We start from the raw sequence: 57,671 nt of genomic DNA, 5'->3' as shown, positions 1-57,671 counted from the left end.
CCGGCGGTAAAATGCGCGCCTCGGGTGGTACAGTTAATACCACTTTGCCGCTGCGCTGGCGGGTGTAAAGTGCATTCAACGGGCAAATAAATCCATAGCCGGCGTCGGTGGCGAAAATGAACCGCCGCTCGGGTTCATCGCCGAGTAACGCCACGAAGGTCGCGCCGGCCGCCGGTTCACAGCGGCTGGTCAGCGGTTCGCCCTGACCGCGTGCCGACGGCAAGGTGTGCGCGGGGAGGGCGTAGCTGCGGCCGGTGGAATCGAGTAACACCACCTGCTGGTGGCTGCGCACGCGGGCGATGCTCAACAATTGATCGCCGGCTTTGAACGCCAAACTGGTCGGATCAAGTTCATGCCCTTTTGCCGCCCGAATCCAGCCTTTTGCCGACAAGATCACGGTCAATGCTTCACTCGGCGCGACCTCGGTGTCATCCAACGCCTGCGCCGGCGGGCGCGTGACCAGTGGCGAACGGCGCTCGTCACCGTAACGCGCCGCGTCGGTTTCCAACTCGGCAATCAACAGCGCCGTCAACTGCCGCTCGTCACCCAACAACTGCGCCAACTGCTGCTGCTCAGTCGCCAACGCGCTCTGCTCGCGGCGGACGGTCATTTCCTCCAACCGCGCCAACTGCCGCAGCCGCGTGTTGAGAACAAAATCCGCCTGCACCGCCGTCAATCCCAACTGCGCCATCAACACCGGCTTGGGTTCATCCTCGCGGCGGACGCACTCAATCACCGCGTCCAAATTGAGCAGCGCACTCAGCAGCCCGTCGAGCAGATGCAGCCGCTCGCTGACCTGCGCGGCGCGGTGCTGCAAACGGCGGCGGACGGTCGCGGTGCGGAATTCCAACCAATTAACTAATATGTCGCGCAAGCCCAGCACCTGCGGTTGTTCATTCAAACCAATCACATTGAGATTAACACGGTAGGTTTTTTCTAATTCAGTCGTGGCAAATAAATGTGCCATTAACCGCGCAACATCAATGCGATTAGACCGCGGCACAATCACCAACCGCGTCGGGTGGCGGTGATCGGATTCATCGCGCAAATCTTCAATCATCGGCAATTTTTTCGCCTGCATTTGCGCGGCAATCTGCTCCATAATGCGATTGCCCGACACCTGATACGGCAGCGCGTTAATCACAATATCACCGCTTTCAAGTTGATAACGCGCCCGCTGCCGCACCGTGCCATTACCGCTCATATAAAGCCGCCGCAAATCCGCCGCTGGGGTAATGATTTCCGCCGCTGTCGGGTAATCAGGCGCGGGAATGAAAGTTAATAAATCATCTAACGTCGCGTCGGGTTGTTTTAATAATAAAACACACGCCCGCACCACCTCGCGTAAATTATGCGGCGGAATATCCGTTGCCATGCCAACCGCAATGCCGGTGGCGCCGTTTAATAAGACATTCGGCAGCCGCGCCGGTAATAAACGCGGCTCATCTAACGTGCCATCAAAATTGGGTTGCCATTCCACCGTCGCCGGCGCCAATTCATTTAATAACACGTCCGCATACGGCGTTAAACGCGCTTCGGTGTAACGCATCGCGGCAAATGACTTGGGATCATCCGCCGATCCCCAATTACCCTGCCCGTCCACTAATGGATAGCGATAACTAAACGGCTGCGCCATTAACACCATTGCCTCATAACAGGCGCTATCACCGTGCGGATGAAACTTGCCCAAACAATTATGCACTGCGCAACCCTGGACAAATAACTCGTGGCGCTCGTCGGCAATACGCACATCAAAGGTCGCGGCGGCTGGCGCGGAATTAACCTGCACCACCGTCAAGACGCAATAAGTATTAATTAACTGTTTTAAGTGCGCGGCTAATGGCGACCCCATGCGTTCTAATTTGCTGACCAATTGCCAATCATGCGCTTGTTGATAAGAAATGAATTGCGCGGCACGAAATGGCGGCACGCCAGCGCGAAATAACCCGCCCGTTGGTTCAGAATACCAATCCGCGTGGACATGATGCGCAGTTAATTCGGTGACAATTGCCGTTGCGGGAATGGACTCGGCTAAACTCTGCACACTGTGCGCATTGACTGTCGCTGCGACGCGCTCGGCATGATGGCGTTGTTTGCTGTTTTTTAATAATGCTTTAATTGCTGTACACAGCCGCGCTGCCGCGTGGCCGCGTAATAATAAATGATGCAATTGTGATTGCTGTTCGTGCGCCGTATCAAATGGCGAATAGAGCGCATGTAACCCGCTGTCGGCTAACATGCTTTGCAATTGCTGTAATAATTGCGCGGAGGCGGCGTGAATTAACACATCGCGGCGATGGGATTTGGTGCGAATATGACCAACGGCATCAATTACGCCAGCAATGAACGGCAAATATAAACAGCGGTCAATTAAAATCCACTGCGGCACCTGTCGCGCTGTCAAATCAGCGGTGCAGAGTTGCGCAATTGAATTAAAACCAGCAATGGTTAACCCGTATGCTAACGCATGATGCGTGATGCTCGGCACCATTGGACACCAGTGCGCGGAGATGTGATTGGTTTGGCAATAATTGAATAAACACTCCAGCGGTTCATTGGCGGCAAGGTGCAATGTAACGCTGGATGAATCGGTCGTGATTTCGCCCGTTGCAATTAATAACCCGGTGAGATATGCCAATTCAACTTGCGCGCTGTCCTGGCAAATATCAGCATTGCCCAAGCGATACGGGTTGGTGACGAGAATTCGGCAATTGGTTAATTGATCGGCGCGCTGCCAACTGATGGTTAAATCATCATTTAAGACGCGAAATAATTGCCCGGGGGTGACGGTTAAAGCAGCGCCGTTGTTTAATTCCACGCGAACCAATGATTGCGGTGGATTGGCGAATAGTTCCACCACGTCGCTGGTGCTGCCGTCGGGTAATAATACCTGATCGCCTACTGCCATTTGTTCAATTGGTTTTAAGCCCGTTGCGGTATGCACCAACGCGCCAGCAGTGAAACAATCACCGACGGTGCGGGCGGATTTTTTATATTTCGCCGTTGCATTCAAACCCAATTCAGACATGGCGTAAAGAATGCGCCGTTGCACCGGTTTTAAGCCATCGCCGACATGCGGTAGCGCCCGATCAAGAATGACATAGCGCGCATAATCAAAATAGGCTTTTTCACTAAAGACATGCAGTGGTAAGCATTCGTGTTCAGCGGCTGGGTCAAGTAAAGTTGTGGTCATGTTAATAATAAACTACACTGAAGATGAAGAGCGCGGCGCCGGTCGAGTGATTAAACTGTTTTAATGATTGCTGATGTATGACGCGCCCGCATTTATTCAATTCCACAAATCACGGTCATCATAATGTCAATTCCCACCACCGCCCTCGTTTGGTTACGCCGCGATTTACGGTTAGCGGATAATCCCGCATTGCAGCAGGCGTTATTAGAATACGAGCGCGTCATTCCGATTTTCATTCACGATCCATTGGCACTCGCGCCCTGGTTAGACGGCGCCGCGTCGCGCTGGTGGCTGCATCATAGCCTAGCGCAGTTGACCGCCGCATTACGCGCTCGCGGGTCGGAGTTGCTGATCGCCCGCGGTGACAGCCTGACCTGCCTGCGGCGGGTGATTGCGGCGAGCGGGGCGCGGCACTGTTGTTGGAATCGCTGTTACGAACCCGCCGCCATCGCCCGCGATATCCAAATCAAGCAGGCGTTGCGGGCGGACGGGATCAGTTGCACCAGTCACAACGCCGCGCTTTGGTTTGAACCCTGGACAATTCAGAGCGGCAGTGGTACGCCGTATCGCGTGTTCACGGCGTGGTGGCGGCGCTGTCAACCGCAGCTCGGGCAAATCCCGCTGCCGTCACCCGCGCCAGCACACCTGCCGCCGCTGCCGCCTGATTTGCCCAATCAACCGCTCGCCAGTCTTGAGCTACTGCCGCGCATCAACTGGGACAGTGGTTTTGCCGACATTTGGCACCCGGGCGAGGACGGCGCGTGGCAACGAGTGGAACAATTTCTCACCAGCGCCGCGCCGCACTACGCCACGCACCGCGATTTGCCCGCAGTGGACGGCACCTCGCGGCTGGCGCCGTATCTGAGTTGGGGCAATCTCAGCCCGCGTCAATTATTGCCACATCTGCTGACAACTGGCGGCGATCAGGCCGCGTTCATGCGCGAACTGGGCTGGCGCGAGTTCAGTTACCACCTGCTTTACCATTTTCCCACCACGCCCGCGCAGCCGCTCAACCCGCGCTTTGCCGATTTTCCCTGGCGCACTGATGCCCCGGCGCACTGGCTACCGGCTTGGCAACGCGGTCAAACTGGGATTCCGCTGGTGGATGCGGGAATGCGGCAACTGTGGCACTGCGGCTGGATGCACAACCGCGTGCGCATGATCGTCGCGTCGTTTTTGACCAAAAATCTGCGGCTGCCCTGGCAACTCGGGGCGCGGTGGTTTTGGGAGACGTTGGTGGATGCTGATCTGGCCAATAACACGCAGGGCTGGCAGTGGACGGCGGGGTGTGGCGCTGATGCGGCACCTTACGTCCGCATTTTTAACCCGGTGTTACAGGGGCAACGCTTTGATCCGACAGGCGATTATGTCAAGCGCTGGTGTCCCGAGTTGGCGCAGCTGCCGTCAAAATGGATTCATCAACCCAGCGCGGCGCCGGCGGCGATCTTGACCGCAGCCGGGGTGGAATTGGGCAAACATTACCCGCGGCCGTTGGTGGATTTGGCGCAGTCGCGGCAGGAAGCACTCGCGGCGTGGCAGGCGCTGGCGCGGAGCGCACCGTCGGTCAGCAGCAGTACCCGCGTGGCTAAACCTGACAACAGCGCCTGATCGTGCGTTACCATCAACATGGTGTGCGGCAGGTGCGCCAAGTAATCAATTAGGCGGGCGGCGGTCGCGCAATCCAAACCGTTGGTTGGCTCGTCCAGCAGCAAAACCTGCGGCCGCATCGCCAAAATCGTCGCCAATGCCACGAGGCGTTTTTCACCAAACGACAGGCGATACCCGCTGCGGTCGGCTAAATGCGACAGTTGTAAATCGGCCAACGTCTGCTCGGCAATAGCGCGGGCGGCGGGGGGGGCGTGACCGAGGTTGAGCGGGCCGAAGGCGACATCATCGCGCACCGTCGGGCAAAATAGCTGATCGTCGGAGTCCTGAAACAGCAGCCCGACGCGGGTGCGGACGTGGCGGAAGTCGGCTTCAGAGCGGCAGTCGCGGTCAAAAATACGAATGCAGCCGTGCGTGGGTGAATGCAGACCAACTAATAAATGCAACAGCGTCGTTTTACCCGCACCATTCGCGCCAATAATGGCGACGCGCTCGCCGTGCATTAAATGAAAATCAAGTTGATGCAATACGCGGCGGTCGTCTTGATACGCCTCAATTGCGCTGAGTTCTAATAATTTTGACATGTTTTATATTCACCAAACTGACACGGTTGATCGCTATCATGCTGGCGCGTGACGCGGTGCTTATTTCAATTCTAACTGATTAACGCAATGAAAATCATCATCCTCGCCGACGGCATTAGTACGCAACTGGGCTTGCCGCAACCCAAGCCGTTAATTCCGCTCGTCACCGGCGCGTCATTATTGCAACATCAATTAGAGCAATTGCGGCGGTGCGTGAATATAGATGACGTGATTATGGTGGTGGGGTTTAAAAAAGAGTTAATTATGGAGACCTGGCCTGAGTTATTATTTTTGTATAATGACTTATTCGCCACCACCAATAGCGCGTACAGTTTAATGACCGCGCTGCGTAAAACTGGTCAAGAGGACGTGTTAATTATTGAGGGCGACGTGGTGTTTCCGGCGGATGTGATTAGTTTACTATTAACCCAACCGCACAGCGCGATTGCCGCAATGGCGGTGTCTGCTAATGAAAAATGTCAGGGCTATAGCACCGATGCGCAGGGAGCGGTGCGGACCTTAATTCAACCAGCGCCGGTATTAAAAGGCATTGCGCCGGGCATTACGCGCTTATTAGGGCAGGATGTGCCAAAAGTACGCGAGGCATTATTACGCTGTGAACCAGATGCCACGAGTGAAGAGGGATTTGAATACGCGATTGAACGGGGTTTACGTTTATATCCAGTGCCGGTATATCCGTTGTATTGTCTTAAAATCGCGTTATTAAAAGATTTGCGGCGGATTAATGCGTTTTTATCGGAAACGCGTCAATTGAATTGATGTTGCTGATGATGTGTTAATAAAACAATGTAGATTGAGTTGATGTGTCAACTCCAACAAAGCAGCCGCCTAACTAATGCTTATTAAAAGCAATTCACAATGCCATTGCACAATTCGTTTTCAAATCAACCACCGTTAATCACCATTCTGGTTGGCTCACTAGGGTGTGGCGGCATTGGCAAGATCATGATAGATCAGTGTGAATATTTCTCAACACACGGAATGAAGATTGAACTTATCACGGATCAAAAAACCAGCCCTTTTGATAGCCAAATTCCACAGCATGTTAGACGAGTGACTTTGCCGAATTTGCATCCATTATGGAGTGTTTTTAGACTCGCTTTTTATTTGCTGACTACAAAACCTCATGCGGTCATTAACCATCGCCCGCGATTATTGCGCCCATTATATCTAGCAATAAAAATGACACGAGTTCGGCCGCGTGTCATTAGCGTTATTCACACCATGTTATCACCGTCACACAAGGGCGACAATAAACCGCGTAAAACAAAAGAAATCATGCAATTAACCAAGTGTGATGCGTTAATTGCAGTGTCTGCGACAATTGCTAGAGACGTTGAAAATTGGCTCAAATTACCCGCCGCTCGCGTTGCCGTTGCATATCCGGTTATTTCAATTGCTCATCTACAATCACAAGCGCAACTCTGCCCCACTGCACCATACTTATCTGAACCACCAAACGATTATTTAATTAGCGTTGCGCGATTAGAACCGGAAAAAGATTTACCCACGTTATTAGCCGCTTTTGCTAAACTGAGTCGGCGCTATCCAACGCTCGAATTGGTATTGCTTGGCAGCGGTACGCAACAAAGTCAATTAAAACAAACCTGCGTTCATTTGGGTATTCAACATCGTACACATTTCGCCGGGTTTGCTATCAATCCGTATCCCTGGATTGCACGGGCGCGTCTTTTGGTGATTTCTTCATTGCACGAAACCTTTGGTTTAGTATTAGCCGAAGCACTCGCACTTGGCGTCCCGGTTGTTTCAACCAATAGCGGCGGGCCTAATGAAATTCTGGATGCCGGGCGCTATGGTTCACTCGTTCCACCGCAAGATGTCGACGCACTCACTATTGCAATACAAAACACCCTTGACAATCCACCGGCGCCCGTCTTATTAATGACTGCGGTGCAACGCTTCACGCCTGCACAACATTTTTCTATTTATCTCACTGCGCTGGGATTGAATCCGGCAAATCATTCCAATGCTGCCTAGCATTCGACTCAACGTCAATACTTTTGCAATCACCGGCATCATATTATTTGCCATTGGTGCGCTGCAATTCCCGGCTTTAGCGAGTGCCAGTTTATGGTTATTAACCATAGGCATGATTATTTCCTCTCCACAGGTCACAAAACACCTGATTTATTCACCACCCGTCATACTCTGGCTGGCGTTTTTTTTATTCACTCTCATTGGGTTACTACTGTATTGGCCGGCCGCGCAGCGCATAGCAAATATAGACGCTGCACGGCGGTTACTCGGTTTATGGTGGTTCATTCCATTAGCATGGTGGATTGGTGTCAATGAAAAACGAGTGCTGTTCTGTTTAACGACTGCCGCCATCGCATTTGTATTTGAGCGTTTGATCGTCACTGATTGGACAACCCCATTGGCGATCATTAGCGGTGAGCGCATTCGATTGGGGTTTAGTAGTATTAACCATTTCGCCCAATACACGGCAACGTTATTGATCGGATTACTCTGTTTGATGCCGCGTGTTTGGCAATATACAGCACACTGGCAACGCGCACGGCGCATATTCATATTAGCGATTTATAGCGCCCTAATGATTATCAGTGCATATTGGTTAGTTGCATCGCAATCACGCGGTGTATGGGTCGCGTTCACCGTCACTCTATTCATCATAGGAAGCGTCGTTGTCATTCGATACGGGCGGCGCGTTTTATGGCGTGGGTTATTATTAGGCATGATTTGCGTAGCGGGAATATCATTTGCTGTTGGAGATTTCGTGATTAAACGATTCAATTCAGACGCAGCAACCCTAGTGTATTTACAAAGTCATCAGCCTCACGTCTTACCTAATAACTCAACCGGTATTAGATTAAATATGCTGGAAAGTGGGTGGAAATGGTGGCAACAAGCGCCATTAGTCGGGCATGGCCCCGCGGCGGTGGCGTCACTTATTGCGCGTGAACCCGCACCTTTGAGTGAACAACCCTATAAACATTTGCACAATGTTTTGATTGATACGCTGGTGCGAGTTGGTCTAATTGGGGCAGTGTTATTACAAAGTTTATTTGTCTGGGTATTGCTTGCTGCTTGGCAGGGTTATCAACATGGCCAAATAAAATTTGATTTGTGGTTATTCAGTTCGGCAGCGTTAATATTCAGTTTTTTATGTAATTTAACCGATTTACGTCTATTTGGCTGGGATTGGCAAAATTATTGGATTTTATTAGCGGGTATTGCCGCTGGACCAACTTTGAGCGCATTCCGCCAACGCTCAACATCAATTGCTCAATAAAACAGACCGTAAATTTAGTTGGCATTTCACTCAATCTGCGCCCGCTGTTAAAACCGTTGAACCGAATTGCATACGGCGTAAATCATCTTAACAGTAGCCGATTCTCTGAATAGCGATCAATTGTCTAATTGCTATTAAAACAATTTATCTTGTGAGGTTTTCGGCTCGGCCAATGGCATCTTTTTAAACGTATGCTGCCCCCGCGCTAAATCAACATACTGCGGTTTTGCCGCGCCAGTTAATAGATCATTAACAGTCAACACCTGAATTTTCGGCAATTCACCCTGCGGTGATAAATAAAACCCCGCACTCACCGCTTCAGCCAACATCGGGCGGGTTGGCGGCGTTAATGTAATCAATAAACCCAATGCCGCCTTCTCCCGTTCAACGGTGGCAATTAAATCCCGCACCATCACCACGCTAACATTTTCACCGCCTTTAATTGACACGATAATCTTCTTGGCATGACTCGCGTCATCTTGAAAAAAGATCAAACCATCAATCCCGCCGTCCGCCCCTTTCTTTTTACCCTGATACGGTTGTGCATTCACCAATGAACACGCCCACCATTGAAATTGATATTTATCCCGCGCTGCCAAATCCCGCGCACTCTCTAAATCTTTTGGTGTGCCGTACACTTGAAAAGTCAATTCAGGAAAGGCGTCGTGCATTCGTTTTTCAATTAAACTAATGGCCAGATGCGTAATATCAATCCCAATCCAATCACGCCCCAAATTGTGCGCGGCGTGAATAGCCGTCCCGCACCCGCAAAACGGGTCTAATACCACATCACCGGGATTACTACTGGCTTGAATAATCCGTTCTAATAATGCTAATGGTTTTTGCGTGGGATAGCCAAAGGTTTCAGATGGTTTAACGGCTTGAATATCATCCCAGAAGTCATTCATAGGAATTACGCAGGAATCTTCAAGATAATATTTTAATCGTGGTAAAGCATCCCCTTTTTTTCCAAAAATCACTAATCCTTGCTTATCATATTCATCGAGTTTATCGGGTGTAGTCACCCAGTGCATTCCTTCTTTACCGCGTTGATTTGGGTCAATACCGCGCCAGATTTGTCCCGTTGCGCCATTGCGTTTGCCACTAACCAATAATGGAACAAGTTGGTATGAACCTTTTTCATCCTGATTGCCGTATAATTTTTTTGATGCGTCTGACAATTCCCGATACTGCATATTAAAAAGATAATCTGGCGATTTTGCATAAAACAAAATGATGTCATGGGCGCGGCGAAAAATCCGTTTAATCGAGGCGGGATTTTTACTCCGCCGCCACGCAATCTGATTACGAAAATTCTCCGCACCAAACACGGTATCTAATACAATTTTCAAATAATGCGCGGCGGTTGAATCGCAATGCAAATATAAACTGCCGGTTGGTTTTAATACGCGATGCAATGCCAACAAGCGGCTACTCATCATCACTAAATACGCCATCATGTCGGTTTGTTTTAAAAAGCGCCGCATCGCATCCATCATTTCAGCCAATGCCGTATTGCTTTGTTTTAATAACTCGTAAAACTCGCGCTCGGCCTGCGGCCCCCAATGCCAAGTATCTTCAAATGCCGCAATTTGCGCATCCGTATGATGACCTTTGGGATTTTTGAATAATAAGTTATAATCGCGGCGGCTATTAAACGGCGGGTCTAAATAAATTAAATCCACGCTCTCAGCCGCGAGTTCTTCCTGCAAAACGATTAAATTGTCGCCGTAATATAATTTGCCCATACTCATTCCTAATGCGTTCCCGCGCCGGCGCTTGGGAACGATCAACGGATTGATGCTTGACAGTCAAGCAATTATAAATCCACCCCCGAATATGACCCATTCACCGATTTATTACACACCGGAAAATCCGGCACGATATTGCCAAGAATTAACTGCTCTAATGCCGGCCAAGTGAACCAACTGGGATCACGCGGGAAAAAGCGCGCAATTCGCCCGTCATTATTGACTCGCACAAAAGTAATGATCTCACCGCGCCAACCATCAATCATGCCCAATCCCTCGCCGCCGCCCGTCGGTGGTGAATTAAGTGCAATTGAAATCGCGCCCTCGGGCAGCGTTTCTAATAATTGATCCATTAAGGTTAAGCTCTGGCGGATTTCGCGCATCCGAATACGCATTCGCGCCGCCACATCGCCCTCTTGTTCAATTTTCATTGATATGGTGAATTGATCGTATGGCGAATACGGATTACACCGGCGCACGTCAAATCCTAATCCACTTGCTTTACCAACATAGCCCGTGCAACCCAATTGCTGTGCTTGCGCAATAGATAATTGACCGGTTGTGACTAAACGATCACCAAGTGATGGATGATTATTAAAAATGTCAAATAACGTGACGCAGGCGGCGCGGAAGTGGACATGATCGCGGCGCAGATTTGGGATTTGATCGGCGGCGAGGTCAAGGGCCACTCCGCCTGGAATTATCTTATCCATCAATAATCTATGTCCAAACAGCGCGTCGCTACGGCGCTGCCACCGCTCGCGTAACCGTGAACATTGCGCGAAGGCAAATCCGAAGCCAACATCGTTGCAAATCGCGCCGATGTCGCCTAAATGATTGGCCACGCGCTCGCGTTCGGCAAAGAGCGCCCGCAAATGTTGAGCGCGATCAGGTACTTGCGTCGCCGTCGCCCGTTCCAGCGCCTGACACGCCGCCCAAGTGTGCGCGACGGTCGAATCACCGCTAATGCGAGCGGCTAATCGCGCTAATCCCATTGCGTCGCGCCCAATTGCCAGCGCCTCAATTCCTTTATGAACATAGCCCAGATGTTCTTCCAGTTTTAATACATCTTCACCCGCCGCGTGAAAACGAAAATGCCCCGGTTCAATAATACCGGCGTGAACTGGCCCGACTGGAATACTGAATACACTGGCGCCGGCAATTGGAATAAACGGGTAATGACCATCGGCTGGCGTGCGCGGTGCCGCTTGATTCACTGACGCGGGCGGGTAATGAAAATCACGGCGCAGCGGGAATTGATTGTCGGGCCACGCTTGATGACGAATCCAGCGGCGCGGGTCGGGATGGTCAATAAACCGAATGCCAATTAAATCCTGCGCATGACGTTCAAGACGATTCACCCCGGAAAAAAATGGCGTGTGTGAGTTCAATTCAGCGCGATTCAAATCTACCCGCGTTTTTAATACCAAATAATCGCCGGCGTATTCCAATACCGCATACACCATCATACCCGGCGCGGCACTGTCATCATTCGCTGTGTATTCATCACTATTCACTTCATGCGCATCCGCCCATACGCCAGCGTGACGCATTCCTAATCCCGCTGCAATGCGCGCTGCCGCCGCCCAATCTTCGGGATCAAGGATTAAACACTGGGCGGGTGCTAATAATTCAGCCGCGCCGCGCTGGGCAATTAAATGCTCACCTTCTAATCGAGCAAGATAGTCTGATAACCAATTAAAGCGTGTGTCCATACTGATTAACCCGTAAAGCGTGACAGGTGACGTTGTTTAATACACGGCGCGCATTACTAATGGCGCATCCTATTACACCGGCCGATATAATTCACCGCCACTTTGAATAAACTCCGCCGCCTTGTCTTGCATGGCTTGCGCCAATGCCGTTTTATCATCCGTCAATTGATGCGCGGCGGCATAATCGCGCACGTCTTGCGTGATCTTCATTGAACAGAATTGCGGGCCACACATTGAACAAAAATGCGCAACGCGATGCGCTCCATGCGGTAAGGTTTGGTCATGGTATTCACGCGCCCGCTCCGGGTCTAATGATAAATTGAATTGGTCATCCCAGCGGAATTCAAAGCGCGCTTTTGATAACGCATTATCGCGCACTTGAGCGCCGGGTAATCCTTTTGCTAAATCGGCAGCATGGGCGGCAATGCGATAAGTAATAATGCCATCGCGCACATCTTGTTTATCCGGTAATCCCAAATGTTCTTTCGGCGTGACATAACACAGCATGGCAGTTCCATACCAACCGATATTGGCCGCGCCTATGCCGGAGGTAATATGATCATACGCCGGTGCAATATCGGTAATTAACGGCCCCAAGGTATAAAACGGCGCTTCATGGCAATCAGTTAATTCCTTAGTCATATTTTCTTGAATACGTTGCAATGGCACATGTCCCGGCCCTTCAATCATGACTTGCACATCCCGCGCCCATGCTCGTTGTGTTAATTCACCCAGCGTGGTTAATTCGGCAAATTGCGCCGCGTCATTTGAATCTGCAATTGATCCGGGGCGCAGTCCATCACCCAAACTAAAGGCGACATCATAGGCGCGCATGATGTCGCACATTTCATCAAAATGGGTGTATAAAAAGTTCTCTTGATGATGCGCTAAACACCATTTGGCCAGAATAGACCCGCCGCGTGACACAATGCCGGTTAATCGGTCAGCGGTGAGTGGAATGTAGCGCAATAAGACGCCGGCGTGAATGGTGAAATAATCCACGCCCTGCTCGGCTTGTTCAATTAACGTATCGCGCATAATTGCCCAAGTTAATTCCTCGGGTTTGCCGTCCACCTTTTCCAATGCTTGATAAATCGGCACCGTGCCAATTGGCACCGGCGCATTGCGTAAAATCCATTCGCGGGTTTCGTGAATATGTTTACCGGTGGATAAATCCATTAACGTATCGCCGCCCCAGCGCGCTGACCACACCATCTTTTCCACTTCTTCGGCAATACTCGATCCGAGCGCTGAATTGCCAATATTGGTATTAATTTTCACCCGAAAATTGCGCCCAATAATCATTGGTTCTAATTCGGGATGATTGATATTAGCGGGAATAATTGCCCGCCCGCGGGCCACTTCTGCGCGGACAAATTCGGGTGTGATGTATTCAGGTAACGCGGCGCCAAATGCCTCGCCCGGGTGTTGGCGTAATAACTTTTGATAGCGCGGATCGGCGCGAATGTATTCTAAATTGACATTTTCCCGAATAGCGACGTATTCCATTTCCGGGGTAATAATCCCCTGCCGCGCATAATACATTTGCGTTACGCATTGATTGACTTTTGCACGGCGCGGGGTGCGCAAATGAGCAAACCGTAAATGGGCTAATTCGGGATCAGCATGGCGTTGTTGACCAAAATCCGAAGTCAGGGCGGTTAATAATTCCGTATCGCCGCGTTCGTTAATCCATTCACTGCGCACGGTCGGCAAGCCGCATAATAAATCAATCGTGATTTGCGGATCCGTATAGGGGCCGGACGTATCATACACATCAATCGGCGGATTTTCTTCATTGCCATGCTGGGTTTGCGTCGGGGTTTGTTGAATCGTGCGCATGGGGACGCGAATATCCGGCCTTGATCCAGTCAAATAACATTTGCGCGATGCTGGAAATGGCTGCGTGACGGCGTCGGATAAACGAGTGGCAGTTTCAATTAAGGTTTCGGAGCGGGCGTTCATTGGTGGTATTAATCCTCATCACGGCGGCAATTGATATGAATGTGCCACGCTTGATTAATCAGAAATGAATAAAGATACGATGTTTATGGGAATAAAAACGCCCCCGAGTAATTAAAAAATAGCGCAGCGGGGGCGAATATTTTAAATCAGCGTTGATTGCTAAATGGCAATTAGTTTAACCAGTGGCGCAGCCAGTCTATTCCCTGTTCAATGATTAACTGCGCCCGTGCGGCGGTATTGGATTCGGCATACACGCGCAATTCGGGGGCATTGCCGGACGGGCGGAAATGCACGATGTCATCATTATTAAAGGTCACGCGCAATCCGTCAGTGTGATTGATCGCCGCGACCTGAGCGAATTGATCGCCCAGCGCCGCCTGCACGCGGGCGCAATCTTGTTGCACATCACCGCTGTTGAATACCGCCAATCGCGCTGCACTGACCGCCGCGGGGCAATTTTGTAACCGATCACTGGCGGTAAAGCGCGGCGGCAAGGTGGCGGCCAACTCGGCGACCGTTTGCCCGCTGGCGCGACTGGTGCTGAGGATGGCGATGGCGACGATCACGGCGTCACGGGTGGGCAGCGCGGCTAGGGTGCGCCCGTCGCGGTGAATGGCGGTTGCTTGTAAAAAGCCGCCGTTGGCTTCGTAGCCGACGACGGAACTGGCACCTCGTGCGGTCAACGCCTGCATGGCGGCGATGACGTAGGGCGAACCGATGCGGCAGCGTTCGACGGTGTCAAACCAGCCGCAGCGTTCGACCACGGAGTTGGAACTGATCGGCGTCACGACGGCAGTGGCGCCCAATGCCCGAGCGCACAACACGCCGGCGATGTCACCGCGTAACCAGTTGCCCCGTGCATCGCTGATCAGCGGGCGGTCGCCGTCGCCGTCGGTTGAAATGATGGCGTCAAATTGGCCGCCAGCGCACCACTCGCGGGCGAGTTCAATATCGGCGGGGCGGACGGCTTCGGTGTCCACTGGCACGAAAATTGACGACTGACCGAGGCGGGTGACGGTGGCGCCCAATTCGGTGAGGACGAGCGCCAGCGCAGTGCGGGCAACGCTGGAGTGTTCGTACAGACCAATGCGCAGCCCGGCGAGGCAGTCGGCGGGAAAAAAGTCAATAAATCTCTGGACATACGCCTCTAGTCCGCTTGGATCGGCGGGCGGTAGGGTTGGAATGCGCCAGCGGCCGGCGGCGTCAAATTGGTCGGTGGCAACGGCGATGTCTTGCGCTCGAATGCCGCGCTCGTCGTCCTTGAGAATTTCGCCATCAGCGCGATAAAACTTGATGCCGTTGCGGTCGTCGGGGATGTGGCTGCCGGTGACCATCAAACTGGGGATGCGGTGCGTCAGTCCGTAAGCCGCGAGCGCGGGCGTCGGAAGTGTGCCTAAGTAACACGGCTGCCCGCCGCAGTCGCGCACCGCTTGGGCGCAGGCGGTCAAGATGCGCGGTGTGCTGGCGCGGTAATCGCCCGCTAGTGCCACGCGCATCCCGTCGTGGTAATGGTCAATTTCGCGTAAATAGTTAAGAAAACCAATGGTATAGCTGTAGCACACCTGGTCAGTCATCGCGGTCACTAACCCGCGGGCGCCGCTGGTGCCGAATTGCACCCCGCTGGTGGTCATTAAATCATCAATACGCATGTCATATTTGCTCGTTGCGATTAAACTATTCTATTTACATATCCTGGCGGTTCACACTTTGAATAACACCCCGCCGCCAAGGTTTCAACAACCGCTATTTAAGGGCGTATTCAATCGCTGCTGTTCATATTCGGTTGCCCAATGCACAAACTCATCAATTGGCACGGGGCGACTGAACAAATAACCTTGCCCCAAATCACAACCAATTTGCCGCAAATACACCGCCTGCTCAGTGGTTTCTATTCCTTCCGCCACCACCTCTAATCCTAAATTATGCGCCATACCAATAATGGTGGAAACGATTTGATTGTCATCTCGATTATGCGGTAATTCGGTGATAAAGCTGCGATCAATTTTGAGCTTATCAATTTTGAAGTTTTTCAGATACGCCAATGATGAATAACCGGTGCCAAAATCGTCAATTGATAAGCGGATGCCCAATTGGCGCAATTGCGTTAATACGTCGGCTTGATGATCCACCTGTTTCATCAACACAGATTCGGTGATTTCTAATTCTAAGCGGCTGACATCAATGGCGGTCTTTTTTAATAAATGGGCCAGATTTGCGGTAATGTCGGCTTCACACTGCCGCCCTGAAACATTCACCGCCAACCACAGCGACGCTAATGGTTCTTCTTTCCAACTAGCTAACCAGGTGCAGGCTTGTTCTAAAACAAATTGCCCAACGGCAATAATTAACCCGGTTTCTTCAGCAACGGGAATGAAATGATCTGGTGGAATTAAACCGGTGCCCGGACGTTGCCAACGGACTAAACATTCAGCGCCGACTAATGCCCCATCGGACATAGCAATCAAGGGCTGTAAATACACGACCAGTTCATTAGCAATCAACCCCTGCCGCAATTGAATTTCCATTGATAACCGCGCATCTGCTTGGGCGCTGAGAGTGCGCGTATAACGACAAACACGATTACGGCCGGCGGTTTTGGCCGCATACATGGCGGTATCGGCGTATTTAATTAACGTCGTGGCGTCCGTCGCGTCCTCTGGAAAAATGCTAATCCCAATGCTTAATGTCGCGGTGGTTTCATAGCCGCCCGCCAATGGATAGGGCGCACGATGGCGAATAATAATCCAATCCGCCAGCGTTAAAGGTGCATTATGATCGGTGATGTTTTCTTGGAGAATAACGAATTCATCTCCACCCAAGCGCGCTAATGTATCCGTCGGAGCTAATACGCTATTCAAGCGCCCTGCCACCGCGCAGAGTAATTGATCGCCCACTGGATGTCCGAGGCTGTCATTAATGGTTTTGAAATGGTCAAGATCAAGAAATAACAGCGCAAAACTGCGTTGATGAATGGTCGCTTGACGCACCGCCTGATCGAGCCGATCCACTAATGATAAGCGATTGGGTAGCCCAGTGAGTACATCAAAATGCGCGAGCTGTTCTAATTGTTGTTCATAGCGCCGCGCTTGGGTGACATCTAAAGCAACGCTAATGATACTGCGCTGACCGGGTAATTGAATGCTGCCGAGTAATGCCGAATTAACATCCCACAGGCGCTCTTCACCGTTTTTGCAATAAACAGTGCAATGCGACACGATTTCGGCCAATTCTTCTTGATAGAGCGCCTGAAAGCCGGCTTGAATATCTTCATGCTGACTAGCGCAGACTAATTTCAGCCAATGCGCAAAAGTGGGTAAATCGCTTAATTGATAACCGCTTAATGTTGCCCAAGCACGATTCACGGCTAATACACGCCCATCTTCGGTATGAATCATCACCGGCACTGGCGAGGCTTCAATTGCGGTGCGGAAGCGCGCTTCACTTTCGCGTAATGATTGTTCTACCTGCCGGCGGTCGGTCACATCCACCGCCAGCGCCACTAATGCTGATTCGGAGTTTAATAATTGCAGCCGCGCTTCAATTGGATAACAACTGCCATCTTTGCGGCGATGTTCGGTTTCAATCACGACCTGTTTAGTATCGCCATTCATTAACGGCGCGGCCATGGTTAAAAAGCGTTCTCGCGTCATGTTGGGTTTTAAATCTAATGCAGTCATCGTGGCTAATTCATCGCGGGAATAACCCAAATTAGACCGCGCCCCTTCATTGACTTGTAATAGCCGTAACGTGGCGACATCAATGACATAAATCTCGGTTTGCACCTTGTCCACAATTTCACCCAGACGCGCAATCGCATTCCGTGCCGCCCGCGCTTCGGTAATATCCGTCAGCGTTCCCAACATGCGCAGCGGCTGCCCGTCGGATGCGGTCGCCATCACTTTGCCGCGATCCAGCATCCATTTGTAATGCCCATCTTTGCAGCGGATGCGGTATTCGCTGCGATAAGCGCGGGTTTTGCCGTGCAGATGCCGCGCAATGTCGGTCATCACCCGATCCATGTCATCCGGGTGGACGCGACTGCTCCAGGTGTCCAGCGTCATCGGTAACTCATAACCGGCAAATCCGAGTAATTGTTGCCAACGAGTGGAGAAAAACAGGTGATTGGTGGTGATCTCCCAATCCCACACGCCCTCGTCACTGCCTTCGAGCGCAAATTTCCACCGCTCCTCGGCGTCCGCCAACTCGCGCCGCGTGGCGAAATAATCGAGCGCATGGGAGACGCTGGTGGACAATTCCAGCAACAGGTGACGGGTGCCTTCGTCGAACGCCTCCTCCTTGCGCGAATAAACATTCAGCACCGCCGTCACCTGCCCGCGATGCAGCAACGGCAGCGCCGCCGATGCCCGCCAGCCACTTTGCGCCGCCACCGTGTGCCAGGGCGCGGTGGCCGGATTGGTGGCGAAATTTTGGCACCACTGCGGCGTGGCGGTGCGAATCGCAACGGCGGTGGGTCCCTGACCGTAGGGATCATCAGCGCGACTGGAAATGTACAATTGATTGACGTAAGCCGCGCCGCCATCGCCCGAAACTGCAATTGGCACCACCCGCCCGTCGTTCGCGTCAACCGTGCCAACCCACGCCATCGCTAATTCACCATCAATCACAATGTGATGGCAGACTGCGGGAAATAAATCATCGGCAGTATTACAGCGCAAAATCGCTTGATGACAGGCATTTAATGCGCGATATAAATGGGTTAAACGCGCAATGCGGGCGGTGGCTATTTTAATTGCAGTAATGTCAATAAATGTCACCGGGACGGTGCTGGCTTCTTCAATAGACTGCGGGATGGGTAATGAAATGAGTGTTTCCACTAATCGCCCATCAAACCGTCGCAGCGGGATTTCACCACGAAATAATAATTGCCCGTCCCAAATGGCACAGAGTTCTTCGATAAATGCCGCATCTGAGCCGTCAGTGAAAGTGCGATCAATGCGCGTCATCAATTCGCAGGCCGACGGTGCCGCTAATAATTGCAGCGTTGCGTCATTGATTTCATTCACCCGAATTAATCCGGCGATTTCATGCAGCAGGTCGGGATTAGCGATTAAATGGGCGCGCAGATCAATCACACCGTCAGCGCGTAATTGTGCCAGCCGTGTTAATACGCCAGTAAAGTCTTCATTCCAAATCGAGACTTCGGCATTGGCAAATAACTGACGAAAGCGTTGTTCGCTGGTTTTTAGGCGTATTTCAGTTTGCAGGCGGGCTTGAATGTCGTTTAATAGCAAACCTAAAAATAAGGTGGCGGGGGCAAATAGCAAAATAAATGGCAGGACCGCTTGATTGAAAAAGACAGATGCCGCTGTTGATGGTAATAAAAAAAACCACAGCAAACATACAAGATGGACGGCAAATCCGAATGCCAGTAATAATAGTGGTGAATAGATACTTGCCAATGAACGGCAGTGCGCTCGGCATATTAACCCGAGTAATAATGCCGATAAAATCGTTCCCATCCCAACCCAAACCCCGCCGCCGCCAAGGATAGCGCGATAAATGAGCGCAATGATTGCGGCAATACTACCGGGAATTAAACCGCCGTATAATCCTGCAATAGACAGCACCACCGAGCGCGCATCAAAAATCACGCCGTCGGCTACTCGCCAGGGTATCATCATGCCAACAATGGCAATACTACCGAATAATACCCCGGTCATTAATTGTCCAGTCAATTCTTGACGCCGCCACCTTCGCGCAATAAAACTTTGCAATAGGCTTAATGCTAAAAGCAACGCCACGTTTTGACTGAAAATTAAAAATGTCATGGTGAAAATTGCAGCATGGTTAATACGTTTGAATTAAGATGCTCTGAAGTTTAGCGCCGGATGAGATGAAAACGCACCGTATCTGTGTATTTTTAACGTTTAATATGCCCGTTACTCTAACCAGCTAGAGTTTCCATACGAATACGCACCACTGCACCGCTCACTGCATCTAATGCTTCAATACGACGAATGGCTTGATTCATGCGCGCTTCCCGCACCCGATGAGTCAGCATAATTAACGGGACATGCGTATCACCATCCGCTGGTTCTTTTTGTTGAATGGCTTCAAGACTAATGCCTTCTTCACCAAAGATGCCGGCAATTTGTGCCATCACGCCGGGCTGATCTAATGCAAATAAACGCAAATAATACGCGGTTTCAATTTGATCGATGTTTAATACCGGCGTATCACTTAATTCACCCGGTTGAAACGCTAAATGCGGGACGCGGTGATGTGGATTCGCCGTTAATGCCCGCACTATATCCACCACATCGGCAATGACTGCTGATGCAGTGGGTAATGCACCGGCGCCGGCGCCGTAATATAAAGTTGGGCCAACCGCGTCGCCTTTAATTAACACGGCATTCATCACGCCATCCACATTGGCAATTAACCGCCGGTGTGGAATTAAGGTCGGATGGACGCGCATTTCAATTCCTTCAGCGGTGCGCCGTGCAATGCCGAGGTGTTTAATTCGATAGCCCAATTCAGCGGCGAAATGCACATCTTGCGCGTGTAATTTGCTAATGCCTTCAGTAAAGGTTTTATCAAATTGCAATGGAATGCCAAACGCTAATGATCCCAGAATGGTCAATTTATGCGCGGCATCAATCCCTTCAATATCAAAGGTCGGGTCGGCTTCGGCATAGCCTAATGCTTGCGCTTCCGCCAGTGCTTCGGCAAAAGGGCGCTGCTGATCGCGCATGGCGGTTAATATGAAATTGCCGGTGCCGTTAATAATACCCGCAATCCATTCAATGCGATTGGCCGCTAATCCTTCACGCAAGGCTTTAATAATAGGAATGCCACCGGCGACGGCCGCTTCAAAGGCCACCGTGACGCCCTTTGCTTGGGCGGCGGCAAAGATGTCATTGCCATGTCGCGCAATGAGGGCTTTATTGGCGGTGACGACGTGCTTGCCATTTTCAATTGCCGCTAATACCAATTCCCGCGCTGGTGAATAGCCGCCGATCAATTCAATCACGATATCAACGTCGGGATCATTCACCACCGCAAATGGATCGCTGCCAATATGTTTAATTTGGTCTAATCCACTAATCCGTTGCGGATCATAAAATTGGGCCGCGGCGTGGGTGATTTGAATTGCCCGACCGGCGCGGCGGGTGATTTCACTGGCATTGCGGGTTAATACCGTGACGGTGCCGCCGCCGACCGTTCCCAAGCCAAGTAATCCAATGTTGACAGGTCGCATTCATTGCTCCTTATTCAGTTTTAATTGCAATTATTCAGAGTCAAATTGCGGGTGTTATTGGCGCAACTCAACTGCGATGCTTGATTAGTTTAATCATCATTCAATTCCATCGCTATTGCCACGCGGTAAATCGGCTAATGCGTTGAGTAATTGATCCACATCTGCTGCGCTATGAGCGGCGGATAAACTCACCCGCAGGCGCGCTGTGCCGGGTGGCACGGTCGGCGGGCGAATCGCGCTGACCAAAATACCGTGCCGTTCCAAATGCCGACTCCACGCCAACGCCCGCGGCGCCGTGCCAGCCAACAGCGGTTGAATCGGCGTGGGTGAGGCCAGCAGCGGCAAATGCAGCGCCGTCGCACCTTGACGGAAGCGGGTAATCAGGGCGGTCAACTGCTCGCGCCGCTCGTGACCCGATTGCACCAGCGCCAGCGCCGTCAAACTGGCATGTGCCAACGCCGGCGGCGGGGCGGTGGTGTAAATGTAACTGCGGGCGCGTTGAATCAAGGTTTCAATCAGCGCGACATCGCCCGCCACAAATGCGCCGCTGGTGCCGAATGCTTTACCCAAGGTCCCGACTAAAATCGGCACCTGCTCGCTGGTCAAGCCAAACTGCGCCACCGTGCCGGCACCGCTCGGGCCGAGAACACCGATGCCGTGCGCATCATCCACCAATAACCACGCGCTCTGCTCACTGGCTAACCGCGCCAGCTCAGGCAGTGGGGCAATATCACCGTCCATGCTGAATACGCCGTCGGTGGCCAGCAAGGTGCGACTGTGCAGCGGCCGCGGGCTGGTCAGCAATTTGGCGAGGGCTTGGGGGTTGACATGCGGGTAGCGCCGCAGCCGTGCGCAGCTTAACCGAGCGCCGTCAATCAGTGAGGCGTGGTTGAGGCGGTCGGCAAAGATGGTGTCGTTCCGGCCCAATAATGCGGACAAGATGCCGACATTGGCCATGTAACCGCTGGCAAACAGTAGCACTCGTGGGCGGCCGAGAAATGCCGCCAGCGCCTCTTCCAACTGGTGATGGGCGCTGCTGTAGCCGGTGATGAGTGCCGATGCGCCCGCCCCGACGCCGTAACGGTGCGTCCCCTCGCGTAATGCCGCCGCGATTGCTGGATGCGCGGCGAGGCCGAGGTAGTCGTTGCTGCAAAAGGTGAGGTAACTGCGCCCGTCAATGGTGGTACGGACGGTGGGTGCGCCACTCCGCAGGCGCCGGGTGCGATACAGTTGCTGGGTGTGCAGCGCCGCGAGCGCCGCTTGCAGGTTGGTCATAAGTTGAGCTGTGCATGACTTGAGGTCGCCGACAGGTCGCCGACTCAGTGAGTTAGTGAAAACACCCGCCCGGTTGATCGCGTCCCGGGGGGGTGAAGGATTCAAATTGCAGCCCTAACCGCTCGAATAATGCAACATCCCGCGCTGCCTCGGTATTGGCGGTGGTCAAGAGGCGGTCGCCGTAAAAAATGGAGTTGGCCCCGGCAAGATAACAGAGCGCCTGCGCTTCATCAGTCAACTGCGCTCGCCCGGCGGATAGGCGGATGTGGGTGCGCGGCATCACGATGCGGGCGGCGGCGACGACGCGGATGCACTCGAACGGGTCGAGCGGCGGGGTGCCGTACAGCGGGGTGCCGGCGATCTGCACGAGCAGGTTGATTGGCACCGACTCGGGATGTGCGGGCAACGTCGCCAATTGTTGCAGCAATGCGGCGCGATCCGCCCGCGATTCGCCCATGCCCAAAATCCCGCCGCTGCATAGTTTTAACCCGGCCGCCTGCACATTTGCCAACGTCATCAACCGATCTTGGTAGGTGCGGGTGGTGATGATCTGCCCGTAAAACGCCGGTGAGGTGTCGAGATTGTGATTGTAATAATCCAGCCCGGCGGATTTGAGCTGCCGCGCCTGTGCTTCGGTCAACATGCCTAATGTGACGCAGGTTTCCATGCCCAAGTCATGCACGGCGGCGACTAATTTGACCACCTCGTCGAGCTGGCGCTCGGTGGCACAGCGCCCGGATGCGCCCATGCAGAAGCGCGTGGCGCCTTGCGCGTGTGCTTGACGTGCGGCGGCTAACACGGTGGTCACATCCAACAGTGCTGGCGCGGCGGCAGGGGGCGCGGCCGGCGGTGATTGGTGATGAACGCTCTGGGCGCAGTAGCTGCAATCTTCACTACAGGCGCCGGTTTGAATACTCAACAGGGTGCTGACTTGCACCTGATTGGGGTCGAAATGGGCGCGATGCACCGACTGCGCGGTGAAGAGTAAGTCGTTGAACGGCTGGGTTAATAACGCTTCAATCTCGGCGCACGTCCAGTCGTGACGGGGTGTGCAGACGGTGGCATCGGTAGTCATGGCGGGCTTCATCATGTGGTTTTAACGCTGTAACTGAGGCGCAGAATCGTCAGTATCGATGGCGGTGATCCACCATTCGCCCAATTGACTGTCGCTTTTATGCCGCACTTGCCAACGTTCGGCAAACGGGCGGGTGGTTTGCGTGGCCTGATCTTGCAGCAGACCGTGAAAGCGCACCCAGGCGAGTATTTCGTCATCCTGATGCTGGATGCTACACAATTCAGCGGTGAGAGTGATGATGTCAGTGAAATGCGGCGCGGTGCCGGTGCCTAAAACAGCGCGTTGCTGTTGGAGGGCGGTGAAACCGGCCGGGGTGGTGTAATTGCGGATGTCGCGCACGTCACCGCGATCCCACGCCTCTTGCAAGCGGATAAACAGTAATTTGGTGCCTTCAACAAAGGTCGCGTTGTCAAACCACAGTGGCACGTCGTAGTCCAACTCGTCGTCAACTGTTGGATCAACCGCGACGCGGCTGGCACGGCGGGGTGGGGCGGTCACAGCGCGGCGGCGTTTGATGATTAGTAACCAGCCGAACCAAACGCCGCTACCCAGTAACAGCAACACCAGTGCGCTGATAACGCTATCGCCCAGTTGCCAACTGGTGGCGGGTTGACCAAAAACCCATGCGCCGACCATGCCGCCGGTAAAAAAGGTCCCGACCGCCGCCAGCCAAGTCGGGGCGGTGGGTGATTCGGTCGCGGTGGTCACACGGGTATCAGGTGAAAACGTAGGCGGCGGGCGGTTGAGAACAGTTGGATCGGTAGCGGGTGGGGCGGTTGGAATCACCACGGGATCAGATGATGGTGGAACAGGGATCAACGGCTGAATGACAACGGATTCCTCACTGAAACGTTTGGCGGCCAGCGGGTGCGTCTGCAATAGCAAACTGCTACCCAGCAGTGCCAGGAGAATGGCGGTGACGACACGCGACATGACAAAATTTTCTCGGAACCATAACTAGACGCTGTAAAAAAAGACGCGGTTAACACCCGCACTGGCAACAGCCATAAACCGCGCCAGCGCATCGTTACCGCGTCACGGTCTCACGGGGAAACTAACGATTTTCGCTCGAAATCCGCTCGTACTTGGCCCGCAACTGTTCCGGCGTTTCCTCATGGTCAGGGTCGGGAACGATGCAATCTACCGGACAAACTTCAACGCACTGTGAAGTTTCATAGTGGCCGGCACATTCGGTACACAAATCGGGATTGATGACGTAGGTGGAATCACCTTGCGAAATGGCGCCATTGGGACACTCTGGCTCGCACACATCGCAGCTAATACACTCGTCGGTAATATGTAGCGCCATAAACTCTTGCTGCTCCTAAAAATTTGCGCAAACTTGCGCGATGATGTCTGACCGTCAGTCATGCCCGATCAATTCTGGCAAACCGACAGTAAAACGGTTTTGGATTGATTGAAACACAGTTGAAACACATTCAAGTGCTTCGGCAATGACACTTGTCACCAGCACGAGCGGCGGGTGATTAATGCGCTTGCCGAAAAACTTGCGCGGCGGTTGAATGAAACTGCGGCGCACTGACACGCCCATCTGTCATCTGTGTCGCAACTCAGCGCGGCCGATCCATCAATTAAACGCATCACGCCGCCGCCACTCAATCCGTGCAGTTTAACGAAAGTGATCTTGTAAAGCAGCATAGACTGACGGCGCCACAAAGGTCGAAACATCGCCGCCTAATCGGGCAATTTCCTTGACAAGTCCGGAGGAAATATAGGCGTATTGCTCGGCGGGCGTCAAAAACACCGTCTCGATGTCAGGTGCCATGCGGCGATTCATCCCCGCCAGTTGGAATTCATACTCAAAATCCGACACCGCCCGCAAGCCGCGTAAAATCACCGTCATCTGCCGCGCTCGGGCAAATTCCACCAGCAAACCCGCGAACGCCACAATCTCGACATTCGGATACTCACTCACCACGCCATGCAGCAATGCCACGCGCTGCGCCGCCGGGAACAACGGCGTTTTCGCGGTATTTTCCGCCACCGCCACCACCACCCGGTCATACAACCGCGCCGCTCGGCTAATTAAATCAGTATGACCATTGGTGACCGGATCAAACGTCCCCGGATAAACGACACTGCGTAACTGCATGATAATAATTAGAATAACTTTAATAACCGTGAATTAACCGCGCATCAGCGGCAGCTTACAATACCGGCAATACTTGACTAATGTATTGCACATCTTGACGCGCCACCGCCTGCACCGCCATCGCCTTGATCTGCTGCACATACGTCTGCGCCAGCGCCGGCTCCAACGCCCGAATGCGATTTTCCGCCAACCGCCCCCAACCGATGTCCGCCTCCACCCCCGCTGGCAACAAGCGCAACTGCTCCTCGGCGTGCGCAAAAATCCCCGCCGCCGCCTGCCGATCCGAGCGACTCTGCAACCGCGCAATGTCACCCAACACCACCGCCTGCTCGAATGGCGCCGCCAAACCCGATGCCAGCGCCACCGCCCGCTGGAACTGATCGGCCGCCACCGCCGCGTTATCCGCCGTCCGCCCCAGTAACGCATACCCCCGCGCCCGATCACCGGCGGCACTGATCGCCTCCGCCAACGATGATAGCCCGAATCCATTGTTCGTGAACGCCCGCGTGTGCAATGTTTTTAATAAAAACGCATCGCGCTGCGCCACATTCGATAATTCAGCACTCACACGCAAGCCCCGTTCTAATTGGTCAATCTGCACCCACGCCTGCGCAAGTTGTTGAATAGCCAAATCACGCACTGACGCTTGCGGAATATCCACCAAACTGGTGTGCGCTTGATTGAGAATCGCGTGTGCTTCACGCAAGGCTGATAAATGATAAAACACCGCCGCCAATTGACCAGTCGCCTGCATTCTTAATTCAACTGACATCGGATCATCCAATGCCGCCAGCGCCTGACTAATACTCCCAGACGCCGCATCATTTAATGACAAATGCGCCTGCGCCCATGCCACTCGCGCCCAACCAAATGCCCGCTCACCCGACGGAATAATCGCCTCATTCCACTGCTCGGCCTGCTCTAATAATTGCTGCGCCGGCACTTTCAATCCCGCCTTCACCAATAACGGAATCGTGCTAGTAACCAATTCAATCCGCCGCGCCCCGGTGGCTAATTTTTGACTATTCTCTAATAACTTGCGCAGCATCATATTTGCTTGTGACACTTGATCTGCCCGCGTGTAACCAATGATTAACTGCGTCTGCGCCTGTGCCAATTGATACGGATCACGCATATAACTCAATAATTTTTCGGCCCGCGTCACCTGATTTGCCGCCATTAAACTCGCAATGTGCGTTTGCAGCAACGCATCCCACTCTGGATCATGCTGACCGAATTGACGTAATAAATCCAAACGCGCTGAATCATTATCATTAACCGCGCTGGCGGGATCAGCAGAATTATTCACTAAATTCGCCCCATCACTCGCACCATTTAATACCGCCGGCGCACCATCAACCGTTGCAGTGGTATTAGCATCTGTCGCCACCGCTTGCGTCATCACTGCTTGCGACAATACCGCCAATTGCTCCACCGTATTGGTTCCAGCGGCGCCAGATTGTATTGCCATTGCCAAGGTTTCCATCGTCATTGCACCCGCCGCGGGCGGCGCTGTGATTGATCCATCAGCGGCAAGTTTACCTTCGGTGAAAAACAATTTTGCACTCAAAAAACCACCCGCAATACCGAATAATAAAGTCAAGGTTGCCGCACTCCACAACCGCGTCGGAGTATTTAATGCGGTGGGCAATCCCATCTCTTTACGCAAGCGTTTTTCTAATAAACTGCGGCGCTCTTCTGTTTCAATTTCCTGCTGTTTACGTTGATCTTCAGCATCCTGCATCTCTTTAATTTTTTGTAGCCGAATTTTAATTTCTTCAATTTCTTGTTGCGCTTGATCGGTTTTTTGCAATTTGGTAAATACAATACCACATTGCGGGCAAATATCAGGACGTGTCTCACCCTCATCCGATTCGAGTTGATGTTGACAATTTGGGCATGTAAAGCGCGCTTTTTCAATTGCCACCAATTCTAATTTTGTACCAGTCGTACAGGGCTTATAATTCACCTTAGCCCCGGCCTGCGTCATTACCACTTGATAGCGTTGCGCCACCTCTAATGTCACCGCTTTTTTAATCACCGTACCGGCCGGTTTTTGCACCAATGCCGTTGCCGTTTCAATTGGAATGCCAAACGATGTGGCTAAAGTGTGCGCCGTTGCAATTGGGTCTTTATCATCTTGAACACCAAAAAATACCACATCGAATAATTGATCCATCAATGCAATCCTCTGGCAAATAGATAGCGTTACAATTTTACACGAACCCCGGGAATAATACGCAATGTACCCGTACCGCTTAGGCTAATGCAAGCGGTGAATCAACACATTAGAAATAACCCACTGCGCGTAACTTGGCGGTTGATGTTAAAACATCTTGTGCGGTTGGATCAATTGAGTGAATAACAGCGCCCACGATTAATCTACTTTCTTTAGCGAGACTATTAAATGATAAATATCCTATTTGGTTGGAATGAGCGCCGCCATTCTTATCGGTGTGCTGCAATGATACTCACCGGCGTTCTATACAACCGCGATCTGTTTAGTATCACTAATTGGAGAATGATCGTTTGCACCGCGCTGATATAGTTAAGCCAATATAAAATGATTGCTGAATTGGCACTCTGCTCTATCGTTATTCCCACGAAAGTGGGAAACTAGAGGGCGGTGCTGCTGGATTCCAGCATCCGCGGGAATGACGAAAGTGGCGCTGGCATTGATCGCTGAACAATGCGCGGGCGGGCATTGTATTAACCGAATTAAACACAACGGAATACTAGCGCATTGGTGCAGAATTATTAGCCACCATCACCACCGATAGCGACACCCGCGATAATGCCATTGCGGGTATTCGATCGTTAATTAAATGGGCTATGAACTGATAGTATTCACTGTGCCATGCGGCAGTGCGCGGGTGGATACGCAGGCAATTTACGGGGATGATAATAACGGCTACGCGCTGGCAATTAACTGGAGTGAATATGGCGATGATGCGCATTAACGCTTGACGGCTATTTAATAGAACCGCACCACTTTACCATCGCCCTCGGCAACATTACCGGTATTCAACAACGCCAGTGGATAAATAACTTTCCGCACGACGGCGATCAATTCACTTTGCAATAACCAGAACTTTCGTATCATTGCCCATCGTGCGCGCCGTCGCGTGGCAGGTGACAGAGATTTATTTGGCGACCTTGGCGTATGCGCCGGATAATAAATCACCGATTGATCTTAACTCCGAAATTGCGCCACCAATCCATTCAATTTTTTGGCAACTGTCATTAATCCTTGCACCTGCTCTTGGGTTAATTGAATTGATTGATCGCTCGCATTCGCTAAAGTATCCATGTGATTCACATGATAGGTTAACGCCTGACTGCTATTTGATTGTTGATTCGCCTGCGCCACCACTGCGGCAATACGTTCAAGCATTTCATCGGCATGAACACGAATAGTTTCAATTGCCGTAGCGGCGGCGCGTGATAATTCTACACCTTGATTAACTTGCTCAGATGTTGTGCGCACTTCTTTCACAGCAATGGCACTATCTTTTTGAATCGTGGTAATGGTATTGGCAATTTCACCTGTCGCCTGCGCTGTGCGATTCGCTAATTTGCGCACTTCATCTGCCACCACTGCAAAGCCGCGCCCCTGTTCACCCGCTCGCGCCGCTTCAATTGCCGCATTTAATGCCAACAAATTAGTTTGTTCAGCAATTTCCCGAATGACATTGACGATATTGCTAATTTCACGCGACCGATCATCTAATTGCTGCACCCCATGCGCGACCGCCTGCATAGTTTGATTAATTTGACCAATTTCTTCTGCTGTTTGCGTCACCGTTTTAGCGGCGGTTTTTGTGACATGTCCCGTATCTTGCGCTAATTCTTGCAATAGATTGGCCTGCTGGGTAATCTCATTGATAGAACGCACCATACTATCCATTTCTTGCCGCATGTCATTCGCCGCTGATAATTGCTGTTGCGATTGTTGGGCAACATTAACATTAGTCGTGTTTAATTCTTGTGCCGTTGTATCAAGACGCCGGCTCTCTTTTACAATTGCTTGAACCAATTCCCGTAAGCGAGACATAAACATATTAAACGCGATGCCAATTACGCCAATTTCATCTTGACGCGCAACAGTAATTTGATGATTCACGTCACCATGCCAATTAGACATTTCTTGCGCTAATGTTTTGAGTGGCGATACGATGCGCGTCAAAATTGACCAAATGAGAATTGCCAAAATCAACAACCCCGCTGCGCCAATGATCGCCGTCAATAACGACATTTTTCGCACATCCGCCATTGCAATTTCAAATGGAAAAACCAATTGTAATGCCCATGAGTTGGGTGCTTTACCGGGCGTAATCGGGCGAATGAGGTGTATTAAACCTTCATCATCAATGTATTCGTAGGCTTGGCCATTTTTAATGGCATCTAATGCGGAAGATGGTAAATCAATTGCCGGATTACCTAATAGCTGACTGTCCGGATGACTGGCATACATACCTTGATTAGATACCAAACTCGCATAGCCGGTATTAAATAGTTTTACCTCAGATAACATTTGTTGCAAACGTTGCAAAGGATAATCCGCACCAACTGCCCCAAGAAAACTACCATTGTCAGCTAAAATAGGCACCATTAGTGAAACCATTAACACTGCCCGGCCAGCAATTGGAAATTCATAGGGTTCGGTTGCCCAGGGTTGTCGCGTTATTTTAGGCACGCTATACCAATCAGCCGTTTCATAATCCGCCACCGGTTCAACTGCAATACTGCCATTTGCACGATTCCAATACGGCAAATAACGTCCGCTCGCATCTTGTTCTGGTGCGATATTGGCAAATTCAGTATCACGATTATCAAACGCATTCGGCTCCCAATAAGACCCAATCCCGACAAATTGTGGATTGGCAATTAGCAAAACACGGTTAATTGCTGATGCAATGCTGCGATCTGCATTCTGTTGCTGCACCGCATAAACGGCTAACGCTAATGACTCCGCCACCGCATAGGAATGCGCAAATTCGGTATTCACTTTATTGGCATACGCATCGCTCATACTGCGTACTGTATTCAAAACATGTTCATGTGTAGTACGTTGAGCAAAAGAGTTCATCATAATAAATGTGAATAAAAAGATGACCCCAGTGCCTCCGAGCATCCAAAAAAATAGCCGCGACCGTAACGATTTACCCAACATGCCACGCCCTCAATGAAAATAGTTAACAACATGTTACCAATTTGTGACGCCAATGGAAATAGCATGTTACTGACGTATGCAATACATTATTCAAACAATGCGTTGATACATCATAAATTGAGTGAATAAAGGATAATTAACTAGCTGCCACCTATTTTAGGGGCATTAAATCACTAATAGTTTCAGCGAATGGATTGCTTTTAACAACGCGGTCTAATTCTATTAAAGTTGCTAATAAATCCTGCATTTTTTCAAGTGGCCAAGTATTAAGTCCATCGCTTTTTGCACGGTCAGGATCAGGATGGGTTTCCATAAATAAACCTGAAATTCCGGCAGCGACAGCTGACCGCGCTAATAGCGGAACATATTCACGCTGCCCCCCAGAACAATTACCCAACCCACCTGGTAATTGCACGGCGTGCGTGGCATCAAATACAACAGGACAGTCGGTGGTGCGTAATACGGCGAGCGCCCGCATATCGGCAATGAGATTATTATAACCAAAGCTCACGCCACGCTCGCAAACTAATAACTGTTGATTACCGGTGGCGCGGGCTTTTTCAACTACTTGAATCATATCCCAGGGTGCCAAGAATTGCCCCTTTTTCAAATTAACTGGCTTGCCTTGCGCCGCAACTGCATGAATAAAATTGGTTTGGCGGCATAAAAATGCGGGGGTTTGTAATACATCAACAACGCTGGCAACTTCCGCTAATGGCGTGTCTTCATGCACATCAGTTAATACCGGCACGTTAATTTGTGAGCGCACTTTTTCTAAAATACGCAGTCCAATTTCTAAACCCAAACCACGAAAGCCATGTTCTGATGAGCGATTGGCTTTATCAAATGATGACTTGTAAATGAATGGTATTTTCAGAGCGGTTGTGATTTCCTGCAACCGACCGGCCGTATCCAGTGCTAATTGTTCACTTTCAATTACACAGGGACCGGCAATTAAAAATAGTGGGTGATTCAAGCCCACGTTAAATCCACACAGTTGGATAGTTGGTGCAAGTTTTGTATTCATCTTATTTATAATCTGGTGTTTTTGAATAGATAAACAAATTCTGTCACATGGATCGGACGCTGCTTAAGATTTCTACTACCACGAAATGTATTATATGGTGTTTCTAATACAGTTAACCTCCCATTGCGATTCATCACATCAAAAAATCGCTGCTTAGAAATAAATCTTTCTGAATTATAAGATTATGAGAATGAATTTAGCTGGACAATTCGTAACGAGTTCAAATAACGCAGATTCAGCCTCATGCCGTTAAGTAATGGTGTTAAAAAATGCTTCTGCAATTGCAGGATTTGTTAACGCGCTGTATCAAGATATTTGGCATTGCGGTGGGTATAAAACACTCGTTCACTCGGTTGAATTGCATCATCTGCCAATGGCGCATACAATTCGGCAATAAAACCACGGGTCCAATGGTGTTGTATTGCGTGTTTGAAATGCGCTAAACAACTGGTCAATTCATACTGATTGATCATGTTGGTATTACTGAGATAACAGCGGTTTGTAATGATGCTGTATCATTCAAGAACATTGGCAATCAGATAAGACGGATGTTGTTTCATATATCGTGCAACTATGCCACTACCCGAAAATAAGTCTAAATAAGACAAGCGGTTCTTATTCAGGCAATGCTTAACCTGTGCAATTGCTTGTCCAATTAACGGTAATAATGCCCGTTTGTTGCCAATGTAGGCGAGGATTCTTACGAAAATTCTTTTGTATCTAAACTCAGTTGGTTGTTCACATTTTTAATTTAATGTGTACATGCACATTTGAGACTTGTTAAATACTAATCACCGATTTTTTAATAGACTAGACTATCATTTTATGCAAACAACAAATTCAATAATTGCGCAAATGCCAGTCCAGCGAGTATTAAAAATGCCATACCGCCAATTTGATGCAAGCGTTGTATTGGTAAATACCGTAATAAACTTTGCCCCAGTATCACTCCCAATGCTGAAGTGAAGGTTAATGCTAAAGTTGCGCCTAACCAAACTGAAAATACCGGCAAATGACTCGCAAGTCCGGCAACCGCTAATTGAGTTTTGTCACCCATTTCTGCGAGGAATAACAGGGCAAACGTTGTCAAAAAAATGCTGCGGTTAGAATAGGATTGAATCACGGCATTTTCTTCTGTGTTATTCGCCGCATGGTACAAGGTGATGATACCAAAACTGGCAAATAATACGCCGACAATCAATGCGACTAACCAGTCCGGCAACCAATGGCCGATGCCAACACCAAATATAACCGCCAATCCATTTAATAACATAAAGGCGACAATTGCGCCTATTAATACCGGTAAATGCTGATGACGAGCGGCTAATGTCATGCACACTAATTGACTTTTATCGCCCAATTCAGCAAGAAAAATGACGCCAAAGGTCGTGATGCCAGCTGTGAACAACATATTTATTAAACAGCCTCTTTTTTATTTATCCAGTGAACCGTATGATTCACAGGACGTCGCCTCGTTTATTTATTGAGCAATGCCATGACTTCCGCAATCATGGGATTAACCGCTGCTTGCGCTTGGGGGCTTAATTGATAGTGCATGTAATTAAATTCGGCGCCAACGGCAGTGATTAACCAGGCTTGCGGGGTGCGGCCATAAAGTGCCGCACACCATGCAAGTAATTCCGTTGGCGTTTGAAAATGCCCTAATACAACGGGCGGAAATACTTCAGCAGTGACGCATTGGCATTGCACTGTTCCAGGAATACCATTAATTGCTGCATCAAGAAAAATGACCTGTTCTAACTCGGCAAACTCGGCAATTAACTCGGCAGTTAAAATATGTCGTGCAATGACTTTTACCCCAGGCGGCAGGGCGCATTGCGATAATTGATCGGCAACCAGTGGTCCGATTGCATCATCGCCACGAATAGGGTTGCCGTATCCAATAATTAAAATGCGGGTCATCATGAACGGGTAAGGCGATCAAGAATTTGCCCATTTGCATCACGCAATTCGATTATGAGCGGCATTTGCCCAACTGCATGAGAGGCGCAAGAGAGGCAGGGATCATAACAGCGAATAACCGCTTCTACGCGATTTAACATGCCCTCGGTGAGTTGTTGACCGTTGACGTAAGCATCTGCAACTTGCTTAATGCTTTGGTTCATTGCTAAGTTATTATGCCCGGTTGCAATAATAAGATTAACCCAGGTGATTAAACCGTCATCATCAATACGGTAGTGGTGAATTAAAATACCACGCGGCGCTTCAGAAACTCCAATCCCTTCATTGCGATTACCTCGCGCCCGAGCGCGGACACGCGGGTCAAGAATTTGCGGGTCTTTTAATAGGCGTTGCATCCGTTCGAGCGCATAAATGATTTCAACTAACCGGGCGTAATGATAATGAAAACTGGAACTGACTGGTATTGAATCTTCTTGTAAAGTGCGAAATTCTGCTAATGCGACATCCGCTAATGGAGTGCCGCAGGCGTCGGCATTATTTAAGCGCGCTAAAGGACCAACCCGATAAATACCACGCGGATAACCGAATGGTTTATAATAAGGTGACTTCATATAGGAATCAGTTTCACTCGCTTCGCCAATTAACAATTGGTAATCACGCGGTGCAATACGATCTTCGAGAATTCGCCCACGCGCATCCTTGACACGCAGCCAACCATTGCAATGTTCTAAATGCCCTTTAGGTGAAACCAGACTCAAAAAGAGTGTCGGTTGATTGCCAAAGTGATTAATTTCATCACGGAAACGGGGAATTAAAGTTTTAAACCAATCATAAGTACGGCGCGCAATCTCTAATCCTTCTGGTAAAAGCGCTAATATTGTGGCGCATTTCTCTGCTGATAAGGGTTCATTTACGCCGCCTGGGACAACCCAAGTCGGATGGATTTTTTTACCACCGAGAAGTTCAATAATGGTTTGCCCAATTTGCCGTAAACGAATGCCATCTTTTGCTAATTGCGGATACTGACGCATTACACCAAAGATATTGCGTTCCTGTGGGTCGGCATCCCAACCGAATAATAAATCTGGTGAAGATAAATGAAAAAATGATAGTGCATGGGATTGTACTAACTGTGCCAAATTCATAATTTTACGCAACTGTTCAGCCGTCTCTGGAATAGTGACTGCTAATAGATCATCACAGGCTTTATTTGATGCTAATAAATGACTGACTGGACAGATGCCACAGGTGCGGGCTGTTAATGCCGGCATTTCACGATAAGGTCGCCCTTCGCAGAATTTTTCAAAACCCCGAAATTGTGTTAAATGAAAACGTGCATCTTCAACCGCGCCAGATTCGGCTAATTGAATAGTAATTCGGGCGTGGCCTTCAATACGGGTGACGGGTTCAATATGGATGGTGCGGCTCATGGTTGGTATCCCTGTGTACATTAAGCGGGTGATGATCGCGTTGTACTGCACAATAACGCATGGGTTTTCGCATTAGCGAAGCGGTGAATCACTGTTTAGCGGCATGAATAATGTCTGGTTTAAGAGCGCGTTGTCCAATTAAATAATTCAGTGTCAGGCAGTTTGACATGTGTAATATAGGGCAGTGTCTGATGACGCAGTGTTGCAAGTAATTCTGAATACGCTAATACGGCTCTGGAATTAGGATCATACAAAATAGGTGTCATACCGGCGCGGCTGGCATCGCGTAGTTTGGTATCTACTGGAATGTGTCCAGACCATAGATGTGATTGATGATCGCGCTGTAATTGTGCCAGCGTTTCTAATGATGAGCGTGTGCGCGGATCATAAAAGGTTGGCACAATTGTATAGGGCAGCGGCGCAGTGCGTACCCGCATCACCATGTTAATAATATGCAACATGCGTTCTAACCCTTTTAATGCGAGGAATTCCGTTTGCACGGGAATAATTAAACAATCGCACGCGGCAAGGGCGTTAATCAACAGAATACCTAATACTGGTGGACAATCAACCAACACATAATCATAATCGCTAATGAGTTGCCGCAGGGCTTTTTTTAATGCTAATCCCATGCCTTCTAACCGGCCGGATTGACGATCTAGTCCGGCTAATCCAATGGTGGCTGGAATGAGATGTAATCGCTCCGATTGGGTCTCTAAAATCACATCATGGACAATAACATGGCGCCGTTCGGTAATGGCCAAAAACACATCAAAACTGCTGCGTTCTAATTGGTCAGGATCATAACCGAAATAACTTGAGAGTGATGCGTGTGGATCAATATCAATCATTAGGGTACGAAATCCCCATGCCGCTAATAATCCACCCAACGTCACCGTTGTTGTGGTTTTACCCACACCGCCTTTTTGATTGGCGATTGTCCAAACCTCCATCACGCCTCCCAATAAGTGACGCTGTACGCTGCCAAATGCTGCGCTCAACGCAACCGCCCATCATAGCGGTCAATCAAATCTCGTTTTAACAGCACAGTTTAGCCGAAACCGGCGCCTATTTTGGCGCTAAATTTGCCTTTAATCCAAAAAACTGCAAGTCTGTACACCGCCGTTCAGGTGCGCCATACTTGGCCGACTGTTCATTGGAGACCATGCTAGTGAGTACTAATCAAACTGTTTCATTTGATGATGAGCCGCTCATTTTAGTTGATAGCGACGATCATGTCGTCGGTTATGAAAGCAAACTGCATACCCATGAAGGACAGGGATTATTACATCGTGCCTTCTCAATTTTTTTATTAACCACTGATGGTCAATTATTATTGCAACAACGGAGTGGGTCAAAACCACTTTGGCCATTATTCTGGTCAAATAGCTGTTGTAGTCACCCTCGCCGAGGTGAAACCTATGAATATGCCACGCAACGGCGGTTACATGAAGAATTAAACTTAACTGTAGCATTGCGCTTTATTTACCGTTTTCAATACCAATCCAGCTATCAAAAATGTGGCGCAGAATCTGAGGTCTGTTCCGTATATGTAGGCGTACTACCAACTGCTCAGGTATTAAATGTTAACCCAAATGAAATTGCCGCCTGGCAGTGGTATCCTTATTCTGATGTGGATCAACTGATTGCAACACAAATAACACCCATTACCCCCTGGTTTGCATTAGAATGGGTGCGATTGCGGAGCGAATTTCATGCATTATTTGTATAATCACAAAACCCGCGTCAACTAATAAATCCTTTAATTCAATAACGAGGTTAATTAACTGATGTCCACGACTGAACGTCATAGCTTGAATTCACCAACAATACCGAGATTATTGACACTGCCATTAAATCTGGTGCCAGAATCCGCTCGCACCATTGTGCTGGCGCAAATACTCAATCGCGTATTTGCGCCAGAATTGATCGCCGGTGAATTGGATTTTTTGGCACATCGCGTCATGCGAATTACTATTGATGATGCACGTTTAAGTTATCGATTAACATTAGTAAATCAAAAGCTGCGCGCCGCACCAGCCAATCAGGTCGAAGACCTCAGTATTGAAGGGAATACCTATGAATTTTTATTACTTGCCACACGGCGGGAAGATCCAGATACTCTATTTTTTAATCGCCGTTTGCGCCTAGGTGGCAGTACAGAATTGGGGCTGTATGTTAAAAACTTTCTGGACAGTTTAGAATTAGAACAACGCCTCGGTATGCTATTAACTCTAATGCGCGGCGCCACCGATTTATTGCAACGGTTCGGTCAACAACGATAGAGTATTAGAAAATGTTACTGTGGTTTTATTTTGGCAATCAAACGCAACGTTGGAATGAATGACTATCATTAACGATTCTCACTCCGCCATTGCCAGCCGCTTTCGAGGATTCTTGCCGGTTGTTGTCGATGTTGAAACAGCCGGTTTTGATCCGCAATGCCATGCCTTATTAGAAATAGCCGCCATCATTATTCGCGTCGATGCTAATGGATGGTTAGAACCTGCATCGCCATTGGCTTGCCATATTTTACCTTTTATTGGCGCTGAATTAGACCCGCGTGCATTAGCATTCAATCGGATTGATCCACATCATCCATTCCGTGATGCTGTGCCCGAACATGAAGCACTGAATCGGATTTTTACACCCATTCGTAAAGCAGTGAAAACGCATGGTTGTAATCGCGCTATTTTAGTTGGGCATAATGCGCATTTTGATTTGAGTTTTATTAAAGCTGCTGTTGAACGCACGAATTACAAACACAATCCTTTTCATAATTTTAGTGTCTTTGATACGGTATCATTGGCGGGGCTAGTTTATGGGCAGACCGTATTGGCAAAAGCGGCAAAATTGGCTGGGTTAGGTTGGAATGATGAGTCTGCACATTCTGCTATTTATGATGCGGAACAAACCGCTAAACTATTTTGCACGATTGTTAATCGCTGGCGGAGTTTTAATCCAGAAATGTTTTAGTTGTGGCATCTGATTAAATATCAATGATCGTAATTTTATTGACATAGCCAATTCACTACGTCTAATGATGGTTGAATTAGATTATTTTGTTGATGATCTCGCAATCACTTTACCCTGAATTGGCTATCAGGCAACCTTAATTCTACAAAGTATTGCACTCATTCAATCACTTAATTTCCGGTTTGATGCGGCATCTAATAATGGTTGTAATTCACCTGTTGCCTGCAATTCTAAGATAACATCGCAACCACCTATCAATTCACCATCTACATAAATCTGGGGGAAGGTCGGCCAATTTGCATAATTGAGTAGGGCTGACAAAATTTTCGTGTCCTGCAACACATTGACATAAGCAAAACTGACACCACTTTCAATTAACACCTGCGCCGCACGTTGTGAAAAACCGCATTGCGGTAATTGTGGAGTGCCTTTCATATAAATCATAACTGGATTATTTTTAATTTGTTGTGCAATATGTTCGAGTGGTGTTTGTTTCGTTGGCATAATTAGATTTCACGACAGAATTATTAGATAATCAATTATTCAATTTCCGACAGTCTAATTCAAAAAACTAAACTGTAGAGCATCATTTTGCCGAACTCAGATTTAAGTTGAGCGTGTTTGCTGTTCCAGTACAGCAATTGCAGCTTTACCATCCGTCAAATTGACTCGCCACAATAAACTAGCTCCAATAATAAATAACCCTGCAATCGGCAAGAGTGATAAGCGTGTGTCATTGGTTAAAGCAGCCGTCATTGCAACCAGTGCTGGGCCTAATACCGCCGCAAATTTGCCAACCATATTAAAAAAGCCAAAAAACTGAGCAGTCTGATAACGCGGCGTTAAATGAGCAAATAATGCACGACTTAATGCCTGAATACCACCCTGCACCAAACCAATTGCGGCGGCTAATACATAAAAGTGCATGACAACTTGCAACTGAGATGCGGCTGCAACTATTAATAAATAAACCGCTATGCTTAATAAAATGCTATTTTTCGCCCCCCAATGTTCTCCGAGATGACCAAATAGCAATGCCGCTGGAAAACCGATTATTTGAGTGATTAATAACGATAACATTAAATCACTGGCGGCAAAACCAAGTGACAATCCATAATCAACCGCCATGCGCACAATGGTATCTACACCATCAATATAAAACCAATATGCAAGTAAACATAAAAAGCTATTGGGTAAGCGCCGAATAAGCTGTAATGTCGCCCATAATTCACGCAATACTGAAAAGAAAACAGTGGCGAAAGGTTGATGAGGGCTGATGCCCACATTAGGCTGTTCAGTGACCCACAGTGCAATTGGAATCGCAAATCCACCCCACCACACAGCAACACTGAATAATGACCAACGTACCGCGGCACTCGCGTCATTTAATCCAAACCAATCGGGATGTAAAGTCATCACAACATTGATGGCAAATAATACACCACCACCTAGATAGCCCATGGCATAGCCAAGTGACGATACGCGTTCATATTGATGTGGTTGTGATACGTCAACTAATAACGCATCATAGAAAATATTGCTACCAGAAAAGCCCAATAATCCAATAAAATATATGGCGAGTGCCAATACCCATTGACCTTGAGCCAGCCAATACAGCGCGGCGCTGGAAAATACACCTAATACGGTAAAGAGTAATAAAAACCGTTTTTTTGCATTGAGACGGTCAGCAAGAGCGCCAAGTACAGGGGCGGTCAATACAATAATTAAACTTGCCGCAGAATTGACCATGCCGAGCCAGAATGTACTGGTGGTTGCTGGTAGTGGTGCTGCCCAAAATTGTTTGAAAAATACTGGAAAAAAGCCGGCCATGATCACGGTGGCAAAAGCCGAATTAGCCCAGTCATAGATTGCCCACGACCATATTGCTCTTTTTGAATGAACTTGTGTCATTTTTATGGTGTTAGTCATATCGCTTTATTTAACAAAAGCATTTTAATATGACCAATTGCTTGAGTTGGATTTAATTGCTTGGGACACATTTCAACACAATTCATAATACTGTGACAACGAAATAAGCGATACGGTCCTTCAAGTGCGTCAAGACGTGCATTCATTGCCTGATCACGACTATCAATTAAAAAGCGCCATGCTTGAAGTAATGCGGCGGGGCCATGAAATTGATCGGGATTCCACCAAAATGATGGACAAGCAGTTGTACAACAACCACAGAGAATACATTCGTATAAGCCATCAAGTTGTGCGCGTTCTGATGGCGATTGTAATAATTCGTGTTCTGGTAATGGTTCGGTGCGAATAAGATAAGGGCGAATGGCACGGTATTGTTCATAGAACTTGGACATATCTACAATTAAATCGCGGATAATAGGACATCCAGGCAAGGGGCGGATTATAATAGGTTCAGTGAGACTGGTTAATGGTGTTGTACACGCAAGACAATTAACACCATTAACATTAACGCCATCGGAACCGCAAACTCCTTCGCCACAAGAATGACGAAAAGCAAAGGTTTCATCAAGCGCTTTAATTTCCAATAAAGCGTCGCGTAGCATCATTCCTGAATGCACCGCAACGTCGAATACTTGCATTCGAGACTGCGTATCACGCTCAGGATTAAAGCGAAATAAATGAATTTTTACTAGGTGTGACATTAATTGTGAGTATATTAGGTGGCAACCATGAGATCTAAAGACTATGTGCAATAGGGCGTTGCTTATAATTCACGGGTTGCAAGAAATTGCAGCGCCGGCCAACGCTCTTCTGTTAATGCAAGATTGACTCGTGTTGATGCGAGATAAACCAATTGATTATCTCCATCAAGAGCCAAATTTTCGTAGGCTTTATTTTTAAACTGTTCAATCATTTTAGTATTATCACTCACGACCCAACGGACGGTATAAACACCGACTGGCTCCATAACCGCCTCGACACTGTATTCATGTTTGAGGCGATAAGCTGCAACGTCGAACTGTAGCATACCAATAGCACCAAGCATGATGTCATTATTTTTCAGTGGACGAAATACTTGCGTTGCACCTTCTTCACACAATTGCACTACGCCCTTCAATAAGGATTTAGTTTTTAATGGGTCTTTTAATACAACCCGCCGAAACAATTCAGGTGCAAAAAATGGTACGCCTTCATATTTCAATTCTTCACCTTCGGTAAAGGTATCCCCGATTTGAATGGTGCCATGATTATGCAATCCAATAATATCGCCTGGCCAAGCCTCTTCTACCAACCGTCTTTCATCTGCTTGAAAAGTAATTGCATTAGCAATTTGTATGGTCTTTCCTAAGCGGACGTGGCGTATTTTCATACCTTTGCGATAATTGCCTGAACAAATTCTTAAAAACGCAATACGATCTCGATGAGAAGGATCCATATTCGCCTGTATTTTAAATACAAAGCCAGTAAAGGTTTCTTCATTTGAATTAATTTGGCGTTCACGCGCTGAACGAGGGCCGGGCATTGGCGCATAAATAGCAAAAGCATCTAATAATTCTTTGACACCAAAGTTATTGATTGCTGAACCAAAAAATACGGGGGTTTGATATCCATGCAAATACGCATCAAGATCAAATGGATGTGATGCACCTGATACCAATTCTAGTTCTTCACGCAATTCATCCGCTTGGTCGCCTAGTAACTCATCAAGACGTGCATTCATCAAGCCTTGAATGATTTCACCTGTCTTAATCTTACCGCCATGTGTTGCACTAAATAAATGTGTGCAATCATGCCGTAAATCATAAACACCACGAAACCGTTTACCCATCCCAATCGGCCAGGTGATTGGCGCACATTGAATATTTAAAATTTGCTCAATTTCATCTAAAACTTCAATAGCCGCTCGCCCTTCGCGATCAAGTTTATTCACAAAAGTCAAAATAGGTGTTGCCCGCCGCCGACAAACGTCCATGAGCTTAATAGTGCGTTCTTCCACGCCTTTTGCGACATCAATAACCATTAATGCTGAATCAACCGCTGTTAAAGTACGGTAAGTATCTTCAGAAAAATCTTCATGCCCGGGCGTATCTAATAAATTGATAATTGCTTCACCATAAACAAACTGCATGATTGAAGAAGTCACTGAAATACCACGTTGTTTCTCTAATTCCATCCAATCCGAAGTGGCATGACGCGCCGCTTTACGCCCTTTGACTGTACCTGCCATTTGAATAGCGCCACCAAATAACAACAGTTTTTCAGTCAAGGTTGTTTTACCAGCATCTGGGTGAGAAATGATGGCAAAGGTGCGCCGCTTATTCAATTGTTCGTCAAGTTCGGACATGCAAATTTTCCATTATAAACGTGTGGTATGCCAGTTAATTACTAATTGACAACGTGGGGGCTGTTATTGGTGCTAGGTTTAATTAGAACACTAAAACTATAGCAGCGTCAGTATTAAAAATACCGTTGGTATTAAATTGACGATATGTATCTCAATGTTATTGAAAAATAACACTACTGCTAAGGTGCAGTTTTATTCTGCTGTCGCTGCATGGCGCGCATGAAATTTGCCATTGAAGATTCGGCAATTCCCCACCAAGGATCGGCAATTTGCTGAAATGCTTGTATTGATTCATAAATCGCTTTAAATGCCGGATTATGTGCTGATTCTTCGGCATATACTTGTTGAGCAGTTGCATAAGCCTTTAATAAAACATCATCAGGAAAACGTCGTAAAACTGCGCCATCCCGCACAAGCTGTTGTAATGCAGTTGGGTTTTTGACATCATAAGTAGCTAACATCAGTAAATGTGTTTCTTTAGCCGCAGTTTCAAATACTGCTTGATAAATAGGTGGTAAAGCATCCCATTGTGTTTTATTCACATAAAACACAAGGTGGGTGCCCGGTTCCCACCAGCCCGGATAATAATAATATTTAGCAACTTTATGAAACCCGAGTTTGGCATCATCATAAGGAACAGTCCATTCGGCAGCATCAATTGCACCACGTTCTAATGCTGGGTAAATTTCGCCCCCCGGTAATGATTGCGGGACAGCACCTAATCGTGAAAATATCTCAGCACCAAAGCCGGGAATACGAATTTTAAGGCCGTTTAAACTAGATAACGATTTAATTTCACTGCGAAACCAGCCGCCCATTTGTGCGCCAGTACTGCCACCAGGAAAATTAACAATTTGGTAGTCGGCAAATAATTTACGCAATTGTTCTAAGCCACCGCCTTCAAATACCCATGCAGTTAATTGACGAGTATTTAACCCAAATGGACAAGTGGTCTCTAATGCCAACGCTTTATTTTTCCCATAGTAATAATAGGATGCAGTATGACCGCATTCAACCGTATTTTGTTGAACAGCATCCAATACACCAAATGGCGGTACAATTTCACCACCAGCAAATACGCGAATCTCAAACTGACCAGCAGTTAATTCCATAATGCGGTGCGCAAGCATTTCAGCGCCGCCATAAATCGTGTCTAAACTTTTAGGAAAACTAGATGCTAAACGCCATTTAATTTTAGGCATTTCGGCATAGGCTGGAATAGTTAAACCTGCTGTAATAGCACCAATGCTCGTAGAAGAAATAAATTGTCGTCTGTTCATTTTTCTCACCTTTATTACTTTTTAGTTAGTAAAAATTATCAAATACTGCCAATAAGTAGTATCCGTAATAGGCAAAACAGTCAGTAAGCAATCGTATTGATATTAAAGGATACATACCTGATTTCTACCAGTTTCTTTCGCTTGACACAAAGCAACGTCCGCTAGGTCTAGCATAGCAGTTAACATGGGTTTTAACAGCATAGTTGCACCAATGCTAATAGCGACCTGCAACTGGGGTGATACGTTGCTGGATAGGATCAATCGGGTGTATCCGTCTGATAAAAAATATAAATTTTGCCTAAAATCCTATTGTGCAATGCACTACCAAATTTTTTTGGATAACATGGTTATCAGATTAGCCATAACGGGTAATTAAACTAAGTTGTTTTTAAGAAGTAAACGATTGATAATTGCGCGATTTTGTGACCAAAACACAACTTAGCAGCCATAAACAATCGTCAATTGGTAAATGCGATTTGTAATTAGTCAGCTAAACTGCTCTTTTGTGAAAAAGGAGAAGTTTGTGTAGTGAGTTCTAACTTTTATTACATTTTTTACTACTTTTCTTATTTTATAAAAAAGCTAATCAGGCTGACCGGTTATCATTTTTTAATCCCATAACTCCTTAAAATATTCAATACAGTCACTAAATTTCTACGACGTGAACACTAGGATATACTAGCTCTTCATACGGCATACTGACAAAATGTCCTTGAATATAATCAACCCCAATGGAATAGAGCAATGGCAAAACATTTGCGTTGTCAACTGCTAATGCAATCACTTTTGCATGATGATTAGTGGCACAGGAAATAAGGCGGCGTAGTGCATCTTCTGTTTCATGGTCAACAATCGCCCCGTGTAAAAAATTACAATTGAGTTTCACATGCGTGACTAAGTTAGGTATTAAATCAAGCAACCAGCCATCATCAGCATCAAATTTCTCAATGAGTAAACCATGTTGATAAGACTGGAGTATTTGATGTAACCGTTTTAATCCAGCTTTTTGTTTACTAAAAACTTCTTTATCTACTTCGATCACAAGTGACCCAGGCATAATAGCAGCTGTGTCAATGGTATTAATAATGGCATCTAGCGCCAGATCAGAAGCAAGCGTTTCCGTTGCGAGATTCAAAAACAATCCTGCCATAATGCCAGATTGCGTCTGCATGTGTGCCAATGTTGCTAATGCACGATGAAACACCCATTGATCGAGTTTAGTTAACCAACTATGACGCGACGCAACTGGAAAAAAATCTAATGGTCGCAAGATACGTCCATCTTCATCACGCAATCGCAACAACGCTTCAAATAATGCTGGTTGTTCGGCAATCAATTTTAGTGTCACAATCGGTTGGTATTCTAACACCAATCCATCGGATTCAATCAACCGTTTAATACGCAAATCTTCGGTGCGTGAAGTAGTCACCAAAGGAATAATTTTTTCAATACTTTGCTCTTGTAAAAGCGGATTTTCTTGATCTGGGTCTTGATTGAAATCTTCAAATTTAGTTAGTTTAGGTAAAGGTGCAATGTCTGATTTTAATGTTCGACGTAGTTGCTTTAGTTCTTTACGCATCACAGCATTTATAATTTCACGTTCAATAATCATCAACAGGTGTTCTTGATCGCCAATCGTAACAACATCTGCTGCACCGCGTCGAAATGCCTCTGCTGGTGACAGGCTGCTACCCAATGGACGAACTAACACTAATGAAGGGGAGCGATTCATTTGATTCACAAGTAATTTATCTATATGCAATAAATAAAATGCTGTGACATCACATAAAATTAAATCCCATTGCTCATTATCCGCCAACGCAGCAGTGACACTTGGATTATCGGATAATACGGTAAGGCGTATCCAGTTTGGACGATACTCTTCTAATATATCGGATAACCGCCACATTTGGGCATCAAACCCAAGACAAAGAATTGTATTCATATTCGCTAAATTCATAACAGCATCTACCTAATAGCATAAACCGTCATTGTTACTTCTGACAGTGATTTTACTACGAATAGCACTATCAATTTGGATAATTATTTAGGTTAAGTGGACACTTGTATGTTAATCTATTTGCATCAACAGGTGCTAGAGTCATCAAGATTTTAACCTCCAATACCCATTGATGGCGATACGAACAGCGCATTTGCAGCGATTGATTTTGCATTACTACATATTATCAAATGGCTACCATAACCACTCGACACACAGCGCGATCTCTAAAACAACGGCTGTATGCGTGGCTTACTTGCCATGTCAATGCCGCATCAGATAGTGTGCAGCAATTATGGGTAACGCCATTTGCAACGGCATTGACCATTGCAGCAATTGCAATTGCATTAGCCTTGCCCACTGCGCTACATGTATTCACAATTAACCTCAAAGAATTAGGCGGACATTGGGAAGGTGCGGCTGCTATTTCACTTTTTTTATTACCACATATTGATGAACAACAAGCGGATAAGTTAGCTAATGAATTGCGCCAACGGACTGATGTTGCTCATGTGGAAATCATTTCGCGTCAAGCTGGATTAGCTGAATTTCGTAGTTATAGTGGACTAGGTGCGGCATTAGATCAATTAACCGAAAATCCGTTACCAGTGGTGTTGGCATTATATCCCACATCTTATATTAGTGATTTAACAGAATTAGAGCAGTTAAGCGCAAGTGTGGCGCAATTGCCAGGTATTGACTTTGTGCGCTTGGATACTGAATGGATCCAACGATTGCAAGCGGTGATTAAATTATTACAACAGGGGCTGTGGTTATTGAGTGCTGCATTAGCGATTGGTGTTTTATTAGTGATTGGCAATACGATTCGGCTTGAAGTTGAAAACCGCCGTAATGAAATCGAGGTCATGGACCTTGTGGGCGCTACAGCTTCTTTTATTCGCCGTCCCTTTTTGTATAGCGGCGCCTGGTATGGATTATTTGGCGGTAGTGGCGCCTGGGTATTAGTGAACTTCATGGCATGGCAGCTACAAACGCCAGTAGATCGCATTGCGCGCTTGTATCATAGTCATTTTCAACTGTTGGGATTAGATTGGATTGCAACATGTATTTTAATGATTGGCGCCATTGCATTAGGGATTGCTGGCAGTTGGTTAGTCGTTGCGCAGCGGTTAAACCAATTACAACCCTCGCGTTAATTCAGTGATGCACTGCCCGTGCAATGCTAATCCATCGGGTGTGAGTGTTGTTAGGCGCACTGGGATGATTTGATTGGTTAATAATAGTGATGGTGCTGCCTCAATCGCTATTTTAACAGGGAAATAATTGCGCGTATAGCCAACCCACTCGCGGCAGTCGGGCGGGCGCGCTTCAATTAATACCTGATCGGCGCGCCCGAGTTGCCGTTCTAATTGAGTGCGTTTTAATACCGCTGTTAATTGCTTTAATTCACGGATGCGGTGCTGCATAATTGCTGCATCTATCCGTTGGGGCAGATCAGCGGCGCGAGTACCGGGGCGCGGTGAATAAGCAAAACTATGCACATGACTGAATTGACTTTGCGTGACTAATGCCAATGTTTGCTGCCAATCGGCATCCGTTTCGCCGGGAAATCCAACAATGATGTCGGTGGTTAAATTGACAGTTGGAATGCGCTCGCGGACAATTGAAACTAACTCAGCAAAGCGAATTGCACTGCCGCGCCGCCCCATGCGTTTTAATACTTGATCCGAGCCGCTTTGTACTGGTAAATGGAGATGCGGCATTAAACGTGGATTGTCAAATAATGACCATAACGCTGTCGGCAATTCCCAGGGTTCGAGTGCGCCGAGGCGGATCCGTTCAATGCTGGTGTCATTTAAGATGGCTGTTAATAATGCCATTAAATTGGTGTGCAGATCATGGCCGTAGCCAGCGACGTGAACACCGGTTAATAACACCTCGTGAATGTCTTCGGTTGTCAATTGTTGGATGTGTTGAATAATCTCAGCAATTGGGCGGCTGCGTTCGGCGCCGCGGGCAAGGGTGGTCATACAAAAATGACAGCGGTGACGGCAGCCATCTTGGATTTTAATAAATGCTCGCTGCCGGCCGCGTGTGAATAATACATTGGATGACGCGGGCTGATCGTTCATTGGTGATAATGATAATTGCAAGGCAGCATTAATGAGACTGACCAATTGATCTTTATCGGCATTGGGAATTAAAATGTCGCACTCTGCTTGAAATCCAGCGTGATAAACCGGTAAAGATGCGGCGCAGCCGGTAACAACACAGCGGGCGTGTGGATATTGATTGCGCAAGCGGTGAATTAACCGCCGTGATTTGCGCACGGCATCGGCGGTGACGGCGCAGGTATTGATAATGATTAAATCGGCGGGTGAATGAACATCGCTTGGATTAAGAATGGTAGCGCCCGCTTGATTGAGTTGTCGCGCCCAGTATTCCGTTTCGGCTTCATTGAGACGGCAGCCGAGGGTGGCTAATTGCACTTGCAGCGGCGGTGTGTTTTTATTCACTGAATGACACTCACAGATTAAAATACTTATGATGACTCGTTGTGTTGTTGATCCCATGACCCGTATTGAAGGGCATTTACGCTTTGTGACTCACATTGAAAATCAAGTTGTCATTGATGCACAGTGCAGTGCAGATATGTTTCGCGGGATTGAAAAAGCGTTAATTGGGTATGATGCGCGAGTGGCGCAACAGGTCACGCAGCGTATTTGCGGTGTGTGTCCCTATGGTCATGCAGAAGCGGCGGCGTTGGCATTAGAACATGCGATGAACTTGCGCCCCAATGCGAATGGCCAGCGCCTGCGTAATTTAATTGTTGGGAGTTATCATCTGCAAGATTATTTGCTGCATTTTTATGCGTTATGTGCATTAGATTTTATTGATATTACCGCCGTGTTGCATTATCAAGGTCAGGATGCTGGGTTATTAACGGTGCGCGATTGGGTGAAACAAGAAATGGCGAGTGCAAAAGTCTTTCCCGCCGCGCCCTTTTTACCGCGCTATGAAGCGGCCTATTGTCATGATCCGACGCTGAATTTGAGTGCGATTCGCCATTATTTAGAGGCGTTGCCAATCATGGCGACATTACATCGCATGGTGGCGTTATTTGGCGCGAAAGCACCGCATCCAGTGACGATTGAAGCGGGCGGGGTGACGACCATTCCATCATTAGACAGCATTATTCAATTCCGCACTTGGTTAATCCCGGTGGCGGCGTTTATTCGCGGCGCATTTCGGGATGATGTGACCGCCGTTGCGCAAGCCTTTCGCCCGTATTTTGCCGAAGGGCGCGGCGCTGGTCATTTATTGTCGTATCCGTTTTTTCCAGATGCAACCGGGGCAAATCATGCCTTTGCTGGCGGGGCGACGTTAAATGGACAGTATCAGCCGCTTGATATTAATAAAATTACTGAAGATAGTGTTCGTTCGTATTATAGCGATCAACCAGATCGCCATGTTAAACCATTGAGTAGTCGCCATTTGACGCCAATTGATTGGGCGCAGTTTAATCACGAGCGGGCGCAGCCGAATGGTAAATATAGTTGGGCGCGGGCGCCGCGCTATGGTGGGGCGGTCATGGAGGTTGGTCCGGTGGCGCGCATTGTCAATACTTATCACGCGGGAATCAATCCAGCGGTGACGTCGCTGGTGAATCAATATAATCAGGCGCTGGGATTAACCTTAGCCGATTATCCTTCAGTGATGGGGCGGCATTTGGCGCGGTTATTCAATGCGTTGTTGATTCTTGACCGATTAGAACAGGATTTGGAGGCGCTGGTGCCGGATCAATTGGGTTTTATTGAACAACCGGTGCCGCGGAATGCGCAGGGGGTGGGTTTAACTGAGGCGACGCGGGGGGCGTTGGCGCATTGGATTGCAACGGACGATCAGGGTTATATTCAGAATTATGAATTGATTGTGCCGACAACGTGGAATATTTCGCCGCGAGATGCGAGTAATCAACCCGGGGCGGTGGAGCAGATGTTAATTGGCACACGCATTCAAAATTCCGCCGCGCCTATTGAATTGACGCGCATTGTGCGCTCGACTGATCCGTGTATTGCCTGTTCGGTGCATTGAGCGGCGCAGTTGGGACTTGACGAGCGGGCGGGGGTGGTTGATAATTCTCTGCTCAAGGCGCCCGTGGCTCAGTTGGATAGAGTACCTGGCTACGAACCAGGGGGTCGGGAGTTCGAATCTCTCCGGGCGCGCCAATTCCCTGATAAAGTAAACGACATTGGCTCAGATAATTAATTTATCTGAGCCATTTTTTTTTGCGCGTTTATTTACCCGCACGAATAAACATTTGCAATGATCGAATTGATTATTGCCGCCAGCAGGTGGCGGGATCATCAGCCGCGCCCTTTTGCCCGAAGTTGTTGATAGTGAGGGTGCCGCAGGCGTCATTCGCTTGTGGGCCATCTGTGGCGGGAACGGCTTGTAATGAATAGGCGGTGGCTGTGGGTGTGGCGGTGAATGAAAACGTGTAGCGGTTAGCCATGCTGCCGTCAGTGGTGCAACTCGCTGCGGGGATATTTGCGTCGCTATTATAACGGGAGGTGCTGGTATAGCGCCGTTCCATGCGTGTTGCCAGTTCTAATAAACAGCCGGTGGCGGTGGTGCGCCATGATTTAATCACCGAATCTTGATAACTGGGATACGCAATGGCGGCGAGGATGCCGACGATGGCGACGGTTATCATCAATTCAATTAAGGTGAAGCCGGCGCTGGGTTTTCTATTCAACATGCTGTCTGTCCATTAAAGTTTTGTGAATTAACCGGCGCTGTTTGGTGAATGACAGCGCCGGAACTGTGGGGCGGGTTTATTAGCGGAGTTGGCGCCAGCTTTGACAGCCATCACCGCAATTGCCGCCGCCATCATCTGTACTAATTTTACGCAATTCCTCTGGTGTGCCACCATCTTGACCAGCAATCACCGGGACAATCATACGCGGGCTTCCACTCCCCGGATGATTGGGGTCTTCTTCAACAGCATCTTCAATCAAATTAATTGGCGCATTAGTGATGTGATCTATGCCAATGCTGGTATAGGGCAATAACACTTCCTCGCCATTGATATTAGCAGTAAACATATCGTTTTCCGCATCAAATGAATCATCTTTATTCACATCAAACACGGGGCCATTAAAACTACCGCCGTCATACATATCCACCACTAATACCCAACTTTTGCCGCCGCCTGTTTGACAGGGATCATTCGATTCTTGCGGAATAATACTGGTGAACATGATCTTCGTTGTATAGGGCAGAATATCGGGTCGGGTGACTACGCGCTCACCTTCGCTATCATTTTCTGGAGAAATTAAATCAATGAACCAGCCACGTTTATCCGCCCAATCAATCGCATGATCAGATAATACGCGCCACGTTAAACTATCGGGGTCATTATCGGCGGTTGTTTCATAATCAATAGTCTGCTGCAATAATTCACTGCGACTGGCAATAGCTGAACCACCATGCCAACTGCTGTTATCCGGCAGTCCGCCATCCTGCAACGACGCATTATCCCAAATGCCATAAATAGACTGCACCGCTTGATTACCGACATCAGTATTGCGCATGTATTGCCCAGTGCCGAAATAAACGATGTAACCATTATCAGGATGATAGCCGACCTCTAATGGACCAGTAATAGGTTGCGCCACATCAGTTGAATCCGTTGCCGTGAATAGCGGCCCGCCATTGCTGGCAATACCCCACCCGCCGGGACTGGTACCAGTTAAATCGAATTTCCACAGGTTGCCTTTTAAGTCACCCGCATACGCACCAACGACAGTGTAATAGCGATCCCGAATAAGCGTCACTGCCGATAACCCATTGGTTGAATCATCTGAAACCTGAATCTTTTTAATCAACATGTCAGCAGGATCGGTTGGATCGCCATTTAATTTAACAATGTATAACCACGCACCAGTGCCGCTATTATAGCCATTGCCAAAGATCGCCGCCCACTCACCATTTTTCATCCGGCCAATCACCGGTGATGAGGTCATTTGATTGACCATGTAACCCATATTTTCATCCTTGAATTCCCACAAGACTTTACTCGCGTTGAATTCAGCGGGATTGGTCACATCTAATGCAAAGACGCCCTTACCACCTGCGCCTAATGAACTGACTAATACCGATTTCCAACTGCCAAGATAGGCTTCACCAATCGCGGGCGTACCGTCCACGAAATAACGATGTGCATAGGTTTTATCCACGAGTGAATTAACCCGCCCTTCATCCCACACACCCTGTGGCATATATGCGAATTGTTCGGCGCCCGTCGCGGCATTAAACGCATGGAGCATCCCGTCATTCGCACCAACATATAAAACGGGCGTTCGATTTGCCGTACCGCTAATGAAAGTCGCATAGCTATCGCGTCCCGCAACCCCGGTTGGCAAATAAGTATAGCCGGCGTCTTCCGCTTTACCGACATAGAGTGGATTGGAATTAACAATATCGCCAAGCACTGTCGTCCGCGCTCTATAACCATTTGGAGACTCGGCGTCATCATTTTCCAAACTATCATCACCCAATAGCCAATTAAGGCGCGTTTGGTCGTTATCCAAGATACCCTGTTGTGCTGTGGTCAAGTCATCCCACGCCAAGTCAATGCCGGTAGCGGTGGTGATATTGCCGCTTTCATCAGTTTCTTTTTTCCAAGTGAAGAGATGGCGGCCCGTCTCATCATTTAATTCAGTCGCCGCTTCCCAACCGGGCGCCCATTCACCGCTATTATTCAAACTGAATTCTTCTAAATCACCACTCCAATCATTGGAATCAAAAATCGCTTGATAAATGGCGGTATCGGTCGTCGCCCGCGTCGAACTGGTCGCCACTGATGCCATTGAAAATTCACCAAGCATAATGATACGAGCAAAGGCTTCTTCAATTTGCTCTTTTAATTTCCCCGCATTGGTGACGAGGAAATAATTAGGCGATTTTTCACCCTGCGCCAATCGTGCATTGCCTTCTGAGCCATACTTAGCCGCATACCACAATGGGCTTTCTAATACCGTTGCGACATTGGCATTATTACTCGCGGTAAAGGTGCGCGTGGCAAATAACGGTAGCGGTGTGTCGGTATTGTTAATTGTACATGCACTCGGTGGTGTATTGCTATTACACCCACTTGCTAATACGCCAACGGGCGTATCGAGGAAATAATCCGGATCATTTGACTCGCTGGTATCTTTATCGCGCACTTCTAAATAAACACCATCTGTATCAGTGCCAGAAATGACATACCCTAAATGGTGCATGATGCTGCCCGCCGCGTATTCAGACGTTAGCGTCACCGTCAACGTATTATCGCTATTCACCCGCAACTCATACACGATAATTGCGTCCATATCATGGTCAGCACCCTGTTCGACATCTTCAAAGTTAATGCGAAACTTAACAAATGGCCGCCCTTCATTCACCGTGCTATCGGCATCCGACCCATTGGGATCCGTATTGGCAAAGGTTTCGACAAAGAAATCCACAATGGTATTGGTCGGTTGGAATTGTCCTTTAGCAGGATTGATGCTCATTCCGCCGACTGATTTAGCGAATGGCACCAGCGTCACCAATTTATTATCCACTGGAATCACGATTTTGGGCAATGGTGACGCCAGCGCCACCGAAAACGTATTGATGTCTTGTTTATCTTGAATATCAGAACGTAAATCTTCTTGATACCCAAAACGCGCTACGCCGGCGGCGTAATAACTGCCTTGTTTAGTAGGTTCTGAAGGTGATAAACCACGAATATCACCTAATCCTGATACCTGTTTCGCAGTCGGCGCACCATCATATAAATTGCCCACTTGACCAATAAAATGATAACCGCTGCCACCATGTTCAGCACCCCAAATGGCATTGGCTTCACTGGCTGCGTTTAATCCGCTAATGTCACCGCTAATACTGCCAAAGGCACTGCCCGGCACACTGTCTGAATCATAGGATGGATTGACATCACTAATGACTAATTGTGCGCCTGGAGAACAATAGAGCGCATCATTTTGACTATAGGGATCAACCCACGCCGGCGCGGGTAATGTCATTGTCGAGTCGCCGGTATAATCGTGCAGTGTCACGGTTTCTTTATTATTACTAATAGACGAAGGCAAAAAAGATGATGTTGCAGCAGTTTTACCCGAGAAATAACGCAAACTTTCATACATCATTTCGCCAATGGGATTACCCCAATCTGGGAATTTGGCGGTGGATTCAACCATTGCTTTAGTTGCTAACCAGCCATCATTATATTTATAGTCCGTTCCCATTTTGAAATCCACAATCCGAAACCGATCAATTGTATTGACGATGCCTAATACATCCTCTAAAAAGATGCCGGTATCGGGATCCACTTCATTAGCAAAACTCTCAATGTTTTTGCGCAAAATCCCGCCCTGCATATTATAGGGATGCGTATAACTGCCCGAGATTAAACCAAACAACATGCGATCCGTTTCCCCATAATCTTGCAATAATCCAATGGGTTTATGACTACTGCCATAGGCTTTACAATTTTCATCAAGATAACTCGCATCGCACACTTTCACGCGCACGACATAATCGGTCATGGCTGAGGCTGGATAGGTGCGTTTTGTTTTATAGGTGGTAATAATTGGCTTACTGTCATCACTGCCATCTGGGCCGCGTAAATTCGCGGCCGGTACAATTGCCCATACCCCAGAAGGGGGTTTCCATAATAATTGCCAATTGTCACCACCCGTGACTTCTTCATGGCGAAATTCAACCGAATGCCAGCCACTGGTTAATGTCTTAGTGACTTTAGAACCGGTATTGGTTGCGCGTGTTTCTATACTTGCATCAGTTTTGTCGCCATGACCACCATACCAACCTGTCACGACTTGCCCATCAATTAACACCTCGACTGCGTCATCGCCATTGGTGGCAAATTCATAATCGCCCGCTGTGGCGGCGTTAATTCGGCCGGTAATAATCGTTAGATAGTAATCGTGGGTACAACCAGCAATGGTCGTAAATGGATTGTTATTGGAGCCAATCGTATTGATTTGTCCATTGGTTATTTCACCGCTGCCGCAGCGTTGTGCATCCGTTGCCCAATTGTCCACCATTGCTTGAAAGGCGCTGCTATTTGCCGGATGTGATGCTGTGTCACCGCCGGCGCTGGTGGTACAACCGCCGCTCACGCAATTGGTGCCAGCCACTGGACGTTCAATGGCGACCCATTCCCAAATCCGAAAACGTGAATCATTTAAGACGCGCAATAATGGGAGTTTATTGCCGCCATCTACGGCTAACGTGGTATTAGCGAATAAATGACGAGTGCCGTCGGCGGGAATTGATAATGGCGCATATTGACTGATGTTGTAGCCATCATGCGCAATGCTTTTATATTCTTTCCCCCAGCTATGGGCGTCTTGGGGAATATAAGACCGTTCTAAAATCGTTTCATTTTCATCATCAGTGCTGCGCTTGCCGCCGTAGAGTACTTTGCGTAATGCGTCAATGCGCGAGGTGGTGAGGTAATTCAAAAAATCACCGCTCCAGGCGCCCGAACATTTTTTTGTTGCAGTCGCGCCGCTGGGAACAAATTTGCTGCCATCGTGGGTGTAGCATAGATGCGAATCGAAATAACCGAAGTAATCTACTTGATTGCCCTCAGCGTCGGTCATATTGGGTTTATAGCCAATGTCTAATACGTTGTCGCCGCTTAAATCGGAGGCATCATTGTAGGCTTCATAATAGAGCGTGTGATCGCGCCCCATAATTAACATGGTGAGGGGGGGGGCTGAAATGCCGCCGCCGCCGAATAGGGGGGCTTGAGATAACGGTTCAACTGACGGGGTTGGTTCTGCAAACATTGCCATGACATTGCTCATGCCACAAGTCAGCATAAAGCTGAATAGAAAGGCATAGAATTTTGCGATGCGTTGATTGGGTTGGTTGTGTAGAGACATGGTGGATTCTCCAATAGAATTATGGGGCGCAAACGAGTGCTTCTAATACAACAACGGCTGTATTTAAGCTGCCTTGCGCACAAGCAGTAATACGATAAGGGTGTAACAGTGGCGTAGGGTTCATTTCTACACCATTGCAAAATTTTTGATCAGGTGGGACAGGTAAAATTGCTTCCAATTCTTCAATAGTATAAACGGGAAGTGATGCAAGCACTGCATGTTCGCCAATCATATTAACGTTAGATGCTTGGTTAGTACTTGTCCATGTTGCACAATCTTGATTAAAATCAGGGCGTGGTGTTGTTGGGCTGTTAATTATTGTAAGACTACTTTTGTTGGATTCTATTGTTCGCGCCGCTTCTCGTATTGCCGCCTCTGCCGCTTGAAATGCTAATTGCTCACCGCGTGAATTATTTGCCATGCGCTCATCAAATGCCGTGTTCTGCACCGCCGATACGCCAATAATGGTCGCTATCAATAGAATCATTAACCCGGTAATAAGCACCGCGCCCTGTTGATTTGGATAGGACATATGATTTAACCTCGTGCAAGCCAATGTGCTAATCAATTATTGTTGCTGCCGATTCCGTAACGCAATAGTTGTTGTTAATACCTGATAATAACGCCGATCTGTTGGCACAAATAGCGTTCCAGCGTTAGTCAAAAAAGGCACAGACATCGCCTGATCCATCATATTGGCGCTATTCGGATCATTATTTTGCACTAATAGACTAATGCGGATGGCGGTAACATTTGGCCAATCTGTCGCAGTAAGACTATTAGCAGAAACATAGCTGGTCGCGTTTTCCACTAAGTAAGTAATTTGCATATCAATCACGCCAGCAATTAGCTCTTCATCCGCTGGACGTACGGAAGTTGGATGACCATTGTTAAAACTACGTTCACGCAATCCGATAGAGCCATCAGAGCCAGTGCCAATATAATAAAAATAGCTACTGAACCTAAAAATTTCTGGGCTATAATAATCATTAGGATCAGCAAGATCATCAGGATCAACTACACTAATGTTAAGTGGGTCAGAATTTTTTGGTTGTTTGGTTGTACTACCTTGAGTGGATATTCGTTTTGCATCATCAGATGCTAAATTTTGGAATAAAAAACAGTCGTTGCCGCCGACAACCAAATAGATTGCTCCGTTTTTAGTAATATTAGCTTGATTTAATTTTAGAGTTTCTGTTACGGGAACGGTATTGCCGTCGCTGGGTGTTAATCCAGAGAAATCCGCTGCATGTTTAATAAAAATTGCATCAGTATTAGGAATATAACCCGTTTCATTATAAACATCAAAATTAGGGTCTGCCTGATCCACTCCATCCCAACCGCGTATTGCTGTCCGTTGATTTTGTGCTGCTAAACAGTCGTGCTTTTCACCTAAGCAATACCGATCATCGGTATAGCCGCTTGCATTTTTATCTAATAAACTGCTAACACTTGAACACGTCCCAATATACCCCGTCTGCCGAATCTCCCGCGTCAACACATCTAATGCAAAGCGCCCGCTCTCCTGTACTCGGGCTAATTGCTCATTCATGTTGTAACTTTGCTTAGTGCCTAAAAATAACGCAATGACACCACCGGTTAAAAAAATTCCAATGGTCATTGCAACCAATAATTCAACCAACGTCATGCCGCGCTGTAACTTGAGTGTCAGGCAATGTTTTGTCATGGTCATGCTCACAATTCGGTATTAAAACTAAAAGACATGGTGCCATCAATACCGGCCGCGTCACAGAGCGGATCATCTGGCAATGTTTCCTCGGTCAATTGATCTACTCGTGATTCATTCCAGCAAATCGTCACGGTAATAATTCCACTGTTGTTTTGAATACGCGCTTCAGCCGATGTCAGCGCACAGG

The 57,671-nt window shown here is 48.2% G+C and carries 44 protein-coding genes, 1 tRNA gene and 3 pseudogenes (1 of these 48 running past the window's edge); 11 read left to right on the top strand and 37 right to left on the bottom strand.

What is annotated here, in order from left to right:
* Positions 1 to 1,702, bottom strand: a pseudogene (gene parC, locus HUK38_RS15635) (DNA topoisomerase IV subunit A); its annotated part reaches 386 nt to the left of the window's first position; the annotation flags it as partial.
* A 1,263-nt stretch (positions 1,703 to 2,965) separates the two neighbouring features.
* A pseudogene (locus tag HUK38_RS15630) lies at positions 2,966 to 3,193 on the bottom strand (DNA gyrase subunit A); the annotation flags it as partial.
* Between the two features lie 123 nt (positions 3,194 to 3,316).
* On the opposite strand from HUK38_RS15630, the gene HUK38_RS09890 reads away from it, so the two are divergent.
* Positions 3,317 to 4,801: a cryptochrome/photolyase family protein gene (locus tag HUK38_RS09890; protein WP_238787578.1), complete on the top strand. Its 1,485-nt coding sequence runs from the start codon at positions 3,317 to 3,319 to the stop codon at positions 4,799 to 4,801.
* Between the two features lie 44 nt (positions 4,802 to 4,845).
* Here HUK38_RS09890 and HUK38_RS09885 read toward each other — a convergent pair.
* A pseudogene (locus tag HUK38_RS09885) lies at positions 4,846 to 5,382 on the bottom strand (energy-coupling factor ABC transporter ATP-binding protein); the annotation flags it as partial.
* A gap of 87 nt (positions 5,383 to 5,469) precedes the next feature.
* Here HUK38_RS09885 and HUK38_RS09880 point away from each other — a divergent pair.
* The 3 genes from HUK38_RS09880 to HUK38_RS09870 all read left to right on the top strand — a co-directional run bounded on the left by HUK38_RS09880 (position 5,470) and on the right by HUK38_RS09870 (position 8,674).
* Entirely contained in the window at positions 5,470 to 6,162 is a 693-nt protein-coding gene (locus HUK38_RS09880; protein WP_182584170.1) for a phosphocholine cytidylyltransferase family protein, read from the top strand.
* Between the two features lie 99 nt (positions 6,163 to 6,261).
* Positions 6,262 to 7,401 carry a glycosyltransferase gene (locus tag HUK38_RS09875; protein ID WP_182584169.1) on the top strand — a complete coding sequence of 380 codons (1,140 nt, stop codon included), beginning with the start codon at positions 6,262 to 6,264 and terminating at the stop codon, positions 7,399 to 7,401.
* A complete protein-coding gene (locus HUK38_RS09870; protein ID WP_182584168.1) occupies positions 7,391 to 8,674 on the top strand; it encodes an O-antigen ligase family protein in 1,284 nt (427 codons plus the stop codon). The genes HUK38_RS09875 and HUK38_RS09870 overlap by 11 nt, the downstream gene beginning before the upstream one ends.
* Before the next feature lie 134 nt (positions 8,675 to 8,808).
* Here the strand turns inward: HUK38_RS09870 and HUK38_RS09865 are convergent, their stop codons facing one another.
* From HUK38_RS09865 to HUK38_RS09805, 13 genes are all read right to left on the bottom strand, one after another.
* A complete protein-coding gene (locus HUK38_RS09865; RefSeq protein ID WP_182584167.1) occupies positions 8,809 to 10,422 on the bottom strand; it encodes a site-specific DNA-methyltransferase in 1,614 nt (537 codons plus the stop codon).
* A 71-nt stretch (positions 10,423 to 10,493) separates the two neighbouring features.
* On the bottom strand, positions 10,494 to 12,140 hold the full coding sequence (locus HUK38_RS09860) for a hydrogenase large subunit (protein ID WP_182584166.1): 1,647 nt from the start codon (positions 12,138 to 12,140) through the stop codon (positions 10,494 to 10,496).
* Between the two features lie 72 nt (positions 12,141 to 12,212).
* The gene (gene thiC, locus HUK38_RS09855; RefSeq protein WP_182584165.1) at positions 12,213 to 14,105 is read right to left on the bottom strand and encodes a phosphomethylpyrimidine synthase ThiC; all 1,893 of its coding nucleotides are present in this window, start codon (positions 14,103 to 14,105) and stop codon (positions 12,213 to 12,215) included.
* Between the two features lie 170 nt (positions 14,106 to 14,275).
* Entirely contained in the window at positions 14,276 to 15,754 is a 1,479-nt protein-coding gene (locus tag HUK38_RS09850; RefSeq protein WP_182584164.1) for a phosphomannomutase, read from the bottom strand.
* A gap of 84 nt (positions 15,755 to 15,838) precedes the next feature.
* Complete coding sequence (locus HUK38_RS09845; protein WP_182584163.1) at positions 15,839 to 19,894, bottom strand: EAL domain-containing protein; 4,056 nt, start codon at positions 19,892 to 19,894, stop codon at positions 15,839 to 15,841.
* A gap of 116 nt (positions 19,895 to 20,010) precedes the next feature.
* Positions 20,011 to 21,327 (bottom strand): homoserine dehydrogenase, encoded by a 1,317-nt coding sequence (locus HUK38_RS09840; RefSeq protein WP_182584162.1) that lies wholly within the window; start codon positions 21,325 to 21,327, stop codon positions 20,011 to 20,013.
* A 96-nt stretch (positions 21,328 to 21,423) separates the two neighbouring features.
* On the bottom strand, positions 21,424 to 22,602 hold the full coding sequence (gene bioF, locus HUK38_RS09835) for an 8-amino-7-oxononanoate synthase (RefSeq protein WP_182584161.1): 1,179 nt from the start codon (positions 22,600 to 22,602) through the stop codon (positions 21,424 to 21,426).
* Between the two features lie 52 nt (positions 22,603 to 22,654).
* Positions 22,655 to 23,677, bottom strand: a complete 1,023-nt coding sequence (bioB, locus tag HUK38_RS09830) for a biotin synthase BioB (protein WP_182584160.1) — start codon at positions 23,675 to 23,677, stop codon at positions 22,655 to 22,657.
* Positions 23,678 to 23,698: 21 nt separating this feature from the next.
* The gene (locus tag HUK38_RS09825) at positions 23,699 to 24,610 is read right to left on the bottom strand and encodes a Tim44 domain-containing protein (RefSeq protein ID WP_182584159.1); all 912 of its coding nucleotides are present in this window, start codon (positions 24,608 to 24,610) and stop codon (positions 23,699 to 23,701) included.
* A 121-nt stretch (positions 24,611 to 24,731) separates the two neighbouring features.
* Positions 24,732 to 24,986 (bottom strand): YfhL family 4Fe-4S dicluster ferredoxin, encoded by a 255-nt coding sequence (locus HUK38_RS09820; protein ID WP_182584158.1) that lies wholly within the window; start codon positions 24,984 to 24,986, stop codon positions 24,732 to 24,734.
* A gap of 54 nt (positions 24,987 to 25,040) precedes the next feature.
* Complete coding sequence (locus HUK38_RS09815) at positions 25,041 to 25,223, bottom strand: hypothetical protein (RefSeq protein WP_182584157.1); 183 nt, start codon at positions 25,221 to 25,223, stop codon at positions 25,041 to 25,043.
* 84 nt (positions 25,224 to 25,307) lie between these two features.
* Complete coding sequence (coaD, locus tag HUK38_RS09810; protein ID WP_182584156.1) at positions 25,308 to 25,790, bottom strand: pantetheine-phosphate adenylyltransferase; 483 nt, start codon at positions 25,788 to 25,790, stop codon at positions 25,308 to 25,310.
* 55 nt (positions 25,791 to 25,845) lie between these two features.
* On the bottom strand, positions 25,846 to 27,969 hold the full coding sequence (locus HUK38_RS09805) for a hypothetical protein (protein WP_182584155.1): 2,124 nt from the start codon (positions 27,967 to 27,969) through the stop codon (positions 25,846 to 25,848).
* A 646-nt stretch (positions 27,970 to 28,615) separates the two neighbouring features.
* Here HUK38_RS09805 and HUK38_RS15395 point away from each other — a divergent pair.
* Positions 28,616 to 28,750: a hypothetical protein gene (locus HUK38_RS15395; protein ID WP_275285016.1), complete on the top strand. Its 135-nt coding sequence runs from the start codon at positions 28,616 to 28,618 to the stop codon at positions 28,748 to 28,750.
* Between the two features lie 14 nt (positions 28,751 to 28,764).
* Here the strand turns inward: HUK38_RS15395 and HUK38_RS15390 are convergent, their stop codons facing one another.
* From HUK38_RS15390 to HUK38_RS09770, 9 genes are all read right to left on the bottom strand, one after another.
* On the bottom strand, positions 28,765 to 28,893 hold the full coding sequence (locus HUK38_RS15390) for a hypothetical protein (RefSeq protein WP_275285015.1): 129 nt from the start codon (positions 28,891 to 28,893) through the stop codon (positions 28,765 to 28,767).
* Positions 28,894 to 28,983: 90 nt separating this feature from the next.
* Complete coding sequence (locus HUK38_RS09800) at positions 28,984 to 30,963, bottom strand: methyl-accepting chemotaxis protein (protein ID WP_238787576.1); 1,980 nt, start codon at positions 30,961 to 30,963, stop codon at positions 28,984 to 28,986.
* A 151-nt stretch (positions 30,964 to 31,114) separates the two neighbouring features.
* Positions 31,115 to 31,966, bottom strand: coding sequence for a 3-deoxy-8-phosphooctulonate synthase (kdsA, locus tag HUK38_RS09795; protein ID WP_182584175.1), 852 nt, complete (start codon positions 31,964 to 31,966; stop codon positions 31,115 to 31,117).
* Positions 31,967 to 32,283: 317 nt separating this feature from the next.
* Positions 32,284 to 32,463 (bottom strand): hypothetical protein, encoded by a 180-nt coding sequence (locus HUK38_RS14925; protein ID WP_202985540.1) that lies wholly within the window; start codon positions 32,461 to 32,463, stop codon positions 32,284 to 32,286.
* A 42-nt stretch (positions 32,464 to 32,505) separates the two neighbouring features.
* Complete coding sequence (locus tag HUK38_RS15625; protein ID WP_420825168.1) at positions 32,506 to 32,676, bottom strand: DNA adenine methylase; 171 nt, start codon at positions 32,674 to 32,676, stop codon at positions 32,506 to 32,508.
* Positions 32,677 to 32,813: 137 nt separating this feature from the next.
* Positions 32,814 to 33,401: a TMEM165/GDT1 family protein gene (locus HUK38_RS09785; RefSeq protein WP_182584153.1), complete on the bottom strand. Its 588-nt coding sequence runs from the start codon at positions 33,399 to 33,401 to the stop codon at positions 32,814 to 32,816.
* 65 nt (positions 33,402 to 33,466) lie between these two features.
* Positions 33,467 to 33,916 (bottom strand): hydrogenase maturation protease, encoded by a 450-nt coding sequence (locus HUK38_RS09780; RefSeq protein WP_238787575.1) that lies wholly within the window; start codon positions 33,914 to 33,916, stop codon positions 33,467 to 33,469.
* Positions 33,913 to 35,343 (bottom strand): Ni/Fe hydrogenase subunit alpha, encoded by a 1,431-nt coding sequence (locus HUK38_RS09775; RefSeq protein WP_182584152.1) that lies wholly within the window; start codon positions 35,341 to 35,343, stop codon positions 33,913 to 33,915. The genes HUK38_RS09780 and HUK38_RS09775 overlap by 4 nt, the downstream gene beginning before the upstream one ends.
* A gap of 119 nt (positions 35,344 to 35,462) precedes the next feature.
* The gene (locus HUK38_RS09770; protein WP_182584151.1) at positions 35,463 to 36,296 is read right to left on the bottom strand and encodes a ParA family protein; all 834 of its coding nucleotides are present in this window, start codon (positions 36,294 to 36,296) and stop codon (positions 35,463 to 35,465) included.
* 218 nt (positions 36,297 to 36,514) lie between these two features.
* Between HUK38_RS09770 and idi the strand changes: the two genes are divergently transcribed.
* From idi to rnt, 3 genes are read left to right on the top strand one after another with little or no spacing between them, the layout of a single operon-like run.
* A complete protein-coding gene (gene idi, locus HUK38_RS09765; RefSeq protein ID WP_182584150.1) occupies positions 36,515 to 37,075 on the top strand; it encodes an isopentenyl-diphosphate Delta-isomerase in 561 nt (186 codons plus the stop codon).
* 58 nt (positions 37,076 to 37,133) lie between these two features.
* A complete protein-coding gene (gene ubiT, locus HUK38_RS09760) occupies positions 37,134 to 37,628 on the top strand; it encodes a ubiquinone anaerobic biosynthesis accessory factor UbiT (RefSeq protein WP_182584149.1) in 495 nt (164 codons plus the stop codon).
* A 58-nt stretch (positions 37,629 to 37,686) separates the two neighbouring features.
* Positions 37,687 to 38,319, top strand: coding sequence for a ribonuclease T (gene rnt / locus HUK38_RS09755; RefSeq protein ID WP_182584148.1), 633 nt, complete (start codon positions 37,687 to 37,689; stop codon positions 38,317 to 38,319).
* 162 nt (positions 38,320 to 38,481) lie between these two features.
* Here rnt and grxD read toward each other — a convergent pair whose 3' ends face one another.
* From grxD to HUK38_RS09725, 6 genes are all read right to left on the bottom strand, one after another.
* Positions 38,482 to 38,823 carry a Grx4 family monothiol glutaredoxin gene (gene grxD, locus HUK38_RS09750; RefSeq protein ID WP_182584147.1) on the bottom strand — a complete coding sequence of 114 codons (342 nt, stop codon included), beginning with the start codon at positions 38,821 to 38,823 and terminating at the stop codon, positions 38,482 to 38,484.
* A gap of 102 nt (positions 38,824 to 38,925) precedes the next feature.
* Entirely contained in the window at positions 38,926 to 40,248 is a 1,323-nt protein-coding gene (locus HUK38_RS09745) for an MFS transporter (RefSeq protein WP_182584146.1), read from the bottom strand.
* On the bottom strand, positions 40,245 to 40,949 hold the full coding sequence (locus HUK38_RS09740) for a succinate dehydrogenase iron-sulfur subunit (protein ID WP_182584145.1): 705 nt from the start codon (positions 40,947 to 40,949) through the stop codon (positions 40,245 to 40,247). Before HUK38_RS09740 ends, HUK38_RS09745 begins: the two co-directional genes overlap by 4 nt.
* A 62-nt stretch (positions 40,950 to 41,011) precedes the next feature.
* On the bottom strand, positions 41,012 to 42,598 hold the full coding sequence (locus tag HUK38_RS09735) for a peptide chain release factor 3 (protein ID WP_338065398.1): 1,587 nt from the start codon (positions 42,596 to 42,598) through the stop codon (positions 41,012 to 41,014).
* A 173-nt stretch (positions 42,599 to 42,771) separates the two neighbouring features.
* On the bottom strand, positions 42,772 to 43,872 hold the full coding sequence (locus HUK38_RS09730; RefSeq protein ID WP_182584143.1) for a TRAP transporter substrate-binding protein: 1,101 nt from the start codon (positions 43,870 to 43,872) through the stop codon (positions 42,772 to 42,774).
* A gap of 646 nt (positions 43,873 to 44,518) precedes the next feature.
* Positions 44,519 to 45,817 (bottom strand): EAL domain-containing protein, encoded by a 1,299-nt coding sequence (locus HUK38_RS09725; protein WP_238787574.1) that lies wholly within the window; start codon positions 45,815 to 45,817, stop codon positions 44,519 to 44,521.
* 245 nt (positions 45,818 to 46,062) lie between these two features.
* Between HUK38_RS09725 and ftsX the strand changes: the two genes are divergently transcribed.
* Positions 46,063 to 47,028: a permease-like cell division protein FtsX gene (gene ftsX, locus HUK38_RS09720; RefSeq protein ID WP_182584141.1), complete on the top strand. Its 966-nt coding sequence runs from the start codon at positions 46,063 to 46,065 to the stop codon at positions 47,026 to 47,028.
* On the opposite strand, the gene mtaB is transcribed toward ftsX, so the two are convergent.
* Positions 47,011 to 48,348 (bottom strand): tRNA (N(6)-L-threonylcarbamoyladenosine(37)-C(2))-methylthiotransferase MtaB, encoded by a 1,338-nt coding sequence (gene mtaB / locus HUK38_RS09715; RefSeq protein WP_338065397.1) that lies wholly within the window; start codon positions 48,346 to 48,348, stop codon positions 47,011 to 47,013. The two genes, ftsX and mtaB, sit on opposite strands and share 18 nt — an antisense overlap.
* 28 nt (positions 48,349 to 48,376) lie before the next feature.
* Here mtaB and HUK38_RS09710 point away from each other — a divergent pair, with 28 nt between their 5' ends.
* Complete coding sequence (locus HUK38_RS09710; protein WP_182584140.1) at positions 48,377 to 49,927, top strand: nickel-dependent hydrogenase large subunit; 1,551 nt, start codon at positions 48,377 to 48,379, stop codon at positions 49,925 to 49,927.
* 57 nt (positions 49,928 to 49,984) lie between these two features.
* A tRNA-Arg gene (locus tag HUK38_RS09705) sits at positions 49,985 to 50,061 on the top strand.
* Positions 50,062 to 50,171: 110 nt separating this feature from the next.
* Here HUK38_RS09705 and HUK38_RS09700 read toward each other — a convergent pair.
* From HUK38_RS09700 to HUK38_RS09680, 5 genes are all read right to left on the bottom strand, one after another.
* The gene (locus tag HUK38_RS09700) at positions 50,172 to 50,594 is read right to left on the bottom strand and encodes a type IV pilin protein (RefSeq protein WP_182584139.1); all 423 of its coding nucleotides are present in this window, start codon (positions 50,592 to 50,594) and stop codon (positions 50,172 to 50,174) included.
* A gap of 79 nt (positions 50,595 to 50,673) precedes the next feature.
* Positions 50,674 to 55,794 (bottom strand): pilus assembly protein, encoded by a 5,121-nt coding sequence (locus tag HUK38_RS09695; protein WP_182584138.1) that lies wholly within the window; start codon positions 55,792 to 55,794, stop codon positions 50,674 to 50,676.
* A 19-nt stretch (positions 55,795 to 55,813) separates the two neighbouring features.
* Positions 55,814 to 56,326, bottom strand: a complete 513-nt coding sequence (locus HUK38_RS09690) for a pilus assembly PilX family protein (protein ID WP_182584137.1) — start codon at positions 56,324 to 56,326, stop codon at positions 55,814 to 55,816.
* A gap of 36 nt (positions 56,327 to 56,362) precedes the next feature.
* Positions 56,363 to 57,481, bottom strand: a complete 1,119-nt coding sequence (locus tag HUK38_RS09685; RefSeq protein ID WP_182584136.1) for a PilW family protein — start codon at positions 57,479 to 57,481, stop codon at positions 56,363 to 56,365.
* 8 nt (positions 57,482 to 57,489) lie between these two features.
* The coding region (locus tag HUK38_RS09680; protein WP_182584135.1) for a hypothetical protein at positions 57,490 to 57,671 on the bottom strand (182 nt) is incomplete at its 5' end.

Source organism: Thiospirillum jenense, from assembly GCF_014145225.1.
GTDB classification, from domain to species: Bacteria; Pseudomonadota; Gammaproteobacteria; order Chromatiales; family Chromatiaceae; genus Thiospirillum; species Thiospirillum jenense.
This window is presented reverse-complemented; position numbering and strand designations above follow the sequence as displayed.

Excerpts from the sequence above, each read along its gene's own strand:
- ftsX (WP_182584141.1), top strand. The coding sequence starts at position 46,063 with ATGGCTACCATAACCACTCGACACACAGCGCGATCTCTAAAACAACGG.
- bioB (WP_182584160.1), bottom strand. The coding sequence starts at position 23,677 with ATGACTACCGATGCCACCGTCTGCACACCCCGTCACGACTGGACGTGC.
- HUK38_RS09865 (WP_182584167.1), bottom strand. The coding sequence starts at position 10,422 with ATGGGCAAATTATATTACGGCGACAATTTAATCGTTTTGCAGGAAGAA.
- HUK38_RS09875 (WP_182584169.1), top strand. The coding sequence starts at position 6,262 with ATGCCATTGCACAATTCGTTTTCAAATCAACCACCGTTAATCACCATT.
- HUK38_RS09890 (WP_238787578.1), top strand. The coding sequence starts at position 3,317 with ATGTCAATTCCCACCACCGCCCTCGTTTGGTTACGCCGCGATTTACGG.
- HUK38_RS09785 (WP_182584153.1), bottom strand. The coding sequence starts at position 33,401 with ATGTTGTTCACAGCTGGCATCACGACCTTTGGCGTCATTTTTCTTGCT.
- HUK38_RS09740 (WP_182584145.1), bottom strand. The coding sequence starts at position 40,949 with ATGTCACACCTAGTAAAAATTCATTTATTTCGCTTTAATCCTGAGCGT.
- HUK38_RS09825 (WP_182584159.1), bottom strand. The coding sequence starts at position 24,610 with ATGTCGCGTGTCGTCACCGCCATTCTCCTGGCACTGCTGGGTAGCAGT.
- HUK38_RS09780 (WP_238787575.1), bottom strand. The coding sequence starts at position 33,916 with ATGATGACCCGCATTTTAATTATTGGATACGGCAACCCTATTCGTGGC.
- HUK38_RS14925 (WP_202985540.1), bottom strand. The coding sequence starts at position 32,463 with ATGATCAATCAGTATGAATTGACCAGTTGTTTAGCGCATTTCAAACAC.
- HUK38_RS09685 (WP_182584136.1), bottom strand. The coding sequence starts at position 57,481 with ATGACAAAACATTGCCTGACACTCAAGTTACAGCGCGGCATGACGTTG.
- HUK38_RS09745 (WP_182584146.1), bottom strand. The coding sequence starts at position 40,248 with ATGACTAACACCATAAAAATGACACAAGTTCATTCAAAAAGAGCAATA.
- thiC (WP_182584165.1), bottom strand. The coding sequence starts at position 14,105 with ATGAACGCCCGCTCCGAAACCTTAATTGAAACTGCCACTCGTTTATCC.
- HUK38_RS09845 (WP_182584163.1), bottom strand. The coding sequence starts at position 19,894 with ATGACATTTTTAATTTTCAGTCAAAACGTGGCGTTGCTTTTAGCATTA.
- HUK38_RS09860 (WP_182584166.1), bottom strand. The coding sequence starts at position 12,140 with ATGGACACACGCTTTAATTGGTTATCAGACTATCTTGCTCGATTAGAA.
- HUK38_RS09710 (WP_182584140.1), top strand. The coding sequence starts at position 48,377 with ATGATGACTCGTTGTGTTGTTGATCCCATGACCCGTATTGAAGGGCAT.
- HUK38_RS15390 (WP_275285015.1), bottom strand. The coding sequence starts at position 28,893 with ATGATACGAAAGTTCTGGTTATTGCAAAGTGAATTGATCGCCGTCGTG.
- grxD (WP_182584147.1), bottom strand. The coding sequence starts at position 38,823 with ATGCCAACGAAACAAACACCACTCGAACATATTGCACAACAAATTAAA.
- HUK38_RS09820 (WP_182584158.1), bottom strand. The coding sequence starts at position 24,986 with ATGGCGCTACATATTACCGACGAGTGTATTAGCTGCGATGTGTGCGAG.
- HUK38_RS09850 (WP_182584164.1), bottom strand. The coding sequence starts at position 15,754 with ATGCGTATTGATGATTTAATGACCACCAGCGGGGTGCAATTCGGCACC.
- HUK38_RS09800 (WP_238787576.1), bottom strand. The coding sequence starts at position 30,963 with ATGTTGGGTAAATCGTTACGGTCGCGGCTATTTTTTTGGATGCTCGGA.
- ubiT (WP_182584149.1), top strand. The coding sequence starts at position 37,134 with ATGTCCACGACTGAACGTCATAGCTTGAATTCACCAACAATACCGAGA.
- HUK38_RS09695 (WP_182584138.1), bottom strand. The coding sequence starts at position 55,794 with ATGTCTCTACACAACCAACCCAATCAACGCATCGCAAAATTCTATGCC.
- HUK38_RS09690 (WP_182584137.1), bottom strand. The coding sequence starts at position 56,326 with ATGTCCTATCCAAATCAACAGGGCGCGGTGCTTATTACCGGGTTAATG.
- coaD (WP_182584156.1), bottom strand. The coding sequence starts at position 25,790 with ATGCAGTTACGCAGTGTCGTTTATCCGGGGACGTTTGATCCGGTCACC.
- HUK38_RS09700 (WP_182584139.1), bottom strand. The coding sequence starts at position 50,594 with ATGTTGAATAGAAAACCCAGCGCCGGCTTCACCTTAATTGAATTGATG.
- HUK38_RS09725 (WP_238787574.1), bottom strand. The coding sequence starts at position 45,817 with ATGAATACAATTCTTTGTCTTGGGTTTGATGCCCAAATGTGGCGGTTA.
- HUK38_RS09880 (WP_182584170.1), top strand. The coding sequence starts at position 5,470 with ATGAAAATCATCATCCTCGCCGACGGCATTAGTACGCAACTGGGCTTG.
- HUK38_RS09840 (WP_182584162.1), bottom strand. The coding sequence starts at position 21,327 with ATGCGACCTGTCAACATTGGATTACTTGGCTTGGGAACGGTCGGCGGC.
- HUK38_RS15395 (WP_275285016.1), top strand. The coding sequence starts at position 28,616 with ATGGGCTATGAACTGATAGTATTCACTGTGCCATGCGGCAGTGCGCGG.
- HUK38_RS09770 (WP_182584151.1), bottom strand. The coding sequence starts at position 36,296 with ATGGAGGTTTGGACAATCGCCAATCAAAAAGGCGGTGTGGGTAAAACC.
- bioF (WP_182584161.1), bottom strand. The coding sequence starts at position 22,602 with ATGACCAACCTGCAAGCGGCGCTCGCGGCGCTGCACACCCAGCAACTG.
- HUK38_RS09870 (WP_182584168.1), top strand. The coding sequence starts at position 7,391 with ATGCTGCCTAGCATTCGACTCAACGTCAATACTTTTGCAATCACCGGC.
- HUK38_RS09730 (WP_182584143.1), bottom strand. The coding sequence starts at position 43,872 with ATGAACAGACGACAATTTATTTCTTCTACGAGCATTGGTGCTATTACA.
- HUK38_RS09775 (WP_182584152.1), bottom strand. The coding sequence starts at position 35,343 with ATGAGCCGCACCATCCATATTGAACCCGTCACCCGTATTGAAGGCCAC.
- rnt (WP_182584148.1), top strand. The coding sequence starts at position 37,687 with ATGACTATCATTAACGATTCTCACTCCGCCATTGCCAGCCGCTTTCGA.
- HUK38_RS09805 (WP_182584155.1), bottom strand. The coding sequence starts at position 27,969 with ATGGATCAATTATTCGATGTGGTATTTTTTGGTGTTCAAGATGATAAA.